Origin of the sequence: Natronomonas salina, from assembly GCF_013391105.1 — an archaeon.
Lineage (GTDB): Archaea > Halobacteriota > Halobacteria > Halobacteriales > Haloarculaceae > Natronomonas > Natronomonas salina.
In genome coordinates this window covers 1,534,658-1,591,090 of the sequence record NZ_CP058335.1, presented here as the reverse complement: position 1 = coordinate 1,591,090, position 56,433 = coordinate 1,534,658, and the positions used below count along the sequence as shown (strand labels likewise).

The 56,433-nt window shown below is 69.0% G+C and carries 50 protein-coding genes (1 of these 50 running past the window's edge); 30 read left to right on the top strand and 20 right to left on the bottom strand.

Features of this window, described 5'->3' with window-relative positions:
* Positions 1-325: 325 nt before the first annotated feature.
* The 4 genes from HWV07_RS08480 (at position 326) to HWV07_RS08465 (ending at position 5,073) form a co-directional block, all read left to right on the top strand.
* On the top strand, positions 326-499 hold the full coding sequence (locus HWV07_RS08480; protein WP_178333882.1) for a glycine zipper domain-containing protein: 174 nt from the start codon (positions 326-328) through the stop codon (positions 497-499).
* 110 nt (positions 500-609) lie between these two features.
* Positions 610-1,185 carry a PH domain-containing protein gene (locus HWV07_RS08475; RefSeq protein WP_178333881.1) on the top strand — a complete coding sequence of 192 codons (576 nt, stop codon included), beginning with the start codon at positions 610-612 and terminating at the stop codon, positions 1,183-1,185.
* Positions 1,186-1,294: 109 nt separating this feature from the next.
* Positions 1,295-2,626, top strand: coding sequence for an outer membrane protein assembly factor BamB family protein (locus HWV07_RS08470; RefSeq protein WP_178333880.1), 1,332 nt, complete (start codon positions 1,295-1,297; stop codon positions 2,624-2,626).
* A gap of 104 nt (positions 2,627-2,730) precedes the next feature.
* Positions 2,731-5,073 (top strand): LVIVD repeat-containing protein, encoded by a 2,343-nt coding sequence (locus HWV07_RS08465; RefSeq protein WP_178333879.1) that lies wholly within the window; start codon positions 2,731-2,733, stop codon positions 5,071-5,073.
* An 11-nt stretch (positions 5,074-5,084) separates the two neighbouring features.
* Here the strand turns inward: HWV07_RS08465 and HWV07_RS08460 are convergent, their stop codons facing one another.
* From HWV07_RS08460 to HWV07_RS08450, 3 genes are all read right to left on the bottom strand, one after another.
* The gene (locus tag HWV07_RS08460; protein ID WP_178333878.1) at positions 5,085-6,131 is read right to left on the bottom strand and encodes a hypothetical protein; all 1,047 of its coding nucleotides are present in this window, start codon (positions 6,129-6,131) and stop codon (positions 5,085-5,087) included.
* On the bottom strand, positions 6,131-6,601 hold the full coding sequence (locus tag HWV07_RS08455; RefSeq protein ID WP_211694258.1) for a CRISPR-associated ring nuclease: 471 nt from the start codon (positions 6,599-6,601) through the stop codon (positions 6,131-6,133). The genes HWV07_RS08460 and HWV07_RS08455 overlap by 1 nt, the downstream gene beginning before the upstream one ends.
* Before the next feature lie 155 nt (positions 6,602-6,756).
* Entirely contained in the window at positions 6,757-7,119 is a 363-nt protein-coding gene (locus tag HWV07_RS08450; RefSeq protein WP_178333877.1) for a hypothetical protein, read from the bottom strand.
* Positions 7,120-7,251: 132 nt separating this feature from the next.
* On the opposite strand from HWV07_RS08450, the gene HWV07_RS08445 reads away from it, so the two are divergent.
* From HWV07_RS08445 to HWV07_RS08415, 7 genes are all read left to right on the top strand, one after another.
* On the top strand, positions 7,252-7,452 hold the full coding sequence (locus HWV07_RS08445) for a hypothetical protein (protein ID WP_178333876.1): 201 nt from the start codon (positions 7,252-7,254) through the stop codon (positions 7,450-7,452).
* Positions 7,453-7,533: 81 nt separating this feature from the next.
* Positions 7,534-9,171 carry an NADH-ubiquinone oxidoreductase-F iron-sulfur binding region domain-containing protein gene (locus tag HWV07_RS08440; protein ID WP_211694255.1) on the top strand — a complete coding sequence of 546 codons (1,638 nt, stop codon included), beginning with the start codon at positions 7,534-7,536 and terminating at the stop codon, positions 9,169-9,171.
* 2 nt (positions 9,172-9,173) lie between these two features.
* Positions 9,174-12,593 (top strand): molybdopterin-dependent oxidoreductase, encoded by a 3,420-nt coding sequence (locus HWV07_RS08435; RefSeq protein ID WP_246279874.1) that lies wholly within the window; start codon positions 9,174-9,176, stop codon positions 12,591-12,593.
* Between the two features lie 127 nt (positions 12,594-12,720).
* Entirely contained in the window at positions 12,721-14,139 is a 1,419-nt protein-coding gene (locus HWV07_RS08430; RefSeq protein ID WP_178333874.1) for an MATE family efflux transporter, read from the top strand.
* A 149-nt stretch (positions 14,140-14,288) separates the two neighbouring features.
* Positions 14,289-14,561 (top strand): hypothetical protein, encoded by a 273-nt coding sequence (locus HWV07_RS08425; RefSeq protein WP_178333873.1) that lies wholly within the window; start codon positions 14,289-14,291, stop codon positions 14,559-14,561.
* A 191-nt stretch (positions 14,562-14,752) separates the two neighbouring features.
* On the top strand, positions 14,753-15,523 hold the full coding sequence (locus tag HWV07_RS08420) for a DUF7537 family lipoprotein (protein ID WP_178333872.1): 771 nt from the start codon (positions 14,753-14,755) through the stop codon (positions 15,521-15,523).
* A gap of 102 nt (positions 15,524-15,625) precedes the next feature.
* Positions 15,626-17,380 (top strand): alkaline phosphatase D family protein, encoded by a 1,755-nt coding sequence (locus HWV07_RS08415; protein WP_211694253.1) that lies wholly within the window; start codon positions 15,626-15,628, stop codon positions 17,378-17,380.
* A gap of 120 nt (positions 17,381-17,500) precedes the next feature.
* Here the strand turns inward: HWV07_RS08415 and HWV07_RS08410 are convergent, their stop codons facing one another.
* The gene (locus HWV07_RS08410) at positions 17,501-17,785 is read right to left on the bottom strand and encodes a hypothetical protein (RefSeq protein ID WP_211694251.1); all 285 of its coding nucleotides are present in this window, start codon (positions 17,783-17,785) and stop codon (positions 17,501-17,503) included.
* Between the two features lie 464 nt (positions 17,786-18,249).
* Here HWV07_RS08410 and HWV07_RS08405 point away from each other — a divergent pair, with 464 nt between their 5' ends.
* Both HWV07_RS08405 and HWV07_RS08400 read left to right on the top strand, forming a co-directional pair.
* Positions 18,250-18,513, top strand: a complete 264-nt coding sequence (locus HWV07_RS08405) for a HalOD1 output domain-containing protein (protein ID WP_178333871.1) — start codon at positions 18,250-18,252, stop codon at positions 18,511-18,513.
* 319 nt (positions 18,514-18,832) lie between these two features.
* Complete coding sequence (locus HWV07_RS08400) at positions 18,833-19,018, top strand: hypothetical protein (protein ID WP_178333870.1); 186 nt, start codon at positions 18,833-18,835, stop codon at positions 19,016-19,018.
* A 91-nt stretch (positions 19,019-19,109) separates the two neighbouring features.
* On the opposite strand, the gene HWV07_RS08395 is transcribed toward HWV07_RS08400, so the two are convergent.
* A complete protein-coding gene (locus tag HWV07_RS08395) occupies positions 19,110-19,487 on the bottom strand; it encodes a DUF7344 domain-containing protein (protein ID WP_178333869.1) in 378 nt (125 codons plus the stop codon).
* Between the two features lie 272 nt (positions 19,488-19,759).
* Here HWV07_RS08395 and HWV07_RS08390 point away from each other — a divergent pair, with 272 nt between their 5' ends.
* Together HWV07_RS08390 and HWV07_RS08385 are read left to right on the top strand one after the other, a co-directional pair.
* The gene (locus HWV07_RS08390) at positions 19,760-20,098 is read left to right on the top strand and encodes an amphi-Trp domain-containing protein (RefSeq protein ID WP_178333868.1); all 339 of its coding nucleotides are present in this window, start codon (positions 19,760-19,762) and stop codon (positions 20,096-20,098) included.
* A gap of 7 nt (positions 20,099-20,105) precedes the next feature.
* Positions 20,106-20,528 (top strand): TMEM199/VMA12 family vacuolar ATPase assembly factor, encoded by a 423-nt coding sequence (locus HWV07_RS08385; protein ID WP_246279853.1) that lies wholly within the window; start codon positions 20,106-20,108, stop codon positions 20,526-20,528.
* A gap of 116 nt (positions 20,529-20,644) precedes the next feature.
* Here the strand turns inward: HWV07_RS08385 and HWV07_RS08380 are convergent, their stop codons facing one another.
* The gene (locus HWV07_RS08380; RefSeq protein ID WP_178333867.1) at positions 20,645-21,253 is read right to left on the bottom strand and encodes a stage II sporulation protein M; all 609 of its coding nucleotides are present in this window, start codon (positions 21,251-21,253) and stop codon (positions 20,645-20,647) included.
* Positions 21,254-21,429: 176 nt separating this feature from the next.
* Here HWV07_RS08380 and HWV07_RS08375 point away from each other — a divergent pair, with 176 nt between their 5' ends.
* Together HWV07_RS08375 and HWV07_RS08370 are read left to right on the top strand one after the other, a co-directional pair.
* Positions 21,430-22,542, top strand: a complete 1,113-nt coding sequence (locus HWV07_RS08375; protein ID WP_178333866.1) for an MBL fold metallo-hydrolase — start codon at positions 21,430-21,432, stop codon at positions 22,540-22,542.
* Between the two features lie 58 nt (positions 22,543-22,600).
* Complete coding sequence (locus HWV07_RS08370; RefSeq protein WP_178333865.1) at positions 22,601-23,620, top strand: TIGR03617 family F420-dependent LLM class oxidoreductase; 1,020 nt, start codon at positions 22,601-22,603, stop codon at positions 23,618-23,620.
* A gap of 99 nt (positions 23,621-23,719) precedes the next feature.
* On the opposite strand, the gene HWV07_RS08365 is transcribed toward HWV07_RS08370, so the two are convergent.
* On the bottom strand, positions 23,720-24,967 hold the full coding sequence (locus tag HWV07_RS08365) for a divalent metal cation transporter (protein ID WP_178333864.1): 1,248 nt from the start codon (positions 24,965-24,967) through the stop codon (positions 23,720-23,722).
* Positions 24,968-25,716: 749 nt separating this feature from the next.
* Between HWV07_RS08365 and HWV07_RS08360 the strand changes: the two genes are divergently transcribed.
* Together HWV07_RS08360 and HWV07_RS08355 are read left to right on the top strand one after the other, a co-directional pair.
* Positions 25,717-26,952, top strand: a complete 1,236-nt coding sequence (locus HWV07_RS08360) for a divalent metal cation transporter (RefSeq protein WP_178333863.1) — start codon at positions 25,717-25,719, stop codon at positions 26,950-26,952.
* A 24-nt stretch (positions 26,953-26,976) separates the two neighbouring features.
* Complete coding sequence (locus tag HWV07_RS08355; protein ID WP_211694249.1) at positions 26,977-28,170, top strand: inorganic phosphate transporter; 1,194 nt, start codon at positions 26,977-26,979, stop codon at positions 28,168-28,170.
* Between the two features lie 27 nt (positions 28,171-28,197).
* Here the strand turns inward: HWV07_RS08355 and HWV07_RS08350 are convergent, their stop codons facing one another.
* On the bottom strand, positions 28,198-29,568 hold the full coding sequence (locus HWV07_RS08350; RefSeq protein ID WP_178333862.1) for a hypothetical protein: 1,371 nt from the start codon (positions 29,566-29,568) through the stop codon (positions 28,198-28,200).
* A gap of 106 nt (positions 29,569-29,674) precedes the next feature.
* Entirely contained in the window at positions 29,675-30,961 is a 1,287-nt protein-coding gene (locus HWV07_RS08345) for a glycosyltransferase family 87 protein (protein WP_178333861.1), read from the bottom strand.
* Between the two features lie 164 nt (positions 30,962-31,125).
* Between HWV07_RS08345 and HWV07_RS08340 the strand changes: the two genes are divergently transcribed.
* Positions 31,126-32,094 carry a hypothetical protein gene (locus HWV07_RS08340; protein WP_178333860.1) on the top strand — a complete coding sequence of 323 codons (969 nt, stop codon included), beginning with the start codon at positions 31,126-31,128 and terminating at the stop codon, positions 32,092-32,094.
* Positions 32,095-32,143: 49 nt separating this feature from the next.
* Here the strand turns inward: HWV07_RS08340 and HWV07_RS08335 are convergent, their stop codons facing one another.
* Positions 32,144-32,305: a DUF7317 family protein gene (locus tag HWV07_RS08335; RefSeq protein ID WP_178333859.1), complete on the bottom strand. Its 162-nt coding sequence runs from the start codon at positions 32,303-32,305 to the stop codon at positions 32,144-32,146.
* A gap of 171 nt (positions 32,306-32,476) precedes the next feature.
* The gene (locus HWV07_RS08330; RefSeq protein WP_178333858.1) at positions 32,477-33,928 is read right to left on the bottom strand and encodes an MATE family efflux transporter; all 1,452 of its coding nucleotides are present in this window, start codon (positions 33,926-33,928) and stop codon (positions 32,477-32,479) included.
* A gap of 254 nt (positions 33,929-34,182) precedes the next feature.
* Here HWV07_RS08330 and HWV07_RS08325 point away from each other — a divergent pair, with 254 nt between their 5' ends.
* Complete coding sequence (locus HWV07_RS08325) at positions 34,183-34,794, top strand: TetR/AcrR family transcriptional regulator (protein ID WP_178333857.1); 612 nt, start codon at positions 34,183-34,185, stop codon at positions 34,792-34,794.
* A gap of 15 nt (positions 34,795-34,809) precedes the next feature.
* Here HWV07_RS08325 and HWV07_RS08320 read toward each other — a convergent pair whose 3' ends face one another.
* Positions 34,810-35,244, bottom strand: a complete 435-nt coding sequence (locus HWV07_RS08320; protein WP_178333856.1) for a zinc ribbon domain-containing protein — start codon at positions 35,242-35,244, stop codon at positions 34,810-34,812.
* Positions 35,245-35,379: 135 nt separating this feature from the next.
* Between HWV07_RS08320 and HWV07_RS08315 the strand changes: the two genes are divergently transcribed.
* Together HWV07_RS08315 and HWV07_RS08310 are read left to right on the top strand one after the other, a co-directional pair.
* Positions 35,380-36,417, top strand: a complete 1,038-nt coding sequence (locus HWV07_RS08315; protein ID WP_178333855.1) for an ATP-binding cassette domain-containing protein — start codon at positions 35,380-35,382, stop codon at positions 36,415-36,417.
* Complete coding sequence (locus HWV07_RS08310) at positions 36,414-37,184, top strand: ABC transporter permease (RefSeq protein ID WP_178333854.1); 771 nt, start codon at positions 36,414-36,416, stop codon at positions 37,182-37,184. Before HWV07_RS08315 ends, HWV07_RS08310 begins: the two co-directional genes overlap by 4 nt.
* A 69-nt stretch (positions 37,185-37,253) precedes the next feature.
* Here HWV07_RS08310 and HWV07_RS08305 read toward each other — a convergent pair whose 3' ends face one another.
* Positions 37,254-37,859: a TetR/AcrR family transcriptional regulator gene (locus HWV07_RS08305; protein ID WP_178333853.1), complete on the bottom strand. Its 606-nt coding sequence runs from the start codon at positions 37,857-37,859 to the stop codon at positions 37,254-37,256.
* Between the two features lie 468 nt (positions 37,860-38,327).
* Here HWV07_RS08305 and HWV07_RS08300 point away from each other — a divergent pair, with 468 nt between their 5' ends.
* A complete protein-coding gene (locus tag HWV07_RS08300) occupies positions 38,328-41,351 on the top strand; it encodes an efflux RND transporter permease subunit (RefSeq protein ID WP_178333852.1) in 3,024 nt (1,007 codons plus the stop codon).
* Between the two features lie 28 nt (positions 41,352-41,379).
* Here the strand turns inward: HWV07_RS08300 and HWV07_RS08295 are convergent, their stop codons facing one another.
* Complete coding sequence (locus tag HWV07_RS08295; RefSeq protein WP_178333851.1) at positions 41,380-42,405, bottom strand: LLM class flavin-dependent oxidoreductase; 1,026 nt, start codon at positions 42,403-42,405, stop codon at positions 41,380-41,382.
* Between the two features lie 245 nt (positions 42,406-42,650).
* Here HWV07_RS08295 and HWV07_RS08290 point away from each other — a divergent pair, with 245 nt between their 5' ends.
* Positions 42,651-43,709, top strand: a complete 1,059-nt coding sequence (locus HWV07_RS08290; protein WP_178333850.1) for a metallophosphoesterase family protein — start codon at positions 42,651-42,653, stop codon at positions 43,707-43,709.
* 2 nt (positions 43,710-43,711) lie between these two features.
* Positions 43,712-46,039 carry an AAA family ATPase gene (locus HWV07_RS08285; RefSeq protein ID WP_178333849.1) on the top strand — a complete coding sequence of 776 codons (2,328 nt, stop codon included), beginning with the start codon at positions 43,712-43,714 and terminating at the stop codon, positions 46,037-46,039.
* 24 nt (positions 46,040-46,063) lie between these two features.
* Here the strand turns inward: HWV07_RS08285 and HWV07_RS08280 are convergent, their stop codons facing one another.
* The 3 genes from HWV07_RS08280 to HWV07_RS08270 all read right to left on the bottom strand — a co-directional run bounded on the left by HWV07_RS08280 (position 46,064) and on the right by HWV07_RS08270 (position 49,990).
* Entirely contained in the window at positions 46,064-47,404 is a 1,341-nt protein-coding gene (locus HWV07_RS08280) for a cation:proton antiporter (protein WP_178333848.1), read from the bottom strand.
* Between the two features lie 304 nt (positions 47,405-47,708).
* Complete coding sequence (locus tag HWV07_RS08275) at positions 47,709-49,445, bottom strand: hypothetical protein (RefSeq protein WP_178333847.1); 1,737 nt, start codon at positions 49,443-49,445, stop codon at positions 47,709-47,711.
* 2 nt (positions 49,446-49,447) lie between these two features.
* The gene (locus tag HWV07_RS08270; protein ID WP_178333846.1) at positions 49,448-49,990 is read right to left on the bottom strand and encodes a hypothetical protein; all 543 of its coding nucleotides are present in this window, start codon (positions 49,988-49,990) and stop codon (positions 49,448-49,450) included.
* A 426-nt stretch (positions 49,991-50,416) separates the two neighbouring features.
* Between HWV07_RS08270 and HWV07_RS08265 the strand changes: the two genes are divergently transcribed.
* Entirely contained in the window at positions 50,417-51,706 is a 1,290-nt protein-coding gene (locus HWV07_RS08265) for a polysaccharide deacetylase family protein (protein WP_178336022.1), read from the top strand.
* A 304-nt stretch (positions 51,707-52,010) separates the two neighbouring features.
* Here the strand turns inward: HWV07_RS08265 and HWV07_RS08260 are convergent, their stop codons facing one another.
* Together HWV07_RS08260 and HWV07_RS08255 are read right to left on the bottom strand one after the other, a co-directional pair.
* A complete protein-coding gene (locus HWV07_RS08260) occupies positions 52,011-53,441 on the bottom strand; it encodes a winged helix-turn-helix transcriptional regulator (RefSeq protein ID WP_178333845.1) in 1,431 nt (476 codons plus the stop codon).
* Positions 53,442-53,657: 216 nt separating this feature from the next.
* The gene (locus HWV07_RS08255) at positions 53,658-54,149 is read right to left on the bottom strand and encodes a deoxyuridine 5'-triphosphate nucleotidohydrolase (RefSeq protein WP_178333844.1); all 492 of its coding nucleotides are present in this window, start codon (positions 54,147-54,149) and stop codon (positions 53,658-53,660) included.
* A gap of 114 nt (positions 54,150-54,263) precedes the next feature.
* Here HWV07_RS08255 and HWV07_RS08250 point away from each other — a divergent pair, with 114 nt between their 5' ends.
* Entirely contained in the window at positions 54,264-54,572 is a 309-nt protein-coding gene (locus HWV07_RS08250) for a DUF5783 family protein (protein ID WP_178333843.1), read from the top strand.
* Here HWV07_RS08250 and HWV07_RS08245 read toward each other — a convergent pair.
* Positions 54,569-55,015 carry an Ig-like domain-containing protein gene (locus HWV07_RS08245; protein ID WP_178333842.1) on the bottom strand — a complete coding sequence of 149 codons (447 nt, stop codon included), beginning with the start codon at positions 55,013-55,015 and terminating at the stop codon, positions 54,569-54,571. The two genes, HWV07_RS08250 and HWV07_RS08245, sit on opposite strands and share 4 nt — an antisense overlap.
* Positions 55,016-55,160: 145 nt before the next feature.
* Here HWV07_RS08245 and HWV07_RS08240 point away from each other — a divergent pair, with 145 nt between their 5' ends.
* Together HWV07_RS08240 and HWV07_RS08235 are read left to right on the top strand one after the other, a co-directional pair.
* Positions 55,161-55,529 carry a NifU family protein gene (locus HWV07_RS08240; protein ID WP_178333841.1) on the top strand — a complete coding sequence of 123 codons (369 nt, stop codon included), beginning with the start codon at positions 55,161-55,163 and terminating at the stop codon, positions 55,527-55,529.
* A gap of 75 nt (positions 55,530-55,604) precedes the next feature.
* On the top strand, positions 55,605-56,433 hold the 5' portion of the coding sequence (locus tag HWV07_RS08235; RefSeq protein ID WP_178333840.1) for a sulfatase. The gene runs 665 nt beyond the window's last position; the window shows 829 of its 1,494 coding nt (coding positions 1-829); the start codon lies at positions 55,605-55,607; its stop codon lies off the right edge, out of view.

Here is a 56,433-nt window from a genome sequence, read left to right as displayed (position 1 = left end):
CGGGACCGGCCGAGATGGAGCTATGGGGCTCCCGCTCCACGGTGGCCACGCGCACGCCGAATCGACTGGGCCAGCCGCGGGGCCAGAGCTGATACTCGTCTTCGCTCTCGCTATCTTCGTTCTCGTGGTCGGCCTCCAGTACCTCATCCAGAGATATTCTCGGGAATGATTGGGTGCGTCACCGGGCAAAGAGGAACACGTCGGGCGACCCCTGGGGGTGTTCAGATTGCACTTCCTCCAGAGCGTGGAACAGCCGCGGAAACAGTAGCCCACGACGGTGACGCCGAGTGGAGCGTTTATCGCCTGCTACGGCGAACGGTGACCTATGTCGGACGAGGGAGCGAACGAGGCTACGCGGGATTCGATGGGGAAGGGGTTCGCGGTCGGCCTCCCTATCGGGGTCGCCATCGGTCTCGCGCTGGACAACCTGGCGATGGGGATCGCTATCGGGCTCGCGCTCAGTCCCGCTTTCGGCCTCGCGTGGTCGAAGAGCGAGTGAGAGCCGTCGCCCACGATGCGACCCCGATACCCCAGTTAGCGAGGGGGTAACGCCCTGTCTCGTCCGGTTGGGTCGAAGATACTAACACGGTTCCCCGAGTGGTCGAGTGCATGCGACAGGTTCCCGACTGGGTGACGCTTACTGACGGCGAGAAGATCGTCTGGTCGGGTGGTCCGAGCCCGGTGGTCATCGCCTCGTCACTGCTCGGCGAGGCCGTTCTGGTCGTCGTCGGGTTGATCATCGCGGGGATCGGTCCGGGACTGGTCGACGGTGGGACCTTCCCGGGCGCCGGCGCGTTGCCCGGGGGAATCCGGTTCGTCGGACTCATCATCGCGCTGGCCGGGATCCTCGCGGGACTCTGGACGTACCTCCGGTTCCAGTCGGTCGAGTACGTCATCACGAGCGACGAACTGTACGTCAAGCGGGGGATGCTCTCGCGGTCGGTGACGAACCTCCGGCTGGACCGCATCCAGGACAGCGGGTTCAACCAGTCGGCGAGCCAGCGGCTGCTGGGCTACGGCGACGTCTACGTCTCGACGGCCGGCAGCGGCGGCGCCGAACTCGTCTTCCGGAACGTCAACGACCCCGCACGGGTCAACAACGCCATCACCGAACAGCTCGACGCCGCTCGCTCGCCGGGAACGACGTCCGCGCCCTCGGTCGATAATTCCAGCCGGCGCCGCTAGATTCGACGACGAACGGCTGTCAGTTGTCGGCGTCCAGCAGGGCGAGACGTCGGTACACCGAATCGTTCGACCGGGGTGAATATATCCGGTGGGTCGTTACGGACCGGATATGACACCGCCACGAGGTCGACGGTCGACGCGGCGCCGGTTGCTCGCGTCGCTCGGTGCGACCGCGACCGTCGGGCTCGCGGGCTGTACCTCCGTGTTCGACGACTACGAGCGGAGCCAGTCCGATTTCGACCCTCCGATGCTCTCCTACGACGAGACGTACCCGGACGACGACGGCGTGACGATGTTCCGGCGCGGGACGCGGCGGCTGGGCTACTACCCGGACGCGGTCGTTCCCGAGGCCGTCGAGGTCGAGTGGTCGATGCCGATCAACGAGGTGGGCCACACCGCGGCGAAGGCGAGTCCGCGACCCACGCCGGACGGCGGGACGATCTTGATTCCCGCCGACACGGGGAAGGTCCACGCGGTGCGGCCGGACGGCGAGCAGCTGTGGACGGCCGAGACGGGGGCGACGAACCTCGGCATCCACGGGACGCCGCTGATCGTCGACGGGGTGGCGTACATCGGCGGCTACGACGGCTCGCTGTATGCCTTCGACGTCGAGACGGGCGAGCGCGTCTGGAAGACCTCCAACTGGCGGCTGCACGGCGCCATCGCCATCGGGTCGAGTCCGGTCTACTGGGACGGCGTCATCTACGTCGTCGCCGAGTACAACTATCCGTTCCAGGAGCCGTCGGGGACGATGTGGGCGCTCGACGCCGAGACGGGCGAGCCGCTGTGGCACGACGACCGCCTCTGGGGGATGCCGCACCCGTCGCTGGCGATCGACCCGGCCACCGAGCGGATAATCACCGGGTCGAACGACGGCGTCTGCTACTGCTGGGAGTTCCCGTCCCTGGAGTTCGCCTGGGAGTTCCAGACGGACGGCGAGATCAAGGGGACGATCCCCACCTACGAGGGCGGGGCGTTCGTCGGGTCGTGGGACGGCTACTTCCGGCGGCTCGACCTCGAGGACGGCACCGAGGAGTGGCGCTTCGAGACGGGCCGGACGATCATGTCGAACCCCGGCATCGACCCCGACGCGGGCGTCGTCTACATGGGCAGCGACGACCGACACGTCTACGCGCTCGACGCCGAGTCCGGCGAGGAGCTGTGGTCGAGAAACGTCGGCGGGAAGGTCCTCGGCTCGCTGACGGTGACCGCCGACGCCGTGCTGGTCGGCTCGTACGACACGCACCTCTACGCCCTCGAGAAGGAGACGGGCGCGGTCCGCTGGCGCGTCGAGAACGTCGGGCACGTGACGAGCGAGCCCGTCCCGCACGAGGGTCGGATCTTCTATGCCGAACGTGGCGACATCTCCGGGTACCGGAGCGACGACCCGGAGGTCGTCAACGAGCGCGGCCGCGTCTACGGGTTGCGGGCGGCGGAGTGAACGCTAGAAGAGGTTCGAATCCCGTCTCGAGGCCTCTCGCTACGGCATCTGTTTGGATAGTTTTGTCACTAGTCCTTTCAGTAACAGGTTCGTCCGGGGAGAACATGCTACCCCAGACCAACATCGGGGAGAAAACTCGACGTGCAGTGCTGAAAGCCGCCGGCGCGGCGCTCGGCCTCGCGGCGGCCGGGACGACGATCGGCCACCCGGGTGACGGCGGCAACAACAAGTTCTACGGCGGCACGGAGGGCTATCTCGGCGACAACGTCGCCGACTCCTCCGAGAACGCGAAACTGGTCGGTTACCACAGCGGCGGTGGTGTCGGTGAATCTGACGCACAGAACGCCCACAAGGGTGCGATGTCGGAGATGCGGATCCACGACGAACACGCCTTCGTGACCATATTCTCGGCGCGCGGCGAGGACTCCCAGCGAGGCCTGGCCATCTTCGATATCAGCGACTTCACGACGGCCGAAAGCGAGGGCGACCTCGAGCGGGCAGAACTGAAGCTACTGTCGTTCGTCCGCAACGACAACAACCAGGCCGCCTGCATGGACGTGAAGGTCAGCGACGACGGCAACGCCGTCTTCGTCGCCAAGCAGACCATCACGGCGCTGTTCGGCGAGGCGCGGAACTTCCAGCCGAACGGCGACGGCAGCGGGAACAGCCCGGGCGCCGGTTCGCTCGTCGCCGTCGACGTCTCCGAACCGGAGAACCCGACGGTCACCAGCGAGATCGAGCTCAGCCACTGGTCGGTCGGCCCGCACAACTGCTGGTACCACCAGATCGGCGGCAGCGAGTACGTGTTCACCGTCCACGGGACGAGCGGCGCGGCCAGCAAGACGAACGTCTTCGAGTACGACCGCTCGACCGGCCAGTTCACCCAGGTCAACGCCTGGTCCTGGGACACGGACCTCGCGCAGGGCGAGTACGGCGTCGAGAGCAACCAGTGGTATCACCACGACATCAACGTCCAGGAGGACCCGAAGACGGGGCGGCCGCTCGCGTATCTGCACTGCTGGAACGCCGGGCTGCGCATCTACGACGTCTCCGACCCGACCGACGTCCAGGAGGTCGGCGTCTTCGAGCAAGAGGGCGCCCACCACGCCGTCCCGGCGCCGACGCTGATCGATGGGAAGCGCGTCGCCGTCACGGGCCACGAGAACCCCGACTCCCACTACCACAGTTACATCCCGGACGACCACCCGCACGGCGAGACCGGCCGGTACCACCTCGTCGACACCGACCCGCTCGACCTGGCGCTGTTCGACGACCCGGCCGACGGCGGCGACCCCGACGTCGAGAAGGTGTACCTCGGCTGTTCGAGCACGGTCCAGGACGGCGACGCCGCCACGGCCCTCCAGCGGGCGCCGTTCCAGATGTACGAATCCGACGACGACGCCTACGTCGTCGAGGGCGACGGCAGCGACGGCGTCGCGACGGAACTCGACACCTGGGTCCTCATCGGGATGGGCGACGACGGCTGGGAGGACGCCTGGGGCTTCGAGACGGAAGCCGAGAACGCCGCCGACGAAGACGAGGAACCCGGCCCGTACGACGGGTTCAGCGACTTCCGGATCAGCAACCACAACCTGGACATGGACACCGAAGGGCGCCTCTACGCCGGCTGCTACCACGCCGGCATGCGGGCCTTCCAGATCGTCCCCGGCGAGAGTTCGAACGGTAACGGTAATCCCGGGAACCGAGATGGGAACGGCCCCGCCAACGACTCGGAGAACGCCAACGAGAACGCCGCCGGTGCCCCACCGTTTGAGGGTGGCGACGGGTCCGCGGACGGCTGGGAGATCGTCCCGACGGCCTACTTCCGCGAGGGCAAGGAGATCCCGGAGGAGTCCGCGATGGCCTTCGACACGCCGGAGGAGTCGCCCGCCAGCATCGACGGCCTGACGGCGTCGACCCCGTTCTTCTGGAACGGCGTCGAGCGAAACGGCGTCGTGTTCTCCAGCGGTATCAACGCCGGTCCCCACGCCATGCGGGAGACCCACGACGGGGCCGCCGACGTCGGCTACGACACCCCCATCGACGTCGACATCACGCGAGAGCACGACGTCCCCGTCTCGCAGTCCGGCCAGCGAGTCCAGGTCACCATCCGGGCCGACAGCGAGGAGGACGTGGTCGTCCGCGACGCGATTCCGACCGAGTGGGAGGTCGTCGAGGCCGAAGACTCCGACGTGGACCACGTCCACGAGGTCGAGGGTTACCGGACGATCGTCTCGCTGCGGCTCGACGACGGCGAGGCGGTCTACTACGTCGAGTCGCCCGAATCGCACGCCAACTACACCTTCGGCCCGGTCGAGTACGCCCGCGCCGACGAGAACGGCGACCCCGACGTCGACGGCCACTGGGGCGGCGGGAACTCGACGACCAACCGGCTGTGGCGGAAGGACAACGCCGCCGTCGACTCCATCGGCTCGCTCGGGCTCTGAGGACGTCCGGCTCAGCGACTCCGGTCGGTGCGACCGAGGATCGCCGCGTCACGCTCGAGGCGGGGTTCGACGTTCGGACTGCGGCAGTCGACGTCGATCTGTTCGGCCTGCCAGTGGCGACCGTCCTTCCCGTTCCAGACGCCGAACAGCGTCACCTTCGGCAGCTCGACGACGCCGAACAGGATCGACAGGTAGTAGATCAGCTCCGTGGCCTGGGTCCACGAGCCGGATGCTTTCCGCGGGATGTCGACCGGATACTCGACGTGCTGTGCGGGCACGTCGTGGTCGGTCGCCCGCTCCACGAAGCCGCGGTCGTTGCTCAACAGGATGGCGCGCTTGCGGCTCTCGTCGTTGAAGCGTCGGTACCCCTCGACGATCGCCTCGTCGCCCCGGTCGCACTCGACGATATCGACCGTCCGGTCGCTCAGCAGCCGTCGGTACTCGTAGAGCCCGAGGAACCCCTCTCGGTTACTCCCGGCCGGCTGGTCGTCCAGTCGGGCGAACGCCTCGCCGAACGCGGCCGTCAGCTCGTGGGTGTTGTGCTGCTTGTAGTGCCAGTCGAGCTCCTCCTTGACGCCGGTCGCGAGGGCGTACCCGTTGGTGGGTGCTCGCCCCTTAGGGTCCTCGCTGCCGGTCTCGCTGTCGACGTCTAGGACCTCCGGCAGTCGCCAGCCGAAGACGTTCGCGTCGATGCCGAGGACGACCGGCTCGTGGCCGGCCTCCAGGTCGGGATAGCCGTACCGCCGGACGAACGCCTCGACGGCCTCGCGGTTCGCGAGGTCGACGTGGCCGCTGGCGACCATCGCTCGCGTGTAGGTCGCGGCGTCCGGGAGGTCGTCGTAGGCCGGCTCGCCGTACTTCGCGGGGATCGTCTCGCGGTTGTCCTGGTAGGTCAGCGCCCCCTGCGTGAAGCGAACGGTCGCACGCCCGTGGTCCTCCAGTTCGATTCGGACGAGCTCGCCGATCTCGTCGCAGGGATGGACCAGGGGGATCGAGTCGATCCCCTCGTCGTAGAGGGCGTTCAGCAGCACCATCAGCCGCCGGCGCTCGAGATGCATCAGATCACCTCCGTGAAGTCGATGAGGTCGGTGGCCGTACGGGGAATCTCCGGGTAGAACCGCCCGGGGTAGCCCCCTGCTTTCCGGTGGAAGTAGTAGACGTGGTCGGCCTCGAAGTGGACGCCCGCCTGGAAGGCGATCGCCGACATGAACTTCCGACCGGGCGTGATGTCGATCGCGACCGTCGCGTCGGTGTCCCGGGCCTCCTGGATGGCCGAGCGATAGTAGTCGACGATCGCCTCGAAGTCGGTCTCCTCGAGCAGTTCCTCCTGCTCGATCACCGCGTCTCCCCCGTAGCGGTCCACGATGACTTCGAGGTGTTCGCAGGCTTCGTCGACCGTGTCGGCGACGTCCGGGTTCGTCAGGATCGACACCTCGTCCGGCACGTATCCGCTGTCGCAGGCGGCCATAAGCGGATTCAGGATCCCCGGCATCGTCGGCGTCCCACAGGTCACCCAGCGTCGGTGCATGGCCAGTCACGACTGGCCGACGTGTAATAGTGCTATCGAGTACCACGTCACCCGTGGTGGACTGGTTGTCATCCGGACCTCTACCGACACGCACGACGGACAGGTCGATTCGGTGGGTGCGCTAGAGTCGACTGGAAAAAGGATCGTTCCCGACCTTACTGTGCGTCGGAGGTGACCGAGAGGTTGACCTGGTTCTCGTCGCTGTCTTCGACGGTGGCGAGCGCGTAGACGAAGCCGAGGACCGACTCGTCGTCGTCGCTGCCGGTGAACCGGACCGTCTCGCGGCCGTCGTCCTCGAACTCGTAGGTGTCCGGCTCGACGATGACCTGCTCGAGTTCACTGTCGCCGGGCGTGTAGACGGTCGTCTCGTCGTCCGCGCTGATGGCACTCTCCAGCGTGTACGTCACGACGACGTCCTCACCGTCCAGGGTCCCCGAGAACGTCGCTTCGTACTGGTCGACGCTCTCCAGCTCGTCGAACTCGACGTCATCGAGGCTCGCCTCGTCGGAACTAGTCATTGAATTGAAAACTACGTGCTCGAGACTCTTCAACTACCGGCCGTCGACTCCCTCGTCGACGCGGCGGTCCCGCCCACCGACGGCCGTCCGGTTCGCCGAAACCACTACCGGTAACGGGGTCGTATCGCCGGTATGGCGGACCGAAGCGCAGACACGGCCGGCGTCTCGAACCTCGTGATCGCTCTCGGACTGTTCGCGGCTCTCGGGGGCGCCGCCTTCCTGGCCTGGCGTCGGACGGCACCGCTCTCCCGGCACGTACGGAACCGACGGCGCGACGAGGGGAGCGAGGGCGGCCCGACCCCGCAGCGAAATCCCGCGACGAGGCCGCTCTGACCGGCCGACGGGCTTCCGAGACACGTCGCCTCGTCAATCGGTAACCAATCTTTTGCTCCGTTCTCGAGAATCCATGTGGTAGTGTCTCGAGTTAACAACTCCCAGGACGGACGTCCCACCGTCCGCGTCACCGTTGGTCGCGGCGATGCGTCAGATGGGACGGCCGAGCGGGAAGCCGACGATACCGACGAGCGGGACGGGACCCTGGACCGAGGTCGCGACGTTCTACAGGCGGCTCGTGACGCAGCCGGCGAGGTCGACGTCCTCGAGGTCGGGTCGACCGGCGTGCGGGCGCTCGAACCCCTCGTCCTCGTCACGGACGACGGACGGACGGCGTACTACCCCCGAGTCTCGGTCGAGCAGACGCGAACACTGGTCGGCGACCTCGACGCCGGTGAACGCGGGACGGGCGACGCCGAATGGACCGTCGAGCACGGTCCCGATCCCGGGACGCTGCCGACGCCGTCGGACGGGCCGCTCGCGGTCGGGACGCGGCGGGTGCTCGGCGGCTGCGGGTGGGTCGACCCCGAAGCCGGTATCGACGCCGACGAGAGCGCCGCGACGCTCGCTCGCGACGACCCCGACGCGGCGCTCGAACAGCTCGACGACCTCGGCATCCTCGGCCGCGGTCGCGGGGACGCGAGCCGCGACGACCCCATCGCGGACGACCTGGCCGTCGTCGGCGACGCGGCGGGTGAGCCGGTCGTGGTGGTGAACGCCAACGAGAGCGACCGGCGCAACGAGACCGACCGGACGCTGCTCGGCGGGTCGCCCGCGGCGGTCCTCGACGGGGCGCTCGCGGTCGCCGAGATCGTCGGGGCGACCCCCGGCGACGTCGTCGTGTACACGAACGAGGCCGACGCCCTCGCGCAACGCCGCACCCGCGAGGCGACCGCTGCCGTCACCGACGCGGTCGGCGTCGAAGGGGATGCCGACGACGCCGCCACTCCACAGATCGTCGCCGGTCCCGACGAGTACATCGCCGGGGAGTTCACGATGGCCCTCGAAGCCCTGGAGGGCAACGACCGGCTGGAGGCGCGCCTGCGCCCGCCGGGCCCCGCCCGCCACGGGCTGTACGGTCGGCCGACTACCGTCCACACACCGCGGACGTTCGCACAGATACGCCGGGCGCTCCTCGACCCCGAGGCCTTCGACGCGGCCGATGCCGATCCGGGCACGCGACTCCTCACGGTCGCGGGGGACGTGGCGGCGCCGGCGACCGTGGAACTCCCGACCGGAAGCGGGCTGGCGACCGTCCGCGGCGCCGTCGAGACGGACGGCCGGGTCAAGATGGCGTGCGTCGGCGGCCAGTTCGGCGGCTTCACCCGGTCGCTGGACCACACGGTGAGCGCGGTCGGCCTCCGGAACGCCGACCTCGGGACCGAGGGGGTCGTCGAACTGTTCGGCGAGGACCGGTGCCCGCTGGCGCTGGCCGGCGAGCGCGCCCGGTTCGCCAGCGAGGCGAACTGCGGCCGCTGTTTCCCCGGCCGCGAGGGGTCGAAACAGCTCCTCGGGCTCCTGCGGGACATCTACGACGGCAGCTACGAGGACGACATGATACGCGAACTCACCCGCGTGATGGGCGGGACGAGCCTCTGTGACGTCGGGCGGTCGGCGGCCCGGAGCGTCGAGACGGCCCACGACCGCTTCGAGACCGAGTTCGAAGCCCACGCCGACGGGCACTGCCCCAGCGGCACCTGCGAGGTGACCTCGTCGTGAGCATGGACGACCCGCCCGGGCCGACCGAGCACGGCCCGACCGAGGCGCTGCCGGGCGTTCCGAACGTCGACGACCCCCGGTCGAGCACCCCGCTGACCGACGACTTCCGCACGGGGCGGGCCAACGATCCCGACGTCGGTACCCGCGGCGACGAGATGACGACCGTGACGGTCGACGGCGACCCGGTCGCCGTCCCACCGGGGTCGACGCTTCTCGACGCCATCGAGACGGTCGAGACCGCCTCGGACGTCCCGGCGCTCTGCGCGTACGACCGCGACACCGAGCAGTCCGACGAGGTCGGCCCCTACGGCGCCTGCCGGACCTGCACGGTCGAGACCGACGAGCACGGGCTCGTCCCGGCGTGTAGCTTCCCGGCCGAGGACGGCCTCGACGTGCGCACCGACGCGACCGACGCCGAGGAGGCCCGCGACGTCAACCTCGACCTCGTCATCGGCAACCACAATCTGCGGTGTACGACGTGCGGACAGAACGGTCGCTGCGAGCTCCAAGACGCCTCCATCGAACAGGGCGTCAACCAGCCGCGGTACGGCGTCTTCGATGAGCGCGACGCCTACTCGCCCATCGACGACACGAACGTCATCCAGATCGACCGCAACAAGTGCATCCTCTGTAGCCGCTGTGTCGACGCCTGCAACGACGTCCAGGCCGCCGGCGTCCTCCGGATGTCCGGCCAGGGCGACGACCTCCACATCGACTTCCAGCAGCCCGAGGCCGAGACGATGGAGGATTCGACCTGCATCTCCTGCGGGCACTGCGTCACGGTCTGCCCGACCGGCGCCCTCGTCGAGGACGGGCTCGTCGACGCGACTACGCTCCCGCTTCCCGGGTTCACCCAGAAGAACTCCATCGGGTCGGTCCAGGAGGGCCGATCGGTCGAGACGGCCGACACGGCCGAAGCTCCGAACCGGGACGTCCCGGGCCGCGACGACGGTGGTCGCCCCGGAGAGCCCGACCCCGGGTCGCTCTCCGGCGTCGCCGCGTTCATGGCTAACGCGAAGCGGGAAGCCTCGGAGCTCCCGAGACGGATGGCTGACGGCGCGCTCGAGCGGGTCGAACACGCCACCGAGGAGGTCGCCGAGAGGTCGCTGACCATCGGCCAGATGTTCGACGCCGCGGAGGTCGTCAGCGGCGCCCGGAAGCGTGACATCACGGTCGCCGACACGACATGCACCTACTGCGGTGTCGGCTGCCGGTTCGAGCTGTACGGCAAGGGCGGGGAGGTCCTCGGCGTCCGGCCGGCCGACCCCGAGGAGACGCCGGCCAACGACTTCTCGACGTGCGTGAAGGGGAAGTTCGGCTACGACTACGTCGGCTCCGACGAGCGACTGACGACGCCGCTGGTCAAGGAGGACGGCGAGTTCCGCGAGGCGTCGTGGGACGAGGCGCTGGACCGCGTCGCCGAGCGCCTGACCGAGATCCGCGACGAGTACGGCGCCGATGCGCTGGCGGTGACCTCCTCGTCGAAGGCTACCAACGAGGAAAACTTCCTCGCCCAGAAGTTCGCCCGCCAGGTGTTGCAGACGCCACACGTCGACAACTGCGCGCGGCTGTGTCACTCCTCGACGGTCGCCGCGCTCAAGCAGACGGTCGGCTACGGCGCGATGACAAACCGCATCAACGAGGACGTCGGCGAGACCGACTGCTACCTGATCACGGGGTCGAACACGACCGAGAGCCACCCGGTCCTGGCGACGCGCATCGTCCAGAACGTCCGCGACGGCGCGGACCTGTTCGTCTTCGATCCCCGGGAGATGACTATCGCGGAGCACGCCGACCAGTACGTCCGGACGAAGCCGGGGACGGACATCGCCTGGCTCAACGGCATGATGCGGCACATCATCGAAGAAGACCTCTACGACGTGGCGTTCGTCGAGGACCGGACCAAGCACTTCGACGACCTGAAGGAGACGGTCGAGCCGTACACGCCGGAGGTGGTCGAGGAGGTCACGGACGTCCCGCCGGAAGACCTGATCAACGCGGCCGAGACCATCGCGAACGCCGAGACGTGCGTCTACGGCTGGGCGATGGGGCTGACCCAGCACTCCCATGGCACGCGCAACGCGCTGGCGATCGTCAACCTGGCGCTGCTCTGCGGGCACCTCGGCAAGCCCCGCTCCGGGCTCTCGCCGTTCCGCGGGCAGAACAACGTGCAGGGCGGCGGCGGGGACATGGGGCCGCTCCCCAACAACCTCCCGGGGTATCAGTCCATCACCGACGACGACGTGCTGGACAAGTTCGAGGCGTCGTGGGGCGTCCGCCCGCCTGACGAGGTCGGCCTGCGGGTCACCGAGATGTTCAGCGCCGTCCCGGGCGTCGAACAGACCGTCAGCGGCGACGAGGGCGAGGACGCGTACGGCGGCGACGACCCCGACGACGGCGAGGAAGAGCGGGGCACCGACGACCCGTCGGCCGACGAGGACCACTCCCCCGAGAACACCGACCTGCACGGGATGTACATCGTCGGCGAGAACCCACTCCTCTCGGAGCCGGACATCCAGCACGCCGAGGCGGCGGTCGAGGCCCTCGACTTCCTCGTCGTCCAGGAGCTGTTCATGACCGAGACCGCCCAGCACGCCGACGTGGTGCTGCCGGCGGCCTCCCTGGCCGAGAAGTACGGGACGATCACGAACACCGAACGGCGGGTCCAGCTCGTCCGGCCGGCCGTCGAGTCGCCGGGCGAGGCGCGGACGGACGCCGCCATCCTGCAGGACCTCGCGGGCCGGATGGGATTCGACTGGGGCTACGAGACGCCCAGCGACGTGATGGACGAGATCAACGACCTCGCGCCGATCTACGGCGGCGTCACCCACGAGCGCCTCGAGGCGAAGGGCGACGGCCTGCAGTGGCCCTGCTGGGACGAGGACCACCCGGGCACGCCGTACCTCTACGAGGACGAGTTCAACTTCGACGACGGACTGGCGCGGTTCGTCCCCTCGGAGCTGGCCGAAGACCGGTATCCCGCCCCCACCGAGGACTACCCGTTCACGCTCACCACCGGCCGCGTGCTCTACCACTGGCACACCGGGTCGATGACGCGTCGCTCGGAGGCGTCGATGCGGCAGGTCCCCGAGAGCTTCGTCACCATCCACCCGGAGGCGGCCGAGCGGCTCGGCATCGCCGACGACGAGTACGTCGTCGTCGAGTCCGCCCAGGGCGAAATCGTCGTGCGGGCGAACGTCGAGGAGACGTCGGGACCGGACGTCCTGTTCGTCCCGATGCACTTCGTCCACGGCGCCGTCAACACCCTGACCAAGGAGGAGTTCGACCCGCTGAGCAAGATCCCCGCGTACAAGGTGACGAACGTCCAGGTCCGCCCGCTCGCCGAGACGCCGATCGACGAACCGTCGTCGCCCGAGGAGCTGGCGGACGACGGCTCCGAGTCCCTGGCCGGCGACGACTGACGCGGCACTCTCGGAGCCCCCACACGGTCGGTCCGGGGGCCCACCGGCCCCGGCCCTGTCGCCCGACCGCGGAAACGACAGCGGGAAGTCCCCGGTACCGGTAGCCCGATGCAACGAGCGAGTGGCGATGGACCCTGTCGAGAACGCCGGGCGGTTGCTCGAACGAGCCGGCATCATCACCGCCGAGCGGTTCCGCCGGACGTTCGACCTCGCGTGGCCGCGCATCGTCACCGGCTTCGCAATCATGTCGAAGCAGACGGTGGACCTCGCGATGGTCGGGGTCGCCGTCGGGACCGCCGGGACCGCGGGGCTGGCGTTCGCGCTGTCCTACTGGGGGATCGTCGCCCTCCTCGGGCTCGGGCTCGCCGGCGGGACGATCAGCCTCGTCTCGCAGAACTACGGCAGCGACGACCCCGAACGCGCCGCCCGCGTCGTCGAGCAGAGCGTCATCCTCACGGTCGTCCTCGCCACCCCCATCATGGCGGTGTTCGTGGCGGTTCCGGATGCGTTGATCGGGGTGCTCGGTGCGGATCCGGCCTCGCTGGAGCACGGCAGCGTCTACCTGACGTTCGTCGCCCCGGCGGTCCTCTTCGAGATGCTCAACCTCGTCGCCAGCCGGACGTACACCGGCATCGGCGACACGTACACGGAGATGGTCAACCGGACGACCGGCGCCCTGCTCAACATCGCCCTCAGCGCGGTCCTCATCTTCTGGTTCGGACTCGGGGTGGCCGGGGCCGCCCTCGGTACCGCCATCTCGACGGGCGTCGTGACCCTCACCCTGGGCTGGGGGATGACAGGACGCTCGTACGGCGGTCGCCTGGGGATGGAACCCAGTCCGGTTCCGATCACACCGGGTCGACCGTGGGTCGACCGCGCGCTGCTGCGGCAGTTGCTCGCGATCTCCGCCCCGGAGATCGGCCGGCGGCTCGCCCAGGGTATCGTCGTGTTCCCGCTGCTGTGGATCGCGGCCTCGTTCGGCCCGGTCGTCGTGACCGCCCTCGAGGTGGCCCGCCGGGTCCGGACGCTCGTCAACAGCTTCAACTGGGGGCTGTCGCTGGCCTCGAGTTCGCTGGTCGGGCAGTACCTCGGCGAGGGCGACGAGGCCGAGGCGGGGGCCTACGGGGCGTCGATCATCCGGCTGGCGGCCGTCGTCTACGTCGCTATCGCGGCGCTGGTCGTCGTGCTCGCCGACCCGATCGCCGGCCTGTTCGTCTCCGGGTCGGCGGCGGTCGCCCAGACCGCGACCTTCGTGATCGTCAGCGCGATCAGTTCGGTCGGCCAGGGGATCGACGGAACGGCGACCGGGGCGCTCATCGGCGCCGGCGACACGCGCCTGCCGTTCGCCGCGTCGCTGCTCGGCCGCTACGTGTTCGCCCTCCCGGTCGCAGCGATCGGGCTCGTGACGCCGCTGGGGATCGGCGGGCTGTACCTCGCGCTGCTGCTGGAGATGCACGTCCCGAGCTGGATCAACTACGGCCTCTTCCGGACCGGCCGGTGGAAGGCGGTGAGCCGGCGGTACCGGGAGTCCGTGGATACCGGGTGATGGAGGCCGACTGTCGGCGCTTCACTCGAGAACAGGATCGGCGATCCCGGCCTGCTCGAACGTCCCCGATTTTACAGTTCCCCCGCTCGCCGCAACCGCCGCCTGGTCCGGCCGCTACGTTTATTCCGCCGGAGAGTGACTACTTATCGATGAAACCGGGCCGGTTCGTCAGCTACTGTTTCCTGTACTGTGGAGCCGTCCTGCTGGCCACCCACTCGCTGACGTACGGCCTCCAGTTCGGATTCGAGAGCCTCACCCAGTACAGCGTCGCCCTCATCATCCTCGGCACCGGCGTCTACCGGTTGAGCGATTCCGACCGGGAGACCCTCGGGCCGGACGAGTACGGACCGCTCACCCACGGGATGGCCGCGCTGGCGCTCTTCGTGACTCTGATTTTCCTCGCACAGATGCTGGTCTTCTGACAGCAGCGGCGTACAACCTCGATCGAGCTCTCAATTTCGGTCGAACTCGGCGAGAGCAAGGCCAACCATCCCGTAATATTAACTGACTGATGTATGGGGTGTCCCGTTACAGTAATTCGTCCAGGCGCGTATATCGGGGCATCTGGACTTTCTACTGCTAGTTCTATATACTCTGCTGTCGTATCACTCTCATGAAGGGAAGGGTGCTACCGACCGTGCTCGTCGTCCTGATCGTCCTCCTCGCCGGCTGCGCCGGCGGTGGCAACGGTGACGTCGCTTCGGGTGAAACGCCGACGGACAGCGACGACTCGGGTGGGGACGTCACGCTCGTCGAGAACCGGACGGCCGCGCTGATCGAGGCCGGCAGTTACACGTCCACCTGGGAGATGGCCTTCGACAGCGACGGGGAACGCGCGGGCGCGACCACGTACACCCACGCCGTCGACTACGAGAACGAACGGTCGAACTTCGGGATGCGGCTGGCCGGCGAGGAAGGCGTGAGCACCGACCACGAGACGTTCTACGCCGACGGGACGATGTACTCGCGGTACGGGTCCGACGAGGACGCGACTTACCAGGTCGCGACCGGCGAGTTCTCCCCCGGGGACACCATGTTCTCCGTCGAGAGCTCCTTCGCGAGCGGGGCCGACCTCGAGGCGTTCGAGGCGGCCGGCACCGAGACCTACGACGGCGTCACGGTCACGCGCTACGAGCGGACCGACGATCCGACCTGGGTCACCGACCAGGCCACCGACGGCGAGTTCACCTGGACCTCCTTCGACTACGTCGTCCTGGTCGACGAGGACGGCCTCGTCCGCTACGAGAGCTGGGGCGGCGACGGCGTCGACGCCGACGGCGTCGAGCAGACGATCACCTTCAGCTACTCGCTGACGGGCGTCGGCTCGACCACCGTCGAGGACCCAGACTGGCTCCCGGCCGCCCAGGAACAGTCCGGCCAGTGAGCCCTGGACGGGCTCCGTAGCTGCAGCGAACCGGCGGCCGGACGGCGTCCGTTCGCCGCGCAGCCGTAACCTCGAAATCAGTTCTCCACGAACCAACCGAACGTGCCCGATTCCGTCGACCTGGCCGGTCTGGACGAACCGTCGCGCGGGGCGGACGACCACTCCGAACTCCTCTCCGAACTCGACTCCCACGACATCGCCGTCGCGGCCGACGCCGCCGAGACGACCGACGGTCCGGCCTTCGAGTTCGACGCGGCGGCCGACCCCGACGAGACGTTCCCGCAGTCGGTCGCCAGCGGCGGGCCGACGCCGGAGGGGGTCATCCTCTGGACGCGCGTCGCCCCGGACCGGTTCGACGCCGGCGCGCCGCTGGCGGTGCAGGTCGCCCGCGACGAAGCGATGTCCGACATCGTCTACAGCGGCGTCGTCACCGACACCGAGGGGATCCGCGCCCACGACTACACGGTGAAGGTCGACCTCGACGGCCACCTCGAGGCGGACCGCGAGTACCACTACCGGTTCGTCTACCGCGGCGTGGCCTCCCGGGTTGGTCGCTGCCAGACGCTGCCGCGGCCGGAGGACTCCCCGGAGTCGGTCCGGCTGGCGGTCCTGGCCTGCCAGAACTACCTCAACGGCTACTACCCCGCCTTCCACTACGTCGCCGAGGAGGACGTCGACTTCCTCGTCCACCTGGGGGACTTCATCTACGAGTCCGGAGCGGGCCACTTCAAGGGCCTCGGCTCCTACGAGTACGAGGGCCGCGAGAAGTCGCTGCCGAGCGGCCACGACCGCGTCTGGGGCCTCGAGGACTACCGCTACCTCTACCGGCTGTACCGCAGCGACCGGTTCCTCCAGGAGGCCCTGGAGTCCCACACCCTCATCGCGGGCTGGGACGACCACGAGATGGTCAACGACCTCTACTGGGACTCCGAGACCGACGCGCCTGCGGGCGACCACCCGCGCGCCGACGACCCGGAATTCATGACCCGGCTGGTCGCCGACGCGATGCACGCCTGGTGGGAGTTCATGCCGGCCCGCGTCGAGTACGACCCGGGCGGCGACTCCCTGCAGGACCGCTTCCAGCTGTGGCGGGACTTCGAGTTCGGCGACCTCGTGACGATGGCGATGACCGACGAGCGGCTGTTCCGCGACCCGCCGCGGCGAGCGATCCCGACGCCGGACAACGTCGGCCCGAACCGCGAGCCCCCCGGGCGGACAATGCTCGGCGAGGAACAGCGGGAGTGGCTGCTCGACACCATCACGGGGTCGGAGACTAAGTGGACGGTGTGGGCCGACGAGGTGCTGACGTCGCCGTTCCGGTTCGGGTCGGGGCCGCTGTCGATCTACCCCGTCCAGGGCGGCTGGGACGGCTACACCCGCGAGCGGATGGCGATCACCGAGACGATCGCGGCTGCCGACGTCGAGAACTTCGTGACGCTGACCGGCGACATGCACTGCTACGTCGCGGCGTACAAGCAGAGCTCCTACCCGGGTCGGGTGACCGGCGGCGAGGGCGTCGCCCAGGGCGAGCGCATCGGCGTCGAGTTCATGACGCCGGCCGTCACCTCGCTGAACGTCGCCGAGGCGCTGCACCTCACGCGCGGCCGCCGGAAGCGGGTCACGGAGCCGCTGCTCTCGTGGCTGATCCCTGCGATGAACCCACACATCGAGTTCTTCGACAGCCACAACTGGGGGTACTCGGTCGTCGAGTTCACGCGGGAGGACTGCACGTACGTCGGCTACGCCGTCGACAAGACGGTCGACTCGCCGGACGCCGACCGGTCGGTGGTCGCCGCCTACCGCGTCCCGGACGGCGTCGTGAACCTGGAGGACGTCACCGCGGAGTACGATGACTGACCGTCATCGGTGGTAGTGAAGCGATGTGACGTACCCCGGGCGGGCTACCGGAGGCTAGGCGCACTTTACCTGAAATAACGAACGGACGGCAGAGCCGATTGGATCTCCGGTGGGAGACGCCTAGATGGAGTCGCTGGCGGTGTCGGTCGGGAGGAACGACCGGGACTCGGTGGCGGTCGGGCGCCGGAAGGCGAGGATGAGCGACCACATGAGCCCGGCGGCGAGGGAGCCTGCCGCGGAGAAGGTCATGCCGAGCGAGAGGTAGGTTCCGCCGTAGACGAGACCGATCGCCGCGGAGGGGAGGCTCGTGGCCCAGGGGACGCTCGCGACGGCGCTCCGGAGCGTAGGTGTCAGCGAAATGATGGAGATGATGCTACCTGTAAGGAAGATGAAATCTTGCCACATTATCGGATCACCCCGTTGAGGGAGACGGGAGTAGTCGGGTCGTACACAGTGGTAGGAAGCGAACGGGGTATATAAGCCACACGGTGTCAACAAAGCGCCGTCCTGGGGTATCGTTAGTGTCTCTCACGGCGCGAGACCGGTTCCCCTTGTGGTCTCGATTACGACTCTCGTCGATAGTAGGGACGGTGGTACTGACGACATCACGCCGCCGTATCGTGGGGGGTCCGGATGGCCATCCTTACCACATCGAGTCGGACCTCCCGGCGACCCGCGACCCGATAAAATATACGTTACCTGATAGAATATCGCCTGTCTGGGTAGATCGGGCGGAGGATCTATTCTGTTCGGATGAGGCGAGTCGTCGACCTCCGGCCAGAACGGCCGGGGGAACGACGATTTATCCGTCTTTCAACCGGAGAAAACTACCGTTGGGTTTATGCTACGGAGCACACAGTGTTCCCGCTATGGAAACGAAGGCAAAACCGGACCAATCCGTCACCCGGCCGCTCCCGTTGGCCATCGTCGAGCGGGTGGCCGCACGCGAGAACGTCGACCCCCTCGATCTTCCGCCGCTCCACGACGTCGTCGATACCGACGCGCTGATGGCGCTCTTCGCCACTCCGGAGCGGCGCGTCGATCACGTCACGTTCAGCTATCACGGGTACGACGTGACCGTCGAAGGTCCACAGCAGATACAGGTCGAACCGCTTCCGATCGACGGGCGGTAGGGGTCGATTCGAGGGCGTTACTCCGGCGACTACTAGCTGTCCGGGACGAGGTCGTCCTCGTCACGGTCGTGCGGTGGTTTCTCGAGGTAGCGTCGGATCCGTTCTCTGTCGGCCGCGGTGATTCCAACTCGCTCCATCGGTTCGTACGTAGGGGACTCGCGCGCAAGAGGCGACCGCCAAAATGTTTTGGCCGCCTTCGGAGGCTCTCTGCCGGGCTACCGCTCTCACCTTCGCTACCGAGCGATGACCGGTTCCGTGCGAGTTACCTCTAGAATGAACGCGTTCATAGTTCCCCTAGCGTATACTCGCCTGTACTCCCATGTCCGACACGGAATCCCCAGCGCTCTGCGTCGTGAAGTGCCGCACCTGCGAGACCCGCTTTCCCGCGAACCTCCGACCGGGCGGCGAACTCCAGACCAGCAGCCGGTACCGGGGCTGCGACTGCGAGAACCCCGACGTCGGCTGGGTCTTCAACTGCGAACCCGACCCCTCTCCCGCGCCGTGATCACGGGGTGAGCCGTGGCCCCGCCGTGCCGAGGGGGTAGCGTCGGCCATACTTTCCCGAGGTTCTCCGTTCCAGTATCCGGGGACTATCCTCACTCCTGAACCCACCGCTGGTCGGGGTGGGCCTCCATCGCGGTGATCGCTTCGTCGTCGAACTCCCCGTCCGCCGCGCCGGGCGCGAGCGACACCGTCCGTCTGTCCCGGTCGTACTCGAGTACCCCGGCCTCCTCGAGGGCGGGAACGTGGTTGTGGTACAGCTTGATCCAGTAGCACTCGGCTCGCGTCCAGCGGTCGACCTCCGTCTCGACGTCGGTCCGCGCCAGCTCGACGGCGAGGTCCGCGAGACTCAGCGGGACGTCCGTCTCCTGGAGTCGCTCGACGACGCCTCGTCGTAGCTGGCCGGCCAGCACAGCGGCGAGTTCGCTCCGGTCGACGTCGAGCCCTGCCGTGCCGCTCCGGTCTCTCTCCATCTCGCCTGCAGGTAGCACTTCTGCAGGGAAACCAGATGTTCCTAAAAAACTAGTAAGGACCGGCGGAGCACCTCCCTCTGCGTATCTCCCCGGTGACGGCGTCGTGACGCCGCTTGCGGGAGCGCGGCTCCTCGCGGTCGCCCGTTCGGAGGCGGTGCGTACGGCCGAGTAAGCTCCCGCAAAGAGACGTTCACGAGAGCGTAGGTGTCTGCAACCGAGATTTGTGACTCCATAGTTAACCGTCGGTCGTCCGAAACGTGACTGTTGTACCCATGGCCGAAACGACCACCGACGAGACGAAGCTGACTCGAGCGGAGGCGGCCACGTTCCTGCGGACCGTCGCCGACCAGCTGGACTCCGAGAGCCGGACGGTCGAGATCCCCGTCGGCAACAAGGAGATCCGGCTGTCGCCGCCGGAGACCATCGACCAGGAGACGACGATAACCGAGCGGTCGCGCCGGCTCCGGAAGGACACCGAGGAGGTGGCCATCACGTTCAACTGGAACCCGACGAGCGACACGGCGGAGTCCGACGCCGAGACGGAGTCCGACGACGAGGTCGAATCGGAGCCCGAACCGGAGACGGAGACCGAACCCGAGACGGACCACTGATCGAACGATGATAGCTGGAATCAGCGGTTACGTCGACGGTGTCGTACTGCAGGCGAGCTTCGAGACCGACGCGATAATCAGCGCCGTCTTCGTCTTCCTCGTCAGCCTGCTCGTCGGGGCGGCGGCGATCCACCTCGCGGCCAAACTGCTGGTCGACCGAGATACGGGCTTCCGCCGGGCCATCCTGACGGCGCTGATCGGCGCGGCCGTCTACACCGTGGTCGGGCTGTTCCTCGGGTGGATCCCGTTCCTCGGGCCGCTGCTCATGCTGCTGGCGTGGATCGGCATCATCAACTGGCTGTTCCCCGGCGGCTGGGGGACCGCGATCGGCATGGCCATCATCGCGTGGGTCGTCGCCGTGCTGATCCTCTTCGCCCTCTCGACGCTCGGCATCGTCACGCCGGATGCGCTCGGCGTCCCAGGCGCCTGATCCGGGGTCCGGCCGCTCTTCCCGTTCTCGACAGTCCACGCATACGCGCTGCGCGATCGGTCTGGACTGCTCGCTCGGGGTCGTGTGCCCCGTCTGTTCCGCTCCGTCGCCACCCGTCAGCCCTGCGCCACCCGTTCGACGAACGCCGGCGTGACGGTCGTCTCGACGACGGCCGCGACGGCGAGCAACGCGAACGCGACGGCCACGAGCGCCGCCACGTCGAGCAGGACGTCGCGGCGCCAGACGGTCCCGGGCGCGACGCGCGACCAGACGACCAGGACCGCGACGCGGACCGAGGCGCCGGCCACCACGAGGAACGCGGCGGTCTCGACGATCCCGTGCGGCAGGAACGCCGCCAGGGCGACCGTCGTCCCGTAGGACTCGGCCAGCAGGCTCACGCCCCACCCGAAGTGGACGGCGTTCTTCGCGAGGACGAAGATGGCGCCGATTGCGAACGTCAGGGCGCCGCCGACGAAGATCGCCAGCAGCACCGTCGCGTTGTTCGCGAAGATCTCCCAGGTGGTCATCGTCGCCCCCGGGATGACCGTCAGCGCCTCGATGCCCTCGTCCGTCCCGGCGCCGTCGCCGAGGTGGAGGCTCGCGGCGAACACGGCGAGGAAGATAGCCGCCGGAATCGCGGCGTGCCGGACGAGCCGCTGCCAGAACGAGCGATGCTCGAAGGCGGCGGCGACCCGGGTGAGGAGACGGATTTCGGCGGGCGTCATCGACGGTCTAGTCCCTGCTAGGTCCTCAACGGACAAGAACGTGCGTCGAGGCTCACTCGTTGACCCGAGGCTCCCGACGCGGCTCCCCACTCCAGACTGGTAGCCGGTCGGGGCTTCCCGACGGCACCCGCGCCCGCGACAGTCTTTCCCCGCCGTACCTCGTAGGGCTCTACGAGATGAGCGAGACCACCCGCAGGGACGACACGATGCCGCCCGACGAGGTCGCCGCCAGGCGGGACGACGACGAGCTGTTCGTCCTCGACGTCCGCAACGAGGATGACTACGAGGAGTGGCACGTCGAGGGGAGCCGCAACCTCCCCATCTACGACCAGCTCCTCGAGAAGGAGTTCTCGGGCCTCGAGGCCGCCCTCGACGAGCTTCCGGCGGAACGGGAGATCGCGGTCGTCTGCGTGGCCGGGGTGACGTCGGCCCGCGCCGCCGAGTTCCTCCGGGAGCGCGGCTACGACGCCCGGTCGATGGCCGACGGGATGAACGGCTGGGCGCGCGTCCACGTGCCCTACGAGACCGAGACGCCCGGCGTCGTCCAGGTCGTCCGCCCCGGGACCGGCTGCGTCTCGTATCTCGTCCACGACGCCGGCGAGGGCGTCGTCGTCGACCCCAGCCTCTACGTCGACGAGTACCGGGAGGTGGCCGCCGAGCGCGACGTCAAAATCGTCGGCGCCGTCGACACGCACGCCCACGCCGACCACGTCAGCGGCGGCCGCCCGATGGCCGACGACCTGGGCGTCCCCTACTACCTCCACGCCGAGGACGCGGGCGAACTGGACGGCTACACGCCGATTGCCGACGGCGAGACCATCCCGGTGGGCGACTCGGAGCTGACGGTCCACCACACCCCCGGGCACACGCCGGGGAGCGTCTCGCTCACCTGGGGCGACGCGCTCCTGTCGGGCGACACGCTGTTCCTGCGGAGCGTCGGCCGCCCCGACCTCGAGGGCAGCGACGAGACCGACGTCCGGGCGGCCGCCGCGGCCCTCTTCGAGAGCCTCCGGGAGCTCGCCCACCTGCCCGCCGAGACGGCGGTCTACCCAGGGCACTTCGACGACGAGGAGCGACGCCCGCTCGCGAGCACGCTCGGCGACCTCGCGGCGACCAACGAGCTGTTCGGGATGGACGGTCGCGACGAGTTCGTCGAGGCCATCGTCGAGGGGCTCTCCGAGGAGCCCGCCAACTTCAACGAGATCAAGGCGATCAACTGGGGGAAGCGACCGCTGGACGACGACGCCGGCGACCTCGAACTCGGGCCGAACAACTGCGCGGCGAACTGAGCGCCGGGCGGTCCCGGGCGGCGCGTAGTTTTACGGGCTCGGCGCCGCTGTGTGGGGTATGCCGAAGATCGACGCCACCCTGGACGGCCTCGACGCGGACGTCGGCGAGCACGCCCGCCTCGCCGAGGAGATGGGCTTCGACGGCCTCTGGAGTCCCGAACTGGACTACGACTCGTTCCTCCCGCTGCCGATCGCGGCCAACCAGACCGAGCGCATCGAGTTCGGCACGCGGATCGCCACCGCGTTCACCCGGTCGCCGATGGTCCTCGCGTACATCGGCTGGAACCTCGCGCGGTTCTCCGGCGGCCGGTTCCGGCTTGGCCTCGGGACGCAGGTGCAGGCGCACAACGAGCGGCGGTTCAGCGTCGACTGGGGGGACCCGAACCGGCGACTCCGCGAGGTCGTCGAGTCGATCCGCCACATCTGGGACTACTGGCAGGGCGACGTCGAGGAGTTCGGCTACGACGGCGAGTACTACTCGTTCTCGCTGATGACGACCGTGTTCAACCCGGGACCCATCCCCGACCCGGACATCCCGATCTACTTGGCGGCAGTCAACGAGCGGAACGTGAAGCTCGCCGGAGAGCTCGCCGACGGGCTGTGCCTGCACAGCTTCAACACGCCGACGTACACCGAGGAGCGCATCAAGCCGTGGCTCGCCGAAGCCGCCGAGGAACACGGTCGGTCGCTCGACGACGTCACGATCTCGGCGAGCCCGTTCGTCGTCACCGGCGAGGACGAGGCCGCCATGGAGGCCCGCCGCGAGATGGTGCGGATGCGGATCGCCTTCTACGGCAGCACCCCGGCCTACAAGCCCGTCATGGAGACCCACGGTTGGGCGGACACCGGCCGGGAGCTCTGGGAGCTCTCGCGGGAGGGCAGCTGGGGGGAGATGACGGACCTGGTCACCGACGAGATGGTCGAGACGTTCGCAGTCGAGGCGCCGCTCGACGAGATCGCCGACGCCGTGCGGCAAGAGTACGGCGGCGTCGCCGACCGCGTCGTCTTCGACATGGACACCGGCTTCGAGGGCCAGGACTTCTGGCGGGACATCGTCGCCGACTGGCGGCAGGATTGAGGCCCCCGAACCAGGGGTCGTCGGGTGGTGATTGGGCCGAATCCGGGGCGTAGCGTCGACCGGACCGAGACCCCGCTGAAGGCGCCGACGCCGAGCCCGCTACAGGATGCCGACGATGGTCTCGTACAGCGACTGCGCCGTCAGCATGCTGCCGCCGAGCAGGACGAGCCCGGCCGCCAGGAACCCGAGGTTCTCGTACCACTCGACGTCGTAGAAGTGGTTGACGGCGCCGATCAGTGCGAAGACGGTCACCGGCAGGCCGATGAGGCCGTTGATCGCCGGCATGATGATCGCCATCTCGACGGGCCCGAAGCCGGTGAACCGCAGCAGCGGGATGGCGACGGCCGCCGAGGCGACGATCAGTGCGATGACGGTGCGCCGGAAGCCCTGGTCGCCGAAGACGGTGCGGTTGCCGAGCGCCTGCGGGACCATGAACCCGGCGCCGAACAGCGTCCCGGTCGCCGAGCTGATGCTGGCGAGGAACGCCGCGACGAGGAAGACGATGAGGGCGCCCTGCCCGAGCGCGTCGGCCAGCGGCTGGCCGGGGCCGGTCAGGGTCATCTGGCCCTCCGAGAGGGTGACAGCGGAGACGATCATCACGAAGCTCCCGATGAGGAGCGTCGTCGCGATGCCGACGGCGTTGTCGCGGCGGTACCGCCAGACGTCGTCCCACTCCTTGGTGGGGCTGATCGACGACTGGATGAAGAAGTTCGGCCAGTAGACCGTCGTCCCGAGCAGCGCGATGACGGCCGTCAGGTAGCCGATTTCGGTCTGCAGGATGGGGACGAGGCCGCTGGCGACCGACTGCCAGGGGACGTCTAGCCCGGCCAGCAGCAGCCCGTAGGAGCCGAACACCGCGATGACGATCGCGGCGATGGCGGCCTCGACCCGGTCGTAGACCTTCAACTGGACGATGGCGATGCCGATACCGGCGGCCAGCAGGATGCCGACTAACACGTTGTCGAGGCCGGGGACGAGCCACGCCAGCGCGGCGCCGGCGACGGCGTAGTTGGAGACGGCCCACAGCGCCGACATCAGGGAGATGCCGACGAGCAGCGACGGGCCGCCGAAGGGGAGGACGTCGACGATGTAGTCGGCGAGCGGTTCGTCCTTGACGGCGAGTCGCGCCGACATGTCGTGCAGCGCGATGTCGATGAGGAAGGCCAGCGGCAGCACCCACAGCAGCGCGAACGCGAAGTTCGCGCCGGTGTCGGCGAGGATGTACACCGACCCGGCGCCGAAGACGTTCGCGGCGAAGAGGATGCCGAGGCCGTAGCGGTACAGCGCGCCGTGGATGGCCTCGCCGCCGGGGACGACGTCGACGACGGTGGACGTATCGCTACTCATGTGTCACTTCCCGAGTGCGTTCTGATCTGGTTGGCCGCTGCTGTACGTCGGTGAAGTCCGATCGATCCGTGGTGGGATTCAGAACGAAGTACTTGTACTTCGGCGGGTTGGTTCGGTAGCGATGCGTCTGTCCGTGGTGCCTGTCCTAGCATAGGTAGTCTGAACTCCGGAGACGGACTGGGCCGTCTTCCGGTCTGCATGCGTCTGGGTCTCGCGACCCGAACCGCGAGTGGACGGCGTCGGAGTGGACACGCCTCGTGTACTCTATAGACGAGTCAAATTGTTAAGGGGTTTTCCCAGCCGGTTTTCGATAACCTAGAAGCGGTTCTAGACTCCTACAGCGAACCGTGAGAATCACCGCTACGTGGCACAGTTTCCACCTATCTTCGATGCACAGTTCGCACGGTGGATCCTTGAATCATCGTCGATCAGAATCGAACAGGGGTTCACGGTGACAAATAGCACACACGAATCGAAGTTCAAGGGGCACGGCAGGCACTGTGATGGAACCGTCTGCAGCGTAACTGTCAGATAATTCTAGCATCAAACTGCTGATATAAACGTACGGTACGGAAGACAGGGCCATCTGGGTCTCTGGCGGCTTTTTTCATCGCTGGCGTGACGGTATCCCAATCTGGTTAGGCTCCGCACCTACCCCTGTCCCCCTCGAACAGGGAGTGAATGCAACCTGTATGGGGTTCCGACGGTGGAGCGCGGCACGACGTGTATCACGCGGGGTGTAGCTTCCGATGAGCAACGCCCAGTGGACCGACGGAACGTACCGTCGACTGCAGCACGTCCTGGAGAGCTACGGGATGGGGCTGCTGTTCGCCGCGAACATCTTCGGCGCCGGGTCGATCTACATCCTCACGTCGACCGGCGCGAACTTCGGGTTCAGCCTGCTGTGGGTCCTTCCGGCGTCGCTGCTGGTCGGCCTCGCCGTCCACGAGATGTCGATCCGGATGGCCGTCCGGGACCAGCCGCTCATGGCGTTCATCCGCGACGGCATCGGCGATCGCCCCGCGAAGGGGTTCGCCCTCTTCATCGCGTTCATCATGCACTTCTGGAGCGTCGCCAACTACGCGCTGGCCGGGGCGGCGCTCGCGTACCTGACGCCGCTGGACAACGTCCTGATCTGGACCGTACTGGCCGGCGCCGCCGGCCTCGCGCTCGTCGAACTGAAGGTCTACCACCGCATCGAGACCGTCATCGCGATCCTCGTGCTGGCCGTCTTCGGGTCGTACCTCCTGCTGTTCTTCGGCGTGGAGGTCCCGGTCGCCGCGGCCGCGGGCGGGCTCGTCCCCACGATGAACACCGACGTGGGCTACCTGACGATGATCATCGCGCTCGTCGGGACGACGATCTACTACCCGAACTTCTTCATCCAGACGAGCATGTACGGCGACAAGCCCTTCGAGACGCTCGGCCGGTACCGCCGCGACCACACCTTCGGACTGCTGGCGGCGATCCTGATGAGCGCCGCGGTGCTGATCATCGCCGCCATCACGGTCCCCACCGGGGAATCCTCGCTGATCGACCCCGCGCGGCCGCTCGTCGCACACGCCGGCCAGTGGGCGCTGCCAGTGTTCGTCATCGCCGCCGGCGCCGCCTCGTTCTCGAGCGCCACGGGGACGCTGTTCGGCGCCGGCTTCATGGTCCCACAGGCGTTCGGCCTCGACACCAGCTTCGGCGACCGGCCGTTCCGGCTCGTCGTCGAGGTGCTCATCGCGCTGTCGGTCGTCCTCGCCGTCCCCATCCTCGCGTTCACGGACTTCACGCCGGTCCGCCTCGCGCTGCTGATGCCGGCCGTCAACGGCGTCGTCGGGCTGCCGGCGACGGTCGTCGCGCTGTACCTCGCGACCCACGAGCACTACGAGCTCTCGTGGTTCGAGGACTTCTCGTTCGTCACCGCGGTCGCGCTGATGATCGTCGCGGCGCTGGTCACCACGCAGTCGCTCGGATCGACCATCGTCCAGTGGGTATGAGGGGCTCCGGGGAGTAGGGAGCGTGTGGCCGGAACGCTCTTCGCTATCACCGTCGTCGTCGCCGCGGTCGCGGGGCTGTTCATGGCCTGGTCGATCGGCGCCGTGGCCATCGGTGGCGGCGCGTTCGCGCCGGCCGTCGGAGCCAACGCCATCCCCGTTCGCCGCGCGGCGGTTCTGCTCGCCGTCTTCGGGTTCTTCGGCGCGCTCCTCCAGGGGGCCAGCGTCACCGAGACGATCGGGAGCGGGCTCGTCCGCGGCACGGCCGTCACCCCGCTGGCGGCGGGCGTCGCCATCCTCTTCTCGGCGGTGCTGATGGCGATCGGCGCGATCGGACGCTACCCGATCCCCGCCGCCTTCACCGTCACGGGGTCGATGGTGGCGGCCGGGCTCGCACTCGGCGGCGCCCCCGCCTGGGACGTCTACACCCGTCTCGCAGCCGTCTGGGTCGTCGCGCCGTTCGTCGTCGCCCTCGCCTCGTACGTCATCGCGAAGCTGCTGGTGCGCGACGACCTGCCGAAGGAGTACGCGGTCTCGGCGGTCGCCGGCGTCGTCTTCCTGACGATCCCGTTGTTCGAACTCCCGTACTTCGGACCGGCGGGCCAGCGGGGGACGCTCGCGGGGACGCTCGCCGCCTGGACACCGGTGGTCCAGGAGGTCGTCCGGGTCGGGCTCCCGATCCTCTTCGCCGCCGGCGGCGCCTGGCTGGGGTACCGACTGACGCTCCAGCACGGCGAGTCGGAGACCAACCGCCGGCTGCTCGTCTGGCTCGGCATCCTCGTCGCCTTCTCCGGCGCCGGCAACCAGATCGGCCTCGCGGTCGGCCCGGTGATGCCGCTCCTTGAGGAACTGTCGGTCGGCTACACGCCGGTCCTGCTGGTCGCCGCCGGCGGGCTCGTCGTCGGGGCGCTGACAGGGTCGGCGCGCCTCATCGAGGCCGTCGCCGTGGAGTACGCGACGCTGTCGCCGTCGCGGTCCATCGCCGCGCTGGTGCCGGCGTTCCTGCTCGCCCAGATCGCCATCGCCTACGGCGTGCCGGTCTCCTTCAACGAGATCATCATCGCCGCCATCGTCGGCAGCGGCGCCGCCACGGGCGCCGCCGGCGAGGTCAACCCGCGGAAGCTCTACTTCACGATCGCCGCGTGGGTCGGCTCGCTGGTCGGCGCCTTCGCCGTCACGTACGGCCTGGTCCGGCTGCTCGTCGGCGCCGGCGTCGCCTGAACGTCGCTGCAGAACGGTCGCGGCGGTTCAGTCGAAGACCTCGGCCATCAGGATGTCGGCGATGCGCTCGTTGGTCTGGGGGCTGTAGTGGCCGCCCTCGCCGCGGTCGACGTACAGCGAGTCGACGGCGTCGGGGTCGTCGCTCTCGGGGAAGTGCTCGGCGACGTCGACTGTCTCGAGGACGTCGTACTCGTCGTCGAGGCGGTCCAGCAGGTCGCCGTAGATGGGGCCGTGCTCGGCGCGGCGCCTGGCGTAGCGGAGCTGGCCGACCATCGCGAAGACCGGCGTGAAGTCCTGTTCCTCGGCGTAGTCGACGAACTCGCCGACGACGGCCTCGAAGAGGTCCGACTGCTCCTCGTAGAGGTCCTGGTGGTACTCGACGCGGTCCTCCTCGAGCCGGAGGACGGTGTCCTTCTGGCGGTCGGCGGGGTCGACGCCGGGGATGGAGCGGCCGTACCGGGCCTCGAGGTCCTGGAGGGCGCCGTAGGCGCAGTAGCGGACGTGGTCGGCGTCGCCGAAGAGGGTCCGCGAGTAGGGGAACGTCGCCAGGTGCGGCAGGAACCACCGGTCGTAGTGGAAGTCGTTCGACCGGAGGAGGTCGGCCCGCGACTCCAGGTCGAGGAGGTCCTCCTTCTCGTCGACGGGGCTCTCGACGAGCTCCAGGTCGCCGTTCTCGAGGCGGTAGCGCGGCTTCACCGCCAGGACGTTGCCGAACTCCTGGTAGTGCTTCCAGACGCTGAGGATGCGGGCGATCGAGGAGGCCGTCACGACCATGCAGACGTAGTCGGTCGGGTCCTTCGGGTACTGCCGCTTCATGCGGAGGACCGCCTGGTCGAGCCCGTAGTTCCCGCCGCCGTAGTTGCCGACGTGGGCGTCGAGCCGTTCGGCGAGGTAGTGCTGGAACGTCTCGTCGTCGTTGACCTCCCGGCAGAAGCAGTAGGAGTCGCCGTACGTCGAGACCGACGGCGACCCGGAGTCCGCGATGTCGGTCGAGCCCGTCGCCGCGCCGGCGCCGTCGGTTCGACCGGCCGCTTCGGCCGGTTCCTCGGCGTCGGCGTCCGGGTCGGCCGTCCGCTCGGGGTCGCGGTCGCGGGCCGGACAGACCCGGCTGCCGTACTCGTCCGTCGAGTACGTCACGACGGTCCGGACCTCCTCGCCCGGGAGGTGGTCGCCGGTGTCCTTCTGCTTCTCCATGTTCGGTTGCGGCGCCCAGCCCAGTTCGGGGTCGAAGCTGGTGAACTTCTCCAGGAGCGCGGCGTCGATTTCCGGGAACTCCTCCATGACGACCGTCGGGAGGCTGTCGAGGCCGCCGCCGTAGCGGTTGAGGGTGCGATAGGAGACGTACTCCACGACTGCGAAGACCGCGCCGACGAGGAAGGCAGGTACCAGCGGTGCCATCGCGTTCCGCTACGGGCTTACGCCGTATGAGGGTGGGGGGACGGTTGACCGACGACCCGGCTGCAGCCGGCGGGTTAGGACATCGATACTCCCGACTTCGGACGGCCTATCCGGGGGCGGCCGTCGGGTCGTCGCTGCCCGCCTGGTAGAGGCGCCACGCCAGCAGGCCGACCAGCGCGAACGTCGCCCACATCCCGGGCTGGAGGTACGGGACGAGCAGCCGCCCGGTCGACTCGGCCAGCAGCCACTCGGGCGGCCAGGCCAGCACGGCGATTACGTACCGGTGGAGGTGGAGTCCGAGGATTGCGGCGATGGGGAGCCACGCGTGGCCGTCGGCCGCGCGTAGCTCGATCGACAGCGCCACCACCGCCGGCAGGAGCAACAGGACGAGGTCGTGGCTGTCGACCCGCGGGGCCAGAAGCGGGACGACGGCGACCCCGAGCGCGAAGGTGCTGTGACGGGCGAGCCGGCTCCGGGCATCGCGGGCCCGCCAGACCAGGGCGACGACGGCGAGACAGCCGACGAGACTCAGCGCCGGCTGGAACCGACCGAACGCGTACAGCGGCCGGTACGCGGCGCCCGTGTCCCAGCGGCGGACGGGTTCGGTCGTCCCCCAGCCCTTCCCCCACCGGAGCACCTCGAGGTACCGCCAGTGGGCGTCGGGGCCGAACACCCACAGCGACGCGCCGACCAGCAGGACCGCCGCGCCGATGGCGCCGGCCAGCCGGAGGCGGTTCCGGAGCAGGTGTGCGCCGGAGGCGGCGACGAACGGCTTGAACGCGCTCGCGAGCGTCGTCAGCGCGCCGCTGGCGATCTGGGCTGCGGTCCGCTTCAGCCGCCCGTCCTCGCGTTCCGCCCCGGCGGTCTCCTCGGCGACCTCGTGGGCGTAGAAGGCGAAACACAGCAGCGCCGCGAGGAGCGTCGACACCTGGCCCCACTTGAAGTCCCGCAGCGCCGGGTGGAAGACGAACAGGAACAGCAACAGGGCGAGTCGTTCGCCGACGGTCGGCCGGTAGCCGAGGCGCCGGACGACCGCGTCCAGCCCGACCCACAGCAGCACCAGCGACAGCGCCGAGAACAGCACCGCGGCGGTGAGGAACTCCAGGGCGTACAGCGGGTAGAAGGCGAGGACCGTGACCGGCGGGTAGAGGTAGCTCCCGTGGAAGCCGCCGTCGCCGTCCCGGAGGTACAGCGTCTCGCCGGCCTGCCACCGCGCGACGGCGTTGTAGTACGCCCCGAAGTCGTTGAACCCGAAGGGCGTCGCCAGGCCCAGGCCCCGGAGCCGGTAGTCGACGTACAGCCAGCCCGCGAAGACCGCGACGGCGAGGACCGTGACCGCGAACAGGCGGGGCTGCTCCGAGCGGCGGCGCCACAGCGCGCGGGCGAGGGCCATGGAGGGGTGTCGAGTGGGTCGTTATCTCCGAGCATAACTCTACTGAATCGAACCACTCTCGCCGCGGCGGACGCGTGGACGAATTCCCCCGCCCGTGCAGGTTCGGTGAAACGCTCGTTTGACGTATCCCGACGTATATCTCCGGCTGGTCCTATCGCACCAGCATGCGCGAGATGAACCGACGACGACTCCTCGCGGCCGCCGGAGCCGCCACGGGGGCGGCGCTCGTCGCGGGCTGTCTGACGGGGCCGTCGGGGGACGACGAGCCCCAGCCCACCGAGACGCCCGCGAGCACGCCCGCCGGATCGCTCGAGACCGCGTGTCCGGAGTACGATCGGGTCGATCGGGTGGTCTGTTACGACGGGATCGACCCCGAATCCGTCGACGCGTACCTCGAGCCCGACCCCCGGACGGCGACGGCGGACGAACCGATCGAGTTCACCCTCTACAACGGGAGCGAGCGGACGCTGCAGACGAACTTCTACAACTGGCTGGTCCACAAGCGCGTCGACGGCGAGTGGTACCACGTCGCGCCGCGTGGCTCGAACGACCCGCTGATGACCGTCCAGCCGGGTGGGTCCCACACCTGGACGCTCACGGTCGACAACGACGGCATCGAGGACGGAGCCCCGGTCCCGCGATCCGGCGGCGAAAACAGTATCACGGTCGGCGGGTTTGGCGGCGGGACCTACGCCTTCCGGAGCCGGGGGTGGTTCGAGGGCGAGGACCATGGGCAGGCTATCGCCTTCGCCACCACCTTCGAGTTCGACGGCGACCAGTTGGCGCTGACGCCGACGGACGCGATCGAGGAGACGGCGTGGGAGGGCGAGACGCTCGTCGCGCAGTCGTCCCGCGGGCGGCGCGGCGACTCCTCGCGGCTCGGCGCGTTCGAACTCCGACGGGTCGAGGACCCCGGCGCGACCCCGACCCAGCTGATCACCGAGCAGGTGCTCCGGCGACACCGGCTCCGCGACGCCATCGCCCTGTCGAGGGAGCGGGACGCGGAGGCGGTCCGGCTGGAGGAGTACAGTTCGACGCGCCCCATCTTCGGCTCGCGCTCCGACCGCATCTACGAGTACGAGGGGAGGTACTACGAGGTGACCACGCGGGAGCTGGACGACGGAGACGGGTAGGTTCGACCCGTTATCCGGTATCCGGGCTCTCGGCGCCTCTCGCGACGACCTACCTCGCTTCGCCGCGCTCCTCTCTGACGGGGATTCCGTGCGAGCGGAGCGCGGCCGCGAACTTCATTGCCGGGACGCCGCTTCGCCGGGCCGCCTGCTCCAGGGTGAGCGTCTCGCTACGGTAGAGCGTCAGGGCCGTCGTGAGGGATTTACAGGACATGTCGTCTGTATCGGTAGTGAAGTCGACGAATATTAAGGGTTATGTCTAGATACGCTACGAACATCCTAACTTAACCGAATAAAGTAGACATACGGGCTTAGATTAGCGCAGTTTGTGACTGGCTGTGGTCGGATGGCTTCCGTCTCGCCGTCGAGAAGCAGGCCGCGGCGTTCAGTCGTCGGTCGTGCCGGCTTCCAGGCTCACGTCGTCGACGTCGACCTTCGACTCGGTGAGGTCGCCCTCGCGCCACGTCCCGCGCTGGTACCACGCGTAGGCGATGGCGGCCCCGAGGACGTTGGAGACGGCGAAGGACAGCCAGATGCCGGTCTCGCCGATCTCGCTGGCGGCGAACCACGCGATCGGGAACCGGATGACGCCGAGCATCAGCACCGAGATGGCGGCCGCGGTGAGCGTCTTGCCGGCCCCGCGGAAGCTCCCGGTGTACGCCCGCATGACGCCGATGAACCCGAACGAGAGCGCGACGATGCGCAGGAACTGCGTCCCGACCTCGATCACCCGCTCGGCGTCGGGTTCCCCGGCGCCGACGAATACCGAGACGATGGGCTCGGGGAACAGGAAGACGACGACGCCGGCGACCGAGAGCACGCCGAAGAGGACCTTCGCGGCCAGCCCCGCGGCCGCCGCGGCCCGTTCGGGCTCGTCCGCGCCGATGTTCTGGCCCGTCATCGTCTCGACGCCGCGGGCGACCGCGATCGCCGGCAGGAAGACGACCGAGAAGACGCGCGTCCCGATGCCGTAGGCGGCGACGACGGGGTCCGGGAACATCGCGACGATGAACAGCAGCAGGTTCATCGACAGCGCCCGGCCGGTCCCCTCGATGGAGGCGGGGATCCCGATCCGGACGAGCCGGCGGAGGTAGGTGAGGTCCGGTGCCATGTCCCGGAGGTGGATTTGGACGCCGCGGGTCCCGCGGAACATGATCGCGAGGCCGACGGCCAGCGCGAGCCCGCGGGAGAACACCGTCGCCAGCGCCGCCCCCTCGATGCCCAGTTCGGGGAACGGCCCCCAGCCGAAGATGACGAACGGGTCGAGGACGATGTTGAGGACGACGGAGCCGAACATCACGAGCATCGGCGTGATCGTGTCGCCGTACCCGCGCATGAGCGCGACGAAGACGAAGAAGCCGAACATGAACATCAGCCCCAGCGAGATGACCTCCATGTAGCTGGTGGCCATCGGCAGGACGGCCTCGGAGGCGCCCATCAGCGCGAGGAACTCCTCGACGAGGAGGTAACCGACGCCGCCGAGGACGACCGACGCGATGAGCGCGAACGTGATCGTCTGGGAGGCGGCGTACTCGGCCTCCCGGGCCTCGCTGGCGCCCGTGTACTGGGCGACGAGGACGCTCCCCGCCACCGAGATCCCCATCCCGAGCGAGATCAGCAGGAACACCATCGGGAACGCGAAGCTGATCGCGGCCAGGGCGTCGGTGCTGTACTGGCCCAGCCAGAAGGTGTCGGCGAGGTTGTAGGCGGTCTGGAAGAGGTTCGTGACGACGATCGGCATCGACAGGAAGAACAGCGGCTTGCCGATGCTGCCGTCGGTCAGGTCGAACTCCTCGGGGCCCTTGAAGAGCGCGTCGACGCGTTCTCGGAGGCCCATTATCGGTCTACCTCCGTGCGATACTCGCGGTGCGACCGAACCGTCACAGGGAGAACGGCAGTGGAGGGATAGTGGTCCATAGGGGTCGGTGCCTGACTTACTGACTAGTCAGTCAAAAGGCTTTGGAACCCGGCTCCCGGATACCTCGAACGCCACCTCGGCAACTGTATGCACACATTTCGGCGGGACGTGCGGCGGCCGGAACTGACGGCCGGGTCAAAACTGTTATCCGGCTCAGCACGAAGGTACCACCAATGGCGGACTCACCGGAGCGATCCTTCTCGGGGCCCGACGAGGAGATCATGCAGGCCACCTACCAGGCCCTCCAGGACCACGGCTACGCCGGGCTGACCATCAAGCGGATCGCCGAGGAGTACGGGAAGTCGACCGCCGCGATCCACTACCACTACGAGACGAAGGAGGACCTCCTGGCGGCGTTCATCGAGTTCGTCCTCGCGCGGTTCAAGGAGACGATCCACGAGGTCGAGACGACCGACCCCGAGCGGCGGCTGGACCTGCTGCTCGACAAGCTGCTCGTCGCGCCGGCGGACCACCAGGACCTGCTGGTCGCGATGCTGGAGATGCGGAGCCAGGCGCCCTACAACGAGACGTTCCGCGACCGGTTCCGGAAGAACGACGAGTACGTCCGCTACATGCTCCGGACCGTGATCGAGCAGGGCGTCCAGGAGGACGTCTTCAGGGACGTCGACGCCGACCACGTGGCGCGGGCGCTCCTGACCATCGTCGACGGCGCCCGGACGCGCGCGGTCGTGCCGGGCGACGACGAGGCGCTCGACACCGCACGACGGACCGCCGAGGAGTACGTGGAGTCGGTCCTGCTCGACGAGCCCCCGACCGACGACTGACGCCGCCCCTCCCGGTCAGTTCCTCTCTCGGTCGCTGCTATCGCCGGGTGACGCGCCGTCGACGTCGTCGAACTCCGCGGTACACCAGTGGCAGAACTCCAGGTCCGCGTCGACCTCCCGGCCGCAGTTCGGACACTCCGCGAGCCCTTCTGCCGATGCCCTCGTCGACTGCGTCGCCCAGTTGTGGGCGTGCGCCAGCAGGTACGCGTCGACGACGCTGGCGCTGCCCACCAGCAGTATCGGGGCGACGGCGAGCGGGTCGACGTCGTCCCCGGCGGCCAGCGCGTCGACGGTCGCCGGGTCGACGAAGAGGACGGTCGCGACGAGGAGGACCGCGAGCCAGCCGACGGCCCGTCGCCACCGCCGGAGGTAGAGGTGGCCGAGGCCGGTGGCGAGTGCGGCGAGCAGCGCCGCGAGCCAGGGCCGCTTCCGTGAGACGGATCGGTGCATGTCTGGACTGACCGGCCAGTCAGTCATAAGTCTTCTCGCTACCCCTAATACCGGCCGGTCGACGGCTGGAACTCCGTGGCCGGCTCCAACGGGTACTTACGGGCTGACGGAGTAGTCAACCCCGATCAGCCCTCCATGCCCGCAATCGAAGTCGACGGCCTGACCCGGACGTTCGGACGCGTGACCGCGGTGGACGACCTCTCCTTCTCGGTCGAGGACGGGGAGCTGTTCGGGCTGCTGGGCCCGAACGGCGCCGGGAAGTCGACGCTCCTCAACGTGCTCGTCACCCTCCTCCGGCCGACCGACGGCACCGCGAGGGTCGACGGCCACGACGTCGTCGAGGAGACGGCCGCGGTCCGCAACAGCCTCGGGATCGTCTTCCAGGAACCCGCCCTCGACGAGGAGCTGACCGGCGAGGAGAACCTCGCGTTCCACGGCCGCCTGTACGGGATGGGCAGAGACGAGCGAGCCGCCCGGATCGACGAGGTGCTCGACCTGGTCGGCCTCCGCGAGGAACGCGACGCCCCCGTCGGCACGTACTCCGGCGGGATGAAGCGCCGCCTCGAGATCGGCCGCGGGCTGCTCCACGAGCCGTCCGTGCTCTTCCTCGACGAGCCGACGGTCGGCCTCGACGCCCGGACCCGCCGGGACACCTGGGAGTACATCCAGCGCATGAACGACGAGGCCGGCGTGACCGTCGTCCTGACGACCCACTACATCGAGGAGGCCGAACAGCTCTGCGACCGGGTCGCCGTCGTCGACGACGGCCGGATCGCCGCCATCGACTCGCCCGCCGCGCTAACCGGGTCGCTCGGCGGCGACGTGGTCGCCCTCGACGTCGACGACGGGGAGGTCGACGCCCTCCGGGACCGCCTCGGCGAGCGACCGTGGGTCCTCGAGACCGCCCGAACCGAGGGCGGCGTCGCCGTCACCGTCGACGACGGCGGCGGCCGGATCGCCGACCTGGTCCGACTGGCCGACGACGCCGGCGTCCGCATCACCTCGGTCGACGTCCACCGGCCGAACCTCGAGACGGTGTTCCTCTCGCTGACGGGCGCGACGATCGAGGAGCGCGAATCGGCCGACGACAACCCAGTGGCGACTGGTCCGAGAAATGGACGCGGCGGCGACGGCGGTCGACCCGACGGCGGCGCGACGGAGGTGGACCGATGAACCTCGTCGACCCGCTGAGCATCTACGCCCTCTGGCTGCGCGACGTCAAGCGCTTCCTCCGGTCGCCCTCCCGGATCGTCGGGTCGGTCGCGATGCCGCTGCTGTTCCTGCTCTTCCTGGGTTACGGGTTCAGCGGCGCGGCCGTCCCCGGACTCCCGGAGGGGGTCGACTACCTGCAGTATCTCGTCCCCGGGATGGTCGGGTTCACGATGCTGTTCGGGGCCTCCTTCGCCGGGCTGTCGATCCTCTCCGACCAGGACGTCGGCTTCCTGAAGGAGATCCTCGTCGCGCCGGTCAGCCGGACGTCGATCGTGCTCGGCCGGATCGCCGGCGGGTCGACGACGGCGCTCGTCCAGGCGCTCCTGATCCTCGTCCTCTCGATCCCCCTGGGCTTCCGGCCGGCGAGCCTGCTGTCGCTGCCGCTGGCGCTCGTCTTCCTCGTGTTGATCGCGGTCACGTTCGTCGGGTTTGGGGTCGCGCTCGCCTCGCAGTTCAGCGACAGCGAGGGGTTCGGGCTCGTCGTCCAGTTCGTCGTCTTCCCGCTGTTCTTCCTCTCGGGGGCGATCTACCCGGTCTCGAGCCTGCCGGACCCGGTCCGGTTCCTGGCGTACGGCAACCCGCTGACCTACGGCGTCGACGGCCTGCGCGCGGTGCTGGTGGGGACCTCGGCCTACCCGCTCGCGCTCGACCTGGGGGCGCTCGTCGTCTCCTCGGTTATCACGGTCGCCGCCGGGGCGTACCTCTTCGAGCGGGTCGAGGCGGTCTGAGCGGGGGCCTTCCGGCCGCCACAGTAGCTGGGGCTTGACCCGTAGCGAGTCTCGGTGAGAAGACGCCAGTCAGTCCTCGCTGCGGAGGCACTCCCGGACGTACCGCTCGAACTCGACGCGGGCGTCCTCGAGGACGCCGTCGTCGCTGGTGACGCCCTGGGTCACGGCGCCGAGGAACGCGACCTGGAACAGCGCGGCGGTCTCGCCGGGGTCGACCTCCCGGAAGACGCCCTGTTCGATGCCGGAGCGGATCGTGTGCTCGATGTACTTCCGGACGAAGTGGTCGCTCCGCCCGAAGTGCTCGCGGTAGGCCTCGTCGTGGGCCGCCTGCGCCCGGAGTTCGACGAGCGCCCGCGCGAACCCGTCGCCGGCGAAGCCGCCCGGCTCGAACGTCAGTTCGACGATCCGCTCGACGTGGTCGTCGGCCCCCCCGGCGTCCTGCAGCGGCAGGCGCTCCTCCATCTGTCCGAGCATGAACTCGAGGAAGTTCAGGAGGATGTCGTCCTTGCTGTCGTAGTGGTGGTACAGCAGCGACTCGCTCTTCGGGAACTCCTCGCCGATGCGCTGGATGGTGAGGTCGCTGTAGCCGTGCTCGCAGAGCGCGACGTACGTCGCCCGCATGATCTCCTCGGAGGTGTCCTCGGGGTCCTCGAGGAACGATGATGGTTGCGTCATGGTCTGGTGTCCGCTGTCGGTCCCCGGAGTCGAGCGCGCCGCCTCCGGTCGCCGTCTCGGATACGGTCTATCGGTTCGACGTACATAAATTGACTGAATACTCAGTCTACTTCTTCGGTATCTAGTCGGTATGCATCACGTACACGGTGTGGCCGACCCGTCCGGAGTGAGAAGGTTGATAAACGTAGACTGAATATTCATTCAACAGATGATGTACGGACGGACCACGACGCTCAGACGCCCACCGGGACGCCCGTCACGCGATCCGGTGGGGACTTGCCGCCTCGAACGCTATCGCGCGCCGCCGACCGCCAGGCTCGGAACGGCCCCGCTCTTCTCCTGCCGCCGACCTCGCAGCCGAATGGCGACGGTCGCCCGGACCCCCGACGACGCGTCTACGAACCCGCTGGTCCTGTCCGATTCGTGTCCCGTAGCTGCGACCGAAACAGTCGGTAACGGGGCCGAAGCGTGAGCCTCTCCGACCGCCTCTCGGGGGCCATCACCGCCTACAGCCGGCCCCTCATCGTGATCATGCTCGTGCTCACGGTCGTCGTGGGATCCGGCGCCGGGATGATCGAGCAGACCTCCTCGCTCGACCAGTTCCAGAGCGACACCGAGGAGTCCGAGAAGCTGACGTACGTCGAGGAGAACTTCTCGACGGGCGCCGAGAACACGACGTCGGCGCAGTTGATCGTCAGAGGGGAGAACGTCATCTCCCAGGAGTCGTCGCTCGATATGCTGCGGTTGCAGCAACGGTTCCGCGACAACACGACGATCAACCGGACGCTCGTCGAGGACCAGCCGACGGTCGGCGTGGCGAACCTCGTCGCGACGTCGGCGATCGTCGGCGAGCAGCAGGCGGACCTGCAGGCGACCGCCGCCGAGTTCGAACGGCTGAACGCGACCGTCCGCGAGGAGGGCGCCGCGCTGGAGCAGCGTCGCGCCGAACTGAACGCGACACAGCGTGACCTCCGTGCGTCCCTCGATACGCTCCGGGAGAACCGGTCGGCCTCGCCGCGTGCGGAGTTCGAGTCCGTCCGCGCGAACTCCTCGGTCGAGCTCGACGAGGAGCAGTACGCGACGTTCAACGAGTCGGCCCGGCAGGTTCGGGCCGCGGAGAACGAGTCGCAACTGGAGGAGGCCTACCAGCTCGGCACCCAGGGAGTGCTCGCCGACGAGTACGAGGCGCTCCAGCAGCGCAGCGAGGAGCTCCAGGCACAGCAGGAACGGCTCCAGGAACTCGGCAGCCAGCTGGAGTCCCAGCAGGCGGCCATGGAGAACGCCACGTCGCCGACCCTCGAGGAGCAGATCGAGGCCATCGAATCGATGAACGCCACGGAGTACGAGGACGCCCGCGACGACGTCCTGAGCGAGGACGCCGGCCAGATGAGCGGGCTGGCGTTCATGCCGACACACTACGAGGCTGGGTCGCCGAGCGCGAACGCGACCATGCTGGTGGTCACCCACCAGTCGGAGGACGGCGGCGGCGGTCAGGGGGGGATGGCCTCCGACGAGATCGTCGACGCCCAGCTGGCCATGCAGTCCATCGCCAACGACGCGGCCGACGCCGGCGGGTCGGACGTCATCGTCTTCGGCGGTGGCATCATGGGCGAGGAGATCAACAACTCGATGGGCGACAGCCTCGCCATCGTCGGGCCGCTCGCGCTGCTGTTCGTCGTCGTCGCGCTGCTGGTCGCCTACCGCGACGTCCTCGACATCCTGCTCGGCCTGTTCGGCATCGCCGCCGTCCTCGTCTGGACGTTCGGCTTCATGGGCTGGGCCGGGATCGACTTCAACCAGATGTTCATCGCGGTGCCGGTGCTGCTGATCGGGCTGTCCATCGACTACGCCATCCACATCTTCATGCGCCACCGCGAGCAGCGCCAGGAGAGCGGCGCCTACGGGGGCGACAGCTCCCGCGGGTCGATGCGGGTGGCGCTGGTCGGCGTCGGCGTCGCCCTCGTGTGGGTGACCGCGACGACGGCCATCGGCTTCCTCTCGAACCTCACGAGTCCCGTCCCGCCGATCCAGGACTTCGGGATCGTCAGCGCCGTCGGGATCCTCGTCGCCTTGCTCGTGTTCGGCACGCTGGTCCCCGCGCTGAAGATCGAACTCGACGAGTTCTTCGAGAACCGCGGCTTCGACCGGAAGAAGCGGGCCTTCGGGACCGGCGGCGGCCGGTTCAGCCAGCTGATCTCCGTCGGGGGCACCGCGGCGCGACGCGCCCCGCTCGTCGTCCTCCTGCTGGCCGTCCTCGTGAGTCTCGGCGGCGCCTACGGCGCCACACAGGTCGACACCAGCTTCGAACAGGAGGACTTCATCGCCGAGGATCCGCCGGGCTGGACCGACAACCTCCCGGAGCCGTTCCGGCCGGGCGACTACACGATGAAGGAGAACCTCGAGTTCGTCAACCAGAACTTCGTCCGCGAGGACTCGCAGGCGCAGATCCTCGTGGAGGGCAACGTGACCGATCCGGCGACGTTACAGCGGCTCGCCGACGCCGAGGACGCGGCCGCCGACAGCGACGTCGTGGTCACGATCTCGGGCGACGAGGCCGACGTCGAGAGTCCGATCCGGACGATGCGGGACGTCGCCGACCGCAACGAGTCGTTCAACGCGACGCTCGCCGCGGCCGACACCGACGGCGACGGCGTCCCCGACCGGAACGTCGAGGCCGTCTACGACGAACTGTACGACGTCGCGCCCGACGAGGCGGCGAACGTCGTCCACCGGACCGACGACGGCGAGTACCGGGCCGTCCGGATGGTCGTCTCGACGAAGGGGAGCGCGGACTCCGGCGACGTCACCAGCGAGATGCGGTCGATCGCCGCGGGGATCGACGGCAACGGGGTCGAGGCCACCGCGACCGGCCAGACCATCCTGTTCGACATCGTCCAGAAGCAGCTCCTGGACACCGTCATCGAGAGCCTGCTGATCACGCTCGTGGCCATCTTCGCGTTCCTGATGCTGGCCTACCGGATCACGGAGGGCAGCGCGACCCTCGGGGTCGTCACGCTGCTCCCCGTCGTGTTCAGCGTCTCGTGGATCCTCGGGACGATGTACCTGCTCGGCATCCCGTTCAACATCATGACGGGGATGATCACGAGCCTCACCGTCGGGCTCGGGGTCGCCTACAGCATCCACATCAGCGAGCGGTACAACATCGAACTGCGGCGCACCGGGTCGGTCTGGGAGGCGATGTCCCGGACGCTCACCGGGACGGGCGGCGCGCTGCTCGGTAGCGCGGCGACGACCGTCGGCGGCTTCGGCGTGCTCGTCTTCGCCATCCTGCCCCCGCTGCAGCAGTTCGGCCTCATCACCGGGATGACGATCATCTACGCGTTCCTCGCGAGCGTGCTCGTCCTCCCGAGCATGCTCGTGCTGTGGACGAAGTACCTCGGGCCGGACGCGTCCTTCGACGCGCCGACGCCCGGAACGGCCCCGCAGGCGGCCAGCGACGGCGGCCGCGAGAGCCGCGACGGCGAGCGATAGATCGCCGGGAGACCGAGCCTCTCCTTCTTCAGTCGGCGACGCCGACGGCCTCGGCGATCAGTTCGTGCGAGCGGATCCGGTCGTCGGGGTCCTCGATGAGGTTCTGGACGATCACCTCGTCGGCGCCGACGTCGTCGGTCATGGTCTCGAGCAGCGTCCCGACCGTCTCGGGGCTCCCCGAGACGGCGCGCGGCCACTCGCCGGGCTCGAGCGTCTCGGGGGTCGGCTCCGGGACGCCGCCCAGTTCGTCGACGGCCTCCTCGACGGTCGGCGGCGGGCCGAAGGCGCCGCGGGCCATCCGCTGGTAGGCGGCCTCCGACGACGCCCGGAGCCGCGCCGCCTCGTGGTCGGTCTCGGCGCAGGCGACGTTGACCGCGAGCATGGTGTGCGGTTCCGCGAGCCCCTCGTCGAACTCCGAGGGCTGGAACTCCTCCCGGTAGGTCTCCAGGGCCGTCCGGGCCACCGTCGGCCGGATGAACGCCGCGAAGGCGTAGGGGAGCCCCAGCTCGGCGGCGATGGCGGCGCTCGAGGGGCTGGAGCCGAGCACCCACACCTCCGGGACACCGTCCGGCGAGCGCGGGATGCGGATGTCGCTGTAGGGGTGGTCGTCCGGGAACGCCCCGTAGACGTGTCTGGCGGTCTCCTCGATCTTCGCGGCGTGGTCGTCGCCGCCGCGCTGGTGGGGGACGCCCGAGGCGAGCGCGCGGTCGACCGCGGGCATCCCCGTCGCCCGCCCGAGGCCCAGGTCGATGCGGCCCGGCGCGAGCGCGTCGAGGGCGGCGAACGTCTCCGCGACCTTGAACGGGCTGTAGTGGTTGAGCAGGACCGTCCCCGAACCGACGCGGATGTCGTCGGTCTTCGCGGCGAGGTGGGCGATCAGCACCTCCGGGGTGGTGCTCGCGATCGAGTCGGCGAGGCCGTGGTGTTCTGCTACCCAGTACCGCGAGTAGCCGAGCCGTTCGGCCGCCCGGGCGAGCGCGACGGAGTCCTCGTAGGCGTCCGTCGCCGTCTCCCCGCTCCTGACCGGTGCAATGTCGACGATAGAGAGGTCCATCTGGTAGGTGCGCTACTCCCGGGAGACTGGTAAGACCGTCGAGTTCCCGTCGGGCGCCAGACGTTCACGCGCCCGAGGGTGCCGCAAACTATAATCCGGTCTCCCCGCTACCCCGTAGCCATGATATATCGGCTGGACGACACAGCCGGGCCGCGCGGGGGACGCGACCCGGGGTGGGACCGCTCGAGCGGCCGGCCCCTCGACCGGCGCTTGCGTCATCGCCTGCGTCGGTACCGGGGTGACCGATGACGACGCTCGTCCACACGGCGGACGTCCACCTCCGTCCCGACGCCCAGGAGCGGCTCGACGCCCTCGAGGCGGTCCTGGAGGCGGCGGCGGACCTCGGGGCCGACGTCCTCACGATCGGCGGCGACCTCTTCGACCGCCCGGCGGACGTCGAGACGCTCCGCGGCGACCTCCGGAACCGCTGCTTCACCGACCTGCCGTTCGAGGTGGTGCTCGTCCCGGGGAACCACGACGTCGACGCCTTCCGCGGCGACCTCTTCTTCGGGGACGCCTGCACGGTCGTCGCCGACGAGGACCACTTCGGGACGTGGGTCGCCCCGGACGGCGACCTCCGGGTCGTCTGCATCCCGTACTGCGAGACGGCCGGCGACGAACTGCTCCTCGCGCTGGCGGACCGCGAGCCCTTCGACGGGACCGACGTCCTCCTGTTCCACGGCAGCCTCGACGCGCCCATCGGCGCCGACGCGGGCGAGGAGGACACCTACCGCTACTTCCCGGTGACCGAGGCGCTGCTGGTGGAACTCGGCTTCGACCACTACCTCGCCGGCCACTACCACGGGCCCCACCTCCTGCAGTTCGAGGGTGGCGCCGAGTTCGCCTACCCCGGGACGCCGGCGTCGACCCGCAGCTCCGAGACCGGCCGCCGCCGGGTCGTCCGGCTCGAGACCGGCGAGGGGCTGGCCTTCGAGCCGCTGGAGAGCTTCCACTACCTCGAGAAGCGCGTCACCGTCACGCCGGGGCGGGAGGACGCGGTCCTCGAGGAGCTCCGCGAGTGGGTCGAGACGGCGGTCACGCCGACGGCCCACCCGTCCATCGTCGTCGACGGCGTCGTCGACCGCGCCGAGACCGAGTTCGCCGAGGAACTCGTCGGAATCGCCGACCCCGACTGGATCACGAACGAGACGGTGAGCGTCGAGCACGTCACCGCCCACCCCGTGATCCAGGAGTTCGAGGCGCGACTCGGAGAGACGGACTGGGACGACGAGACGAAGGAGGCGGTGTGGACGCGGACGCTGCGGGCCGCCGGCCGCGTGGGGTCCTCGCGGGGGCTGGAGTGACCATGCGCTTCGAGACCGCCGAGATCGACCGGTACGGCCCGCTGTCGGGGTGTCGGCCGCCGTGCGACGACGGCATCACCGTGGTCGCCGGCCCGAACGAGTCCGGCAAGACCCTCTACCTCGAGGGCGTCCTGCAGCTGCTCGAGCCGTCCGTGGTCGACCACATGACACCGGGCCCGCGCGTCGACGGGGCGCCGGCCGGCCGCGTCGTCCTCGACGACGGCGGCCAGCGGCACACCCTCGGCGACGGGGTCGGGCTGAGCGACGTCTCCCGCATCGAGCCGCGGCACCTCTACAACCTCTTCGTCGTCCGCGACAGCGACCTCGTCCTCCCCGACGGGCCCGACTACTACACCACGCTCGTCGAGCACCTCGGCGACATCCACACCACCGAGATCGAGGCGATCCGCGAGGAACTGGTCGACGAGGGCCGGCTCACGGCCACGCGACTCAACCTCGCGAACCGGGAGTACGACACGAAGGACGCCCGGGACCGGGCTGAGTCGCTCGCGGCGGACGTCGAGTCGTATCTCGAAACGGCCGCGGATCGGGGCGTCGACGAGGCCGTCCGGGAGCGTCTCCGCCTCCGGAAGGAACTGGCGACCGTCGAGTCCGACCTGGAGACCCAGCGGATCGCCGGCGAGGTGGCGGACCTCGAGGACGCCCAGCAGCGGTTCGACGAGTACGTCGCCGCCACCGAGGCGGTGCAGGAACTGTCGGGGTTCGACCGCGGGACCCTCGACCAATTGCGCGACAGGAAGCAGGACCTCGCCCACGCGCGCGAGCGAATCGAGAGCCTCGAGACGGACCTCGAGCGGCAGCGCGCGGAGGCCGACCGCTGCCGGGAGCGCCTCGCCGAGGCCCGCGACTGCCACGCCGAACTCCGGCAGCGAGAGTCCGACGTCGAGCGGGTCGGCGAGGCGCTGGCGGCCTACCGGGACCGGGCGTCCCGCGACGGCGCGGGGGTCGAGGAACGGCTCGCCCAGCGGCGCTACGCGACCGCCGCCGGCGTCGTCGGCGGCGGGCTGGCGGCCGGCGGCGGCGCCGTCGCCGGCTCCGGAGCTGCGCTCGCGGTGGCGGTGGTCTGCTTCCTGGTCGCCGTCGGCGCATGGCTCTCCCACCGCCGGCTCGCGGACCGGGCCGAGGACGCGGCATCCCAGGAGCGAGAGCTCCTGGAGGAGGCCCGCGACGCCGGCTTCGCGGTCGACGAGCCGGCGGACGTCGCGCCGCTGGTCCGGGAGTTCGAGGACGACCTGGAGCGGGCCGCGGGCCGCGTCACCGAACTGGAGGCGGAGCACAAGCAACTCGAGAAGCAGGTCGAGAAGCTCCGGGACGACCTCGAAGCGGCCGAATCCGGGGCGGCGGACCTCGAAGGTCAGCTCGAGGCGGTGCTGGCCGACCGCGACGTCGACGCCGTCGAGGAGTACGCGGACCGAGTCGAGGCGAAGGAGGACCACGAGCGCGAGCGCTCGGACGCCGAACTCGTCCTCGAGCGCGAGGTCGGCGATCCCGAGACCGACTCGCCCGAGGCGAAGATCGAGTTCTGGGAGTCGGCCCTCGAGGAGTGGCGAGCCGAGGTCGGCGACGCCGACGTCGACGCCGCGCGGTACGACGAGGACGAACTGGAGCGACTCGAGGCCCGGCAGTCCGACCTGGCGGAGCGGCTCGCGGCCCTCGAGGCCGACCTGGAGGAGTACAACGAGCGGCTCGACGACTTCGAGCGCCGCGCGAGCGAGCTCTCGACGCCGCCGTTCGTGGAGGTCGACCCCGCGTTACAGGCGCGCACGAACGAGGGGCTCCGCGACCTCGCCGCCGACCTCCGGGCCGTCGTCGAGGCCGTCGAGTGGAACGCCGACGCCTCGCGGAAGGCCGTCGGCATCTTCGACGACATCAGGGAAGACGAGGAGCGGAAGGTCGCCACGCTGTTCGACCCCGACGGGCCGGCCTCCGAGATCTTCGCCCACCTCACCGACGGCCGCTACGAGACCGTCGACTACGACCCAGACGCCGAGACGCTCGCGGTGACCACGGGCGACGGCGCGACGCTCGCGCCGCGGCAGCTCAGCCGCGGGACCAGGGACCAGCTGTACTTCGCCGCCCGGCTCTCCCTGGCCCGGCAGCTGCTCGGCGGCGAGTCGGGATTCCTCCTGCTCGACGACCCGTTCCTGGCGGCCGACCGGACGCGGCTCCGCAGCGGGTTCGAGACGCTGCAGGGGCTGACCGAGGACGGCTGGCAGATCGTCTACCTCACGGCCAAGCCGGAGGTCCACGAGACGATGGCCGCGGAGTTCGACTGCGCGGTCCACGAACTCGACCTGCTGGAGCCCTGAGGGCGGCGCGGCGAAGCGCCCCTCCTATCGCAGCAACTGCTTGGCGATGATGGCGACGAACGACGGGTCGGGCTGTTCTCGCTTGGCCTGCTGCCAGGCGTCGAGGGCCGTCATCACCCGGTTGGCGGTGAGCCCGTGCAGGAAGATGGAGGTGAGCACGAGGAAGCCGACGAAGGCCCAGAGCCGGTCGGCGGCGACGAGCAGCTCCAGCTCGGCGAAGGTGGCCTCGTTGAGCGCGTACGCGAGGTAGTAGAACGACCCGATGCCGCGGATGCCGTAGGCGGAGATGACGGCCCGGCCCGGCCAGTCGATGCCGGTGCCGAGCAGCCCGAGGATGCCGGCCAGCGGCCGGACGACGACGACGAGCGTGAGCGCCACGGCGACGTCGATGGGGCGCAGCGGCGCCAGCAGCCCGCCGGCGAGTGCGCCGCCGAACAGCACGAGGACGGCGGCCATCAGCAGCCGCTCGACCATCACCGCGAAGTCGTACAGCGACTGGTGGTACTCGTGTTCGAACTCGAACTGCCGGAGGACGAGCGCGCCGACGAACACCGCGATGAAGCCGTACCCCTGGACGACCTCGGTGAGCCCGTAGATGATGAGGGTGCCCGCGAGCGCCTCGGCGCCGGCCATCGTCTGGGCCAGCAGCGACTCGGCGGGCAACCGGAAGACGATACGGGCCAGCAGCTTCCCGAGGACGTAGCCCATCCCGACGCCGACGCCGATCTTGTAGACGACGTCGACGAGCAGCCAGTCGCCGGCCCAGCCGAAGGAGGCGATGCTGCCGGCGGCGGCCAGCGAGATGGCGAGGTACGTGAACGGGAAGGCGAGCCCGTCGTTGAGACCCGCCTCGGAGCTCAGCGTGAACCGGACGATGCGCTCCTCGTGTTCGTACTCCTCGCGGGCCTCCTCGCTCTCGAGCAGCGGCGGTCCGGCGTCGACGTCGGAGGCCAGCACCGGGTCGGTCGGCGCGACGACGGCGCCGAGCAGGACGGCCGTCGCGACGTGGAGCCCCAGGACGTACCAGCCGAGGAACGCCGCCGCGACGATGGTCAGCGGCATGGTGATGCCGAGCAGCCGCCAGGTCCACGACCAGTCCCGCCAGGAGAACGGGCGGTCGATCTTCAGGCCGGCGCCCATCAGCGCGATGATGACGACGAGCTCCGTGAGGTGCTCGACGGCGACGGACTGCTCGACCATGTCCGGCGGGCTGACGCCAGGAGAGAACGTGAACAGCAGGAACCCCGAGATGACGTAGATGATCGGCAGCGAGAGCGGCTCGTCGGAGAGGACCCGCGGCAGGAACACCGCACCGAGGATGGCGATGCCGACGACCACCAGGGCGACGGGGTAGGCTTCGACCACGTTTCAGAAGCGCCCCGTCGGAGGTCCTCGGCGGTGGTTCCGGGGATTCGCTTCGACCGATGTCGAGTTTGCGGAGAGCGCGCTCATGGGTCAACGGCGGCGAGGGGTTCGCCGTACGCCGACTTCGAATCGAACGCCTAAACGGCTTTTCGAAGCTCCGGGGTCTCCAGTAAGGGCAACGAAAATCCGCCCGACCATCGCGAATCTGGTTACAACTGCCGGGTGCTGGCGGCAGGCGAGAAAACTGTCGCCGAAGCGACCGCCCGGATCGGTCGGCCGTCCGGGTCGACAGCCCGGGGAGCGATCAGGACCCGCTGTTCGGTAAGCCGAGGTTGTCGCGGACGGCGCCCGTCTCGAAGTCCGAGAGATCGCCGTAGTCGGGGTGGATCAGCACGTCGTAGTCGCGCAGGTCGCCGTCCTTGAGGAGGAACTGCCGGGGGGTCGGGTCGTCGTGGTAGCGGGCCAGCGCCTTCGGGGAGCCGGGGTTCTCGAAGGAACAGCGGACGAAGCGGGCGCCGACGGTCGCGCCCGCGCTGCTAAACGACCCGAAGACGATCGCGTAGGGGTTGTCGGTGACGAACCGGCAGTCGTCGAAGGTGACGTTCTCGCCGCCGACCATCACGTTCGCGTGGCCGTTCGCCGCCCCGTGGTCGAGGTTGCGGACGGTGACGTCCCGGAAGGTGGCGCCGTCCATCGTGCAGTAGACGCAGGCCAGTCGGGTGCTCCCGTCGCCGGCGTCCTCGATGGTGATCGACTCGAAGGTGAACCCCTCGCAGTCGCCGGTGGCCTTGATGCCGTACTCGGCGCCGCCCTGGTTCACGTAGGCGTTCCGGATGGAGCCGCTCTGGACGTCGCCGGTGACGCGGATGGCGTCGTTGTCCATCGCCGGCGCGTCGATGCGGAGGCCGTCGACGGTCGTCGCCTCGGCGTCCTGGATCCACAGGCCGGCCCCGTCGGCCGGCCCCTCGCTGCCGTCGACGACGACGGTGCAGCCGCGGGCGACGTCGTAGCGGCCGAGCCGGATGTGAGCGCCGCCGCAGTTGCGGGCCAGGCAGCCCTCGAGGATGTTCGCCCCGTCGCCGTCCCGGAGGTAGAAGCCGTTGTCGGTGAAGCCGGCGACCCGGCAGCCGATCCAGCGGTTCGTCCCCTCGTGGTACGGCTCGCTCGAGAACGGGATGGCGTGGCCGACGGAGTCCGAGCCGGAGCGGTGGACGTCGCCGGCCGTCAGGTCGATCTGGCGGTGCGTCGCGACGCCCTCGGGGTCGACGACGTCGACCTTGTACGTGTGGCGGTCGCCGTTCGGGGTGTCGTCGGCGTTCCGCCGGTGGCGCCTCGTCAGCGAGACGTTGCTGTTGTGCATCGTCCCCCCGACGTAGGCGCGCATGATGCCGGCGTCGCGGTCCGGGTCGGCGTCGCCGACGTCGATATCGAGGTCGTGGAGTTCGACGTGGGCCGCGCCGTCGTTCGGCGTGCCGAACCGGAACATGAGGCGGTCGCAGGCGCACAGCGACGCGGGGATGTGGACGTCGACGGTCGCCCGCGGCTTGCCGACCAGGGCGAACCGGTCGGGGATCGGCTCCTCGAACTCGCCGTCGCCGCCGGTGAAGTGGACGGGCCGTTCCCAGCGGTAGGTGCCCGCCGGCAGGACGAACGCGACGTCGCCGGCGGTGTCCGCGACGAACTGCGCGAGGTCGCCCCCGGAGCCGTCCCCGGGGAAGCCGTGGTTCGAGACGTCGACGACGCGCCAGCCCTCGATGGAGAGCGCCGTCGTGGCCGTGCTGTTCACCGAGAGCGTCTCGAGCCGCTGGTTCGGCCCGGCGGTGCTGGCGCGGACCCAGCCGTCGCCGTCGCCGTAGAAGACGGCCTCCGTGTCCGTGGCCTCGAACTTCGCGCCCTCGTGGGCGACGTAGTTCGTCACGTTCGCCTCGACGTCCCGGACCGTGACGCGCCGCTCTAGTGCCTCCATGTCTGGTGTGTGCGTCCAGTCCGTATCTCCGATCTCGTAGGTGTTCAGTCCGTGGTTAGGGGTGTTGTTTGCCATGATCACGTGGGGTTGCCGTACGCCTCGCTGCCGTAGCCGCCCTCGAGGTACCCACCGGTGGTCGTCTCCTCGGGGGTCGGAGTGGGAGTGGCAGTCGGCGTCGCCGTCTCCTGGGGCGTCGCCGTCTCCGTAGGAGTAGTCGTCTGCCCGGGTGTCGCTGTCGGCGTGGGTGTCGGCGTTGCGGTCTGGGTGGGCGTCTCGGTCGGCGTCGACGTCGGTGCGTCGGTCCGCTCGCGCCGCCCGTGCGCCGGCGGGTCGGTGCGGCCGCCGCCGCTCCCGACGCCGGTCTGGGAGAGCGAGGCCGACGACGCTTCGGCGTCCGTTCCCGCGGGAGTGGGCGTCGGCGTCGACGGAGATTCTGTGGTCGGTGTCGGCGTCCTCGCTGGCGTCGAGGTCACCGGCGTGGGGTTCGCCGGCGTCGACGTCGACCGCGGCGTGGTCGTCGCCGCCGGTGATTCGGTCTCGGTCGACGTCGAGGCGGTCGGCGACCCGTACCCGCCCTCGCTGGCCGTCACGTCGCTCGAGTCGCCCGAGAGCTGGTCCATACAGCCCGCAAGGGCAGCGGCGCTCCCTGTCGCGATCAGGAGTCGCCGTCGCGAAACGCGACACCGTTTCGGCATACGAGTCGATACGTGAGCCGTACTAAACGTCTTCCAGCCAACTCACTTACCGACCCGGCAGTAACCGGTGTCGGGAGGGGCGGGCCCCTCGACCGGCGAACTACGGGAGAGGGCTCGGATCGGCGACCGGTTTCGGGCTGGAACGGTCGGAATCGTCGTCCCGGCGAGGCCGAGTCCGGGCGTCGTCGACCCGCTCGCGCTTCGCTTACCGGCCTCGACTGTTTCACGGGATTCACCGGATTAACTCTCGATTAGATATTATCCATCAGGGTGGGTCCCTCGCGTAGCACTCCTGTAAGCGAACCTATCAGATTCATAAGGAAGACCCGGCGGTCCGACCACTCGACCACAATGACGCGACAGAACCGCCGTCGGTTCCTGAAGGGTGCGGGTGCCACCGGCCTCGCACTCGGGCTCTCTGGCTGTGTCGGTGAACTCGAAAGCTACATGAGCAGCGGCGGGCCCGACCCCGATGGGAACGGGAACGACTCGTCCTCGCAGACGGACGAGCCGACCCAGACGGCCGACGGCGAGTCCGGCGAGGTCGTCGAGGACTTCGCCAACGGCGTCGACGACTGGTACGAACTGGACTCCTACGGCTCCTTCGAGGCGACGAACGACGTCCAGAACGGCGAGCAGGGCATCCGCCTGACCGCCGGCGAGGACGAGCCCTACGTGGGCGCGGTCAAAGCGTTCTCCGAGCCGGTCGACCTCCGCGGGAAGACCCTCTCGCTGTCCCTCCGCGCGTCGAGTCCCCAGATCCACCGCGTCGAGGTCGAGCTGATCGCCCCCGACCAGGGGAACACCCTCGAACTCAACCGGACGAACACCGGCCCGACCGACTACTGGATGACCCTCGATATGGGGGCGACCGGTGAGCGCGATAATCCGGACCTCGGCGAGGTCTACGAGCTCCGCCTGATCGGCCGCGAACGCAGTCAGGGCCAGCCCATCGACATGACGATCGACGAGATCCGGGTCCACGACGCCCCCGACACGGGCAAGGTCATGCTCACCTGGGACGACAGCCACCAGAGCCACGCCCGGGCCCTCGAGATCATGGACGAGTACGGCTTCGCGGGCGTCGAGGGCGTCATCACCCACGCCGTCGGTTCGGTCTCGCGGCTCGACACCGACCAGCTCCGGCAGATGAACTCCAGCGGCTGGGACGTCGTCTCCCACCCGCACCCCCGGGGCAACGGCAGCGCGGTGCTGACCGAGGAGAACTGGTCGGAGAGCGAGCAGCGCCAGATCATCGAGGACTCGAAGAACTGGCTTGAGACCCGCGGCTTCGGGGACGGCGCGAACTACTACATCGCCCCCGGCAAACTGCGCGACGCGACGAACATGGAGCTGCTCCGGGAGTACCACGCGGCGTCGATCAGCTACGGCGGCGGCAACGTCGGCCTCCCGGTGAACGACCCCCACACCGTCGGCCGCGTCGACGGGTATGACCCCGAGACGCTCAAGGGGTACGTCGACCTCGCGGAGAAGTACGGCCAGCTCGTCGCCCCGATGTGGCACACCATCGGCGACAACAGCGAGGAGTTCGACATCACCGAAGACGGGTTCCGCGACCTCCTCGACTACGTCGAGTCGGCCGACGTCGAGGTCGTCACGCTCTCGGAGCTCACCGGCTGATACCCGCCGTCGGTTCGGCTCCCCCGAGTTTGTTCTGCGCTGCAGCGGCTCGCTACCGCCTCTTTTCGCCCCCGTTCCGCGTTCGAGCTACCCTGCGTAGCAGCACGCTCGGACCGACTACGTCGCGCCCAATGACCACCGGGTGACTGCGAGTGTCTCGTCGCCGACTAAAGCCGGATGGCGACCGCTCTCTTCCCAGGTTCGCGTCCAGAACCGAGACGGCTACGGGGGTGGTCAGTCCGGAAAACGAGAACGGATGGTGGCGGGGGACGTCGTGGCCGAAGTGGTTCCACCGATCCGATGGTCAGTCGGCGCTGCCGGCCAGAACTTCGCCGGACTCGCCGGTCTCGGGTGCCGACTCGGGTTCCAGCGCCGTCCGGGCCTCCGCCGAGAGCCGGCTCACCACGGCGCGGCCGTCGCGCTCGCGGGTGATGACGCCGTCGTCCTCGAGCCGCTGGAGGTGGTGGCTGACGGTGCTGGGGTCGCGGCCGAGCTCGTCGGCGAGGTCGCTGACCGACGCGGCGCCGATGCGGGCGATGGCGTCGATGATGCTCGCCGTCGAGTCGTCGTTGAGGGCGGCGGCGAGCTCCTTGCCCTCCGCGTAGGCGGGGAAGAACCGGCGCTTGCCGTGGAGCTTCGCGCCGGTCACGAGGTCCTCGCGCTCGAGGATCCTGATGTGGTGGCGGGTGGTCGACAGCGGGAGGCCGGCCTCCTGGGAGACCTCCGAGAGGTAGGCGCCCGGCGTCCCGTCGACGATCTCGTAGACGCGCTCGCGGGCCTCGTGCTCGAGGGGGTCGGAGTCGTCGTAGCGGCTGTACCGCAGCGGGAAGACGAAGGGGCGGAGCCGGTCGACGAGCCGCGAGACCCAGCCGCTCGAACTGGCCGCTTTCGAGCCGACCAGGAGCGGCGACCCCCGGAGTGCGGCGGCAGTCGCCAGCGCTCCCAGGCCCATCGCCGCGCCGGCGCCGGCGGGGTCGGCGGGGTTCTGCTCCCCGCCGCTGCTGCCGACCGCCGTCGCGGCCGTCTCCTCGTCGGAGTCGCCGTCCGGCGTCGACTCGGTGGCCGTCGGCGCCGCGTCGCGGTTCGTCGTCACCGTCTCTTCGTAGGTGTGCGACCCGTCGACGGTTCCGCCGTCGGCCGACAGGGGCTCGGTGAGTTCGAGTACGCCCAGTCCCAGCGAGTCGTCGAGCCGGACGGTTTCGACGAGCTCGTCGGTCGCGTTAGCTAAGGTGCCGTTATCGACGTCCAGATTTACGACGTCGGGGGTCTGCACGTCGTCGGTCCGGTTCTCGACGTCCGCTGCCGTCTCGGCGACGGTCTCGTTAACCGTCTCTTCCACCTTTTCGGCCACCTCGTCGGTGGACGGGTCGTCGCTCTCGTTGTCCGACCCAGCGTCGGTCTCGTCGCCGCTGCGGAGCGTCGAGTCGCTGGTGGAGGAGTTATCGCCCGACTCGTCGCCGTCGTCGGTCGAATTGTTCCCGTCGGTCCCGTTCGCCGTTCCGTTGGTGTCGTCAGCCCCGCCGTCTCCCCCACTGTCGTCGGCCGCTTCGTCTTCGTTTCCGGAGTCCGCAGTACTGTTCTCGTCCGACCCGTCGGCCGACTGGCCGCCGGAACTGAGACCCGACAGCCCGCCGTCCGTGTCGGTATCGATCGCCGCGGCCGCCGCGACCGGCGCGCCGGCTATCGAACAGACCACCGCGACGGCCGCCACGACGGCGAGTACTTGCCGCGTCATTGTCCCTGACATGAGAGCGGAGCCCCGACCTCCGAGTTGTCGTTGTATCCGACTAGCTCTGGATAGGCGTTGGGCAGGCAATATCTGGGCTTTCAAGTTGGTCGCCGGGGGACGCGGGAGAAGGTTGATAACGAGGACGCGGCCGGCCTGATAACTGCGGGGGTCGACGCAGGCGGGAGCGGCGCCGTCGGGTCGGCGAAGGCGACTCGATTCGCTTCAGAGGTTCTCTTTCTGGTAGCTCCCGTCGTAGGTGGTCTCGTGGTCGGCGTCGGCGAAGACGATCTGGGCGATGCGGGCGCCGCGCTCGATCTCGATGTCGTGGTGGACCTGGAGGAGCCCCTCTCCCTTCCCCTCGTACCCGGCGTCCCAGACGGCCGTGTTCAGCATACAGGAGTTCCGGAGCAGCGACGACCGGGGGTAGATGAAGCCGACGTGCTCCTCGGGGATGGCGACGGTCTCGGCGTAGCGGACGACGTAGCCGCCCGGCGGGAGGTAGTAGGTGTCTCCATCGTCCGTCTCCGCCTCGTCGCCGGTGGGGTCGGCGTGCCGCGGCTGGCGGTCGCCGATCTCCTTGCCCTCGCGGCCGATGCGTCCGGGCTCGCGCTGTTCGAAGACGGCGTCGAGGGTCAGGTCGACGCCGTTAGGCTGTACCTGCTCGGCGGTCGTGGGGGTGATGTGGTCGGCGACGAAGGCCCCGCTTCGGAACATGCACGCCGGGTGGGAGGCGGGTACCAAGTGGCTTGCTGTTCGGCCGTCGCGGCGTCGCGGCCCCTCCGCGGCGCGTCCGACCGCCTTTTAGTGGTCGACGAGCAACCACCGGGCATGGACGCCGAGACCTTCGACGAGCAGAAGTACGTCGACCTCTTCCCGCAGCTCCAGCAGGCGTACAAGAACGCCTTCAACCGCATCAACGAGACGTACGACTCCACGCTCGTCCACGGCATCGACCAGCAGGTCCTCGACGAGTCCGAGCCGTTCTACGACGAGGAGGAGGGGTTCTACGTCGAGCTCCCCGAGGACCCCTACGACCGGCTGACCGGCGTCGTCGTCTCCGAGGAGAAGTTCGACGCCGTCCTCGAGGACTACGTCGAGGAGATCGAACGCCAGCTGGAGCGGACCTTCGAGGACTAGGCCTCGCAGTCGGCGCCGTTCCAGATGGCGAGGCTCCCGCCGCTGTCGATGCGGACGAGCACCTTCACGCAGGAGGCCGCCCCGGGGACGCCCTCGGTGACGTCGGTGCTGCGGATCTCGCCGTCGTCGAGGCGAGCGTAGATGCGGTACGACCCCGCCTCGCTGTTCCAGTCGCCCTCGACGGTCGTGGCGCCGCCCGCGGCCTCCAGCTCGTAGTTGCCGAGGTGGATGACGTCGTCGTCGGCCTCGACGGCGAGCTGGACCCGGTGGGACTCGTCGTGGTTGTTCTGCACCGAGAGCTCCTGGAGCCGGACGGCCTCGGGGTTCGCCGCGGCCTCGGCCTTCCCGGTGTTGCCGTTCTCCTCGTCGCCGCCCAGTCCGAGACAGCCGGCGCTGGCGACCGCCAGCCCGCTCGCCGCAAGTAAGCTACGTCTAGTTGGCATGCTATCACGACAAGACGGCAACAACCATAAACGCCCGTCAGACGAGCGTCTACCGCCCGTCACATCGACTTAAAGGCCCGGCCGAACGCGGCGACCGCGGGCGTGGAGCCAAATCTTCATACGCCTGCACCGCATAGGCGCGTTCATGAGCACCGAGACCGCCGACGCCGACGACGACCTCCGCGAGCGCATCAGCAACTTCCTGCGCCGCAACTTCCCGCAGATCCAGATGCACGGCGGCAGCGCCGCCATCCAGAACCTCGACCGCGAGTCGGGCGAGGTCACCATCATGCTCGGCGGCGCCTGCTCCGGGTGCGGCATCTCCCCGATGACCATCCAGGCCATCAAGAGCCGCATGACCCAGGAGATCCCCGAGATCGACACCGTCCACGCCGACACCGGCATGGACGGCGGCAGCGAGGGCATGGCGGGCGGCCAGATGTCCCCGTCGTTCCCCGGCGAGGAGTCCGGCAGCGACCCCGAGAGCGACGAGGGCCCCGAAGCCCCGTTCTGAAAGCCGGCCACCCCTTCTCGCCGCCGCGTCCCCGAGACCACCGCGCTTATTGTTCTTTCACTCCGACCGACGGGTATGTCAGCCGATGCCGGTCGGAACGTCCTGTTCGTCGTGATGGACACCGTGCGGAAGGACCACCTGACGCCGTACGGCTACGACCGGCCGACGACGCCCGAACTCGAGGAGTTCGCCGCGGAGGCGCGCGTCTACGAACAGGCGGTCGCGCAGGCGCCCTGGACGCTGCCCGTCCACGCCTCGATGTTCACCGGCCTCTACCCGGCCGAGCACACCGCCACCCAGGAGGCGCCGTACCTGCCCGACGACGTCGGGACGCTGGCGGAGGCCGTCTCGGCGGCGGGCTACGCGACGGCCTGCTACTCCTCGAACGCCTGGATCACGCCCTACACCCGCCTGACCGACGGTTTCGAGGCCCAGGACAACTTCTTCGAGGTGCTGCCCGGCGAGGCGCTCTCGGGGGTCGCCGCCGACCTCTGGCAGCGCGTCACCGACAGCCGGTTCCGCTGGGTGGCCGACCGCCTCGTCGAACTCGGCAACGAGGTCCACGAGCACCTCGCGGGCGGCGAGGGCGCCGACTCGAAGACCCCCGAGATAATCGACCGGGTCGCCGACTTCGCCGACGACAACGCCGACGGCGACTGGTTCGCGTTCGTCAACCTGATGGACGCCCACCTGCCGTACTACCCGCCCGAGGAATACCGCGAGGAGTTCGCGCCGGGTGTCGACCCCACGGAGGTCTGCCAGAACTCCAAGGAGTACAACTCCGGCGCGCGTGACATCGACGAGTCGGAGTTCGAGGACATCCGCGGGCTCTACGACGCCGAGATCCGCCACATCGACGCGGAACTCGGCCGCCTCTTCGACCACCTGAAGGAGACCGGCCAGT

Excerpts from the sequence above, each read along its gene's own strand:
- HWV07_RS08265 (WP_178336022.1), top strand. The coding sequence starts at position 50,417 with ATGACGCGACAGAACCGCCGTCGGTTCCTGAAGGGTGCGGGTGCCACC.
- HWV07_RS08295 (WP_178333851.1), bottom strand. The coding sequence starts at position 42,405 with ATGGACCTCTCTATCGTCGACATTGCACCGGTCAGGAGCGGGGAGACG.
- HWV07_RS08465 (WP_178333879.1), top strand. The coding sequence starts at position 2,731 with ATGCTACCCCAGACCAACATCGGGGAGAAAACTCGACGTGCAGTGCTG.
- HWV07_RS08450 (WP_178333877.1), bottom strand. The coding sequence starts at position 7,119 with ATGACTAGTTCCGACGAGGCGAGCCTCGATGACGTCGAGTTCGACGAG.
- HWV07_RS08320 (WP_178333856.1), bottom strand. The coding sequence starts at position 35,244 with ATGCACCGATCCGTCTCACGGAAGCGGCCCTGGCTCGCGGCGCTGCTC.
- HWV07_RS08330 (WP_178333858.1), bottom strand. The coding sequence starts at position 33,928 with ATGGGCCTCCGAGAACGCGTCGACGCGCTCTTCAAGGGCCCCGAGGAG.
- HWV07_RS08425 (WP_178333873.1), top strand. The coding sequence starts at position 14,289 with ATGAAACCGGGCCGGTTCGTCAGCTACTGTTTCCTGTACTGTGGAGCC.
- HWV07_RS08325 (WP_178333857.1), top strand. The coding sequence starts at position 34,183 with ATGGCGGACTCACCGGAGCGATCCTTCTCGGGGCCCGACGAGGAGATC.
- HWV07_RS08480 (WP_178333882.1), top strand. The coding sequence starts at position 326 with ATGTCGGACGAGGGAGCGAACGAGGCTACGCGGGATTCGATGGGGAAG.
- HWV07_RS08240 (WP_178333841.1), top strand. The coding sequence starts at position 55,161 with ATGAGCACCGAGACCGCCGACGCCGACGACGACCTCCGCGAGCGCATC.
- HWV07_RS08260 (WP_178333845.1), bottom strand. The coding sequence starts at position 53,441 with ATGACGCGGCAAGTACTCGCCGTCGTGGCGGCCGTCGCGGTGGTCTGT.
- HWV07_RS08390 (WP_178333868.1), top strand. The coding sequence starts at position 19,760 with ATGGCCGAAACGACCACCGACGAGACGAAGCTGACTCGAGCGGAGGCG.
- HWV07_RS08315 (WP_178333855.1), top strand. The coding sequence starts at position 35,380 with ATGCCCGCAATCGAAGTCGACGGCCTGACCCGGACGTTCGGACGCGTG.
- HWV07_RS08360 (WP_178333863.1), top strand. The coding sequence starts at position 25,717 with ATGAGCAACGCCCAGTGGACCGACGGAACGTACCGTCGACTGCAGCAC.
- HWV07_RS08430 (WP_178333874.1), top strand. The coding sequence starts at position 12,721 with ATGGACCCTGTCGAGAACGCCGGGCGGTTGCTCGAACGAGCCGGCATC.
- HWV07_RS08405 (WP_178333871.1), top strand. The coding sequence starts at position 18,250 with ATGGAAACGAAGGCAAAACCGGACCAATCCGTCACCCGGCCGCTCCCG.
- HWV07_RS08410 (WP_211694251.1), bottom strand. The coding sequence starts at position 17,785 with ATGTGGCAAGATTTCATCTTCCTTACAGGTAGCATCATCTCCATCATT.
- HWV07_RS08455 (WP_211694258.1), bottom strand. The coding sequence starts at position 6,601 with ATGCACCGACGCTGGGTGACCTGTGGGACGCCGACGATGCCGGGGATC.
- HWV07_RS08270 (WP_178333846.1), bottom strand. The coding sequence starts at position 49,990 with ATGGACCAGCTCTCGGGCGACTCGAGCGACGTGACGGCCAGCGAGGGC.
- HWV07_RS08420 (WP_178333872.1), top strand. The coding sequence starts at position 14,753 with ATGAAGGGAAGGGTGCTACCGACCGTGCTCGTCGTCCTGATCGTCCTC.
- HWV07_RS08285 (WP_178333849.1), top strand. The coding sequence starts at position 43,712 with ATGCGCTTCGAGACCGCCGAGATCGACCGGTACGGCCCGCTGTCGGGG.
- HWV07_RS08385 (WP_246279853.1), top strand. The coding sequence starts at position 20,106 with ATGATAGCTGGAATCAGCGGTTACGTCGACGGTGTCGTACTGCAGGCG.
- HWV07_RS08310 (WP_178333854.1), top strand. The coding sequence starts at position 36,414 with ATGAACCTCGTCGACCCGCTGAGCATCTACGCCCTCTGGCTGCGCGAC.
- HWV07_RS08475 (WP_178333881.1), top strand. The coding sequence starts at position 610 with ATGCGACAGGTTCCCGACTGGGTGACGCTTACTGACGGCGAGAAGATC.
- HWV07_RS08380 (WP_178333867.1), bottom strand. The coding sequence starts at position 21,253 with ATGACGCCCGCCGAAATCCGTCTCCTCACCCGGGTCGCCGCCGCCTTC.
- HWV07_RS08445 (WP_178333876.1), top strand. The coding sequence starts at position 7,252 with ATGGCGGACCGAAGCGCAGACACGGCCGGCGTCTCGAACCTCGTGATC.
- HWV07_RS08460 (WP_178333878.1), bottom strand. The coding sequence starts at position 6,131 with ATGCATCTCGAGCGCCGGCGGCTGATGGTGCTGCTGAACGCCCTCTAC.
- HWV07_RS08395 (WP_178333869.1), bottom strand. The coding sequence starts at position 19,487 with ATGGAGAGAGACCGGAGCGGCACGGCAGGGCTCGACGTCGACCGGAGC.
- HWV07_RS08305 (WP_178333853.1), bottom strand. The coding sequence starts at position 37,859 with ATGACGCAACCATCATCGTTCCTCGAGGACCCCGAGGACACCTCCGAG.
- HWV07_RS08345 (WP_178333861.1), bottom strand. The coding sequence starts at position 30,961 with ATGGCCCTCGCCCGCGCGCTGTGGCGCCGCCGCTCGGAGCAGCCCCGC.
- HWV07_RS08255 (WP_178333844.1), bottom strand. The coding sequence starts at position 54,149 with ATGTTCCGAAGCGGGGCCTTCGTCGCCGACCACATCACCCCCACGACC.
- HWV07_RS08290 (WP_178333850.1), top strand. The coding sequence starts at position 42,651 with ATGACGACGCTCGTCCACACGGCGGACGTCCACCTCCGTCCCGACGCC.
- HWV07_RS08335 (WP_178333859.1), bottom strand. The coding sequence starts at position 32,305 with ATGTCCTGTAAATCCCTCACGACGGCCCTGACGCTCTACCGTAGCGAG.
- HWV07_RS08400 (WP_178333870.1), top strand. The coding sequence starts at position 18,833 with ATGTCCGACACGGAATCCCCAGCGCTCTGCGTCGTGAAGTGCCGCACC.
- HWV07_RS08250 (WP_178333843.1), top strand. The coding sequence starts at position 54,264 with ATGGACGCCGAGACCTTCGACGAGCAGAAGTACGTCGACCTCTTCCCG.
- HWV07_RS08365 (WP_178333864.1), bottom strand. The coding sequence starts at position 24,967 with ATGAGTAGCGATACGTCCACCGTCGTCGACGTCGTCCCCGGCGGCGAG.
- HWV07_RS08245 (WP_178333842.1), bottom strand. The coding sequence starts at position 55,015 with ATGCCAACTAGACGTAGCTTACTTGCGGCGAGCGGGCTGGCGGTCGCC.
- HWV07_RS08340 (WP_178333860.1), top strand. The coding sequence starts at position 31,126 with ATGCGCGAGATGAACCGACGACGACTCCTCGCGGCCGCCGGAGCCGCC.
- HWV07_RS08470 (WP_178333880.1), top strand. The coding sequence starts at position 1,295 with ATGACACCGCCACGAGGTCGACGGTCGACGCGGCGCCGGTTGCTCGCG.
- HWV07_RS08375 (WP_178333866.1), top strand. The coding sequence starts at position 21,430 with ATGAGCGAGACCACCCGCAGGGACGACACGATGCCGCCCGACGAGGTC.
- HWV07_RS08435 (WP_246279874.1), top strand. The coding sequence starts at position 9,174 with ATGGACGACCCGCCCGGGCCGACCGAGCACGGCCCGACCGAGGCGCTG.
- HWV07_RS08370 (WP_178333865.1), top strand. The coding sequence starts at position 22,601 with ATGCCGAAGATCGACGCCACCCTGGACGGCCTCGACGCGGACGTCGGC.
- HWV07_RS08275 (WP_178333847.1), bottom strand. The coding sequence starts at position 49,445 with ATGGCAAACAACACCCCTAACCACGGACTGAACACCTACGAGATCGGA.
- HWV07_RS08350 (WP_178333862.1), bottom strand. The coding sequence starts at position 29,568 with ATGGCACCGCTGGTACCTGCCTTCCTCGTCGGCGCGGTCTTCGCAGTC.